The 57,219-nt window shown below is 67.5% G+C and carries 54 protein-coding genes and 3 pseudogenes (1 of these 57 only partly in view); 36 read left to right on the top strand and 21 right to left on the bottom strand.

Annotated features, from left to right (window positions below):
- Positions 1-941, top strand: partial view of a phage tail tube protein gene (locus KGQ19_RS04825; protein WP_212007836.1) — the 3' portion only. 217 nt of this gene lie to the left of the window's left edge; only the last 941 of its 1,158 coding nucleotides appear in the window; the start codon falls outside the window, past its left edge; the stop codon is at positions 939-941.
- Positions 942-986: 45 nt separating this feature from the next.
- Here KGQ19_RS04825 and KGQ19_RS04820 read toward each other — a convergent pair whose 3' ends face one another.
- Positions 987-1,430, bottom strand: coding sequence for a hypothetical protein (locus KGQ19_RS04820; protein ID WP_212007835.1), 444 nt, complete (start codon positions 1,428-1,430; stop codon positions 987-989).
- 186 nt (positions 1,431-1,616) lie between these two features.
- Here KGQ19_RS04820 and KGQ19_RS04815 point away from each other — a divergent pair, with 186 nt between their 5' ends.
- From KGQ19_RS04815 to KGQ19_RS04805, 4 genes are all read left to right on the top strand, one after another.
- Positions 1,617-1,961, top strand: a complete 345-nt coding sequence (locus tag KGQ19_RS04815) for a hypothetical protein (protein ID WP_212007834.1) — start codon at positions 1,617-1,619, stop codon at positions 1,959-1,961.
- Between the two features lie 98 nt (positions 1,962-2,059).
- Positions 2,060-2,185: a hypothetical protein gene (locus tag KGQ19_RS50870; protein ID WP_268907712.1), complete on the top strand. Its 126-nt coding sequence runs from the start codon at positions 2,060-2,062 to the stop codon at positions 2,183-2,185.
- A gap of 26 nt (positions 2,186-2,211) precedes the next feature.
- Complete coding sequence (locus KGQ19_RS04810; RefSeq protein WP_212007833.1) at positions 2,212-2,685, top strand: hypothetical protein; 474 nt, start codon at positions 2,212-2,214, stop codon at positions 2,683-2,685.
- A gap of 43 nt (positions 2,686-2,728) precedes the next feature.
- Positions 2,729-6,532, top strand: a complete 3,804-nt coding sequence (locus KGQ19_RS04805; RefSeq protein ID WP_212007832.1) for a phage tail tape measure protein — start codon at positions 2,729-2,731, stop codon at positions 6,530-6,532.
- Here the strand turns inward: KGQ19_RS04805 and KGQ19_RS04800 are convergent.
- Positions 6,529-7,077 carry a hypothetical protein gene (locus KGQ19_RS04800; RefSeq protein ID WP_212007831.1) on the bottom strand — a complete coding sequence of 183 codons (549 nt, stop codon included), beginning with the start codon at positions 7,075-7,077 and terminating at the stop codon, positions 6,529-6,531. The genes KGQ19_RS04805 and KGQ19_RS04800 overlap by 4 nt on opposite strands.
- Positions 7,078-7,154: 77 nt before the next feature.
- Here KGQ19_RS04800 and KGQ19_RS04795 point away from each other — a divergent pair, with 77 nt between their 5' ends.
- The 12 genes and pseudogenes from KGQ19_RS04795 to KGQ19_RS04735 all read left to right on the top strand — a co-directional run bounded on the left by KGQ19_RS04795 (position 7,155) and on the right by KGQ19_RS04735 (position 15,316).
- Complete coding sequence (locus tag KGQ19_RS04795) at positions 7,155-9,701, top strand: hypothetical protein (RefSeq protein WP_212007830.1); 2,547 nt, start codon at positions 7,155-7,157, stop codon at positions 9,699-9,701.
- Between the two features lie 25 nt (positions 9,702-9,726).
- Positions 9,727-10,251 (top strand): hypothetical protein, encoded by a 525-nt coding sequence (locus KGQ19_RS04790; protein ID WP_212007829.1) that lies wholly within the window; start codon positions 9,727-9,729, stop codon positions 10,249-10,251.
- A 46-nt stretch (positions 10,252-10,297) separates the two neighbouring features.
- Complete coding sequence (locus KGQ19_RS04785; RefSeq protein ID WP_212007828.1) at positions 10,298-10,819, top strand: hypothetical protein; 522 nt, start codon at positions 10,298-10,300, stop codon at positions 10,817-10,819.
- Positions 10,820-11,377 carry a hypothetical protein gene (locus tag KGQ19_RS04780; protein ID WP_212007827.1) on the top strand — a complete coding sequence of 186 codons (558 nt, stop codon included), beginning with the start codon at positions 10,820-10,822 and terminating at the stop codon, positions 11,375-11,377.
- Complete coding sequence (locus KGQ19_RS04775; protein ID WP_212007826.1) at positions 11,377-11,577, top strand: hypothetical protein; 201 nt, start codon at positions 11,377-11,379, stop codon at positions 11,575-11,577. The genes KGQ19_RS04780 and KGQ19_RS04775 overlap by 1 nt, the downstream gene beginning before the upstream one ends.
- Positions 11,574-11,915 (top strand): hypothetical protein, encoded by a 342-nt coding sequence (locus KGQ19_RS04770; protein ID WP_212007825.1) that lies wholly within the window; start codon positions 11,574-11,576, stop codon positions 11,913-11,915. Before KGQ19_RS04775 ends, KGQ19_RS04770 begins: the two co-directional genes overlap by 4 nt.
- 34 nt (positions 11,916-11,949) lie before the next feature.
- On the top strand, positions 11,950-12,387 hold the full coding sequence (locus tag KGQ19_RS04765; protein ID WP_212007824.1) for a hypothetical protein: 438 nt from the start codon (positions 11,950-11,952) through the stop codon (positions 12,385-12,387).
- Entirely contained in the window at positions 12,384-12,632 is a 249-nt protein-coding gene (locus tag KGQ19_RS04760; RefSeq protein ID WP_212007823.1) for a hypothetical protein, read from the top strand. Before KGQ19_RS04765 ends, KGQ19_RS04760 begins: the two co-directional genes overlap by 4 nt.
- A 12-nt stretch (positions 12,633-12,644) precedes the next feature.
- Positions 12,645-13,181 (top strand): hypothetical protein, encoded by a 537-nt coding sequence (locus KGQ19_RS04755; protein WP_212007822.1) that lies wholly within the window; start codon positions 12,645-12,647, stop codon positions 13,179-13,181.
- A complete protein-coding gene (locus KGQ19_RS04750) occupies positions 13,178-14,134 on the top strand; it encodes a glycoside hydrolase family 25 protein (protein WP_212007821.1) in 957 nt (318 codons plus the stop codon). The genes KGQ19_RS04755 and KGQ19_RS04750 overlap by 4 nt, the downstream gene beginning before the upstream one ends.
- 107 nt (positions 14,135-14,241) lie before the next feature.
- The gene (locus tag KGQ19_RS04745; protein WP_212007820.1) at positions 14,242-14,580 is read left to right on the top strand and encodes a hypothetical protein; all 339 of its coding nucleotides are present in this window, start codon (positions 14,242-14,244) and stop codon (positions 14,578-14,580) included.
- A pseudogene (locus KGQ19_RS04735) lies at positions 14,580-15,316 on the top strand (GP88 family protein). The gene KGQ19_RS04745 and the pseudogene KGQ19_RS04735 overlap by 1 nt, the downstream one beginning before the upstream one ends.
- Before the next feature lie 855 nt (positions 15,317-16,171).
- Here the strand turns inward: KGQ19_RS04735 and KGQ19_RS04730 are convergent.
- The 6 genes from KGQ19_RS04730 to KGQ19_RS04705 form a co-directional block, all read right to left on the bottom strand.
- Positions 16,172-16,798 (bottom strand): hypothetical protein, encoded by a 627-nt coding sequence (locus tag KGQ19_RS04730; RefSeq protein ID WP_212007817.1) that lies wholly within the window; start codon positions 16,796-16,798, stop codon positions 16,172-16,174.
- A 216-nt stretch (positions 16,799-17,014) separates the two neighbouring features.
- Entirely contained in the window at positions 17,015-17,839 is an 825-nt protein-coding gene (imuA', locus tag KGQ19_RS04725) for a DnaE2-dependent mutagenesis accessory factor ImuA' (RefSeq protein WP_212007816.1), read from the bottom strand.
- Positions 17,840-18,005: 166 nt separating this feature from the next.
- Complete coding sequence (locus KGQ19_RS04720) at positions 18,006-18,272, bottom strand: hypothetical protein (protein ID WP_212007815.1); 267 nt, start codon at positions 18,270-18,272, stop codon at positions 18,006-18,008.
- A gap of 124 nt (positions 18,273-18,396) precedes the next feature.
- Positions 18,397-18,714, bottom strand: a complete 318-nt coding sequence (locus KGQ19_RS04715; protein ID WP_212007814.1) for a hypothetical protein — start codon at positions 18,712-18,714, stop codon at positions 18,397-18,399.
- A gap of 46 nt (positions 18,715-18,760) precedes the next feature.
- Complete coding sequence (locus tag KGQ19_RS04710) at positions 18,761-19,141, bottom strand: hypothetical protein (RefSeq protein WP_212007813.1); 381 nt, start codon at positions 19,139-19,141, stop codon at positions 18,761-18,763.
- 17 nt (positions 19,142-19,158) lie between these two features.
- Positions 19,159-20,466, bottom strand: a complete 1,308-nt coding sequence (locus KGQ19_RS04705; protein ID WP_212007812.1) for a hypothetical protein — start codon at positions 20,464-20,466, stop codon at positions 19,159-19,161.
- A gap of 329 nt (positions 20,467-20,795) precedes the next feature.
- Between KGQ19_RS04705 and KGQ19_RS04700 the strand changes: the two genes are divergently transcribed.
- Complete coding sequence (locus tag KGQ19_RS04700) at positions 20,796-21,260, top strand: GNAT family N-acetyltransferase (protein WP_212007811.1); 465 nt, start codon at positions 20,796-20,798, stop codon at positions 21,258-21,260.
- Here KGQ19_RS04700 and KGQ19_RS04695 read toward each other — a convergent pair.
- Both KGQ19_RS04695 and KGQ19_RS04690 read right to left on the bottom strand, forming a co-directional pair.
- The gene (locus tag KGQ19_RS04695; RefSeq protein WP_212007810.1) at positions 21,257-22,537 is read right to left on the bottom strand and encodes an asparagine synthase-related protein; all 1,281 of its coding nucleotides are present in this window, start codon (positions 22,535-22,537) and stop codon (positions 21,257-21,259) included. The genes KGQ19_RS04700 and KGQ19_RS04695 overlap by 4 nt on opposite strands.
- Before the next feature lie 14 nt (positions 22,538-22,551).
- Positions 22,552-22,716, bottom strand: coding sequence for a lariocidin/triculamin family lasso peptide core domain (locus tag KGQ19_RS04690; RefSeq protein WP_212007809.1), 165 nt, complete (start codon positions 22,714-22,716; stop codon positions 22,552-22,554).
- A 232-nt stretch (positions 22,717-22,948) separates the two neighbouring features.
- On the opposite strand from KGQ19_RS04690, the gene KGQ19_RS04685 reads away from it, so the two are divergent.
- From KGQ19_RS04685 to KGQ19_RS04670, 4 genes are read left to right on the top strand one after another with little or no spacing between them, the layout of a single operon-like run.
- Positions 22,949-23,089 carry a hypothetical protein gene (locus KGQ19_RS04685; RefSeq protein ID WP_212007808.1) on the top strand — a complete coding sequence of 47 codons (141 nt, stop codon included), beginning with the start codon at positions 22,949-22,951 and terminating at the stop codon, positions 23,087-23,089.
- Positions 23,090-23,094: 5 nt separating this feature from the next.
- Entirely contained in the window at positions 23,095-24,273 is a 1,179-nt protein-coding gene (locus KGQ19_RS04680) for a cupin domain-containing protein (protein WP_212007807.1), read from the top strand.
- Positions 24,270-25,157, top strand: a complete 888-nt coding sequence (locus tag KGQ19_RS04675; RefSeq protein ID WP_212007806.1) for an aldo/keto reductase — start codon at positions 24,270-24,272, stop codon at positions 25,155-25,157. The genes KGQ19_RS04680 and KGQ19_RS04675 overlap by 4 nt, the downstream gene beginning before the upstream one ends.
- Positions 25,141-25,989 (top strand): hypothetical protein, encoded by an 849-nt coding sequence (locus KGQ19_RS04670; RefSeq protein WP_212007805.1) that lies wholly within the window; start codon positions 25,141-25,143, stop codon positions 25,987-25,989. Before KGQ19_RS04675 ends, KGQ19_RS04670 begins: the two co-directional genes overlap by 17 nt.
- Here the strand turns inward: KGQ19_RS04670 and KGQ19_RS04665 are convergent.
- From KGQ19_RS04665 to KGQ19_RS04640, 6 genes are all read right to left on the bottom strand, one after another.
- A complete protein-coding gene (locus tag KGQ19_RS04665) occupies positions 25,975-26,214 on the bottom strand; it encodes a helix-turn-helix domain-containing protein (RefSeq protein WP_212007804.1) in 240 nt (79 codons plus the stop codon). The two genes, KGQ19_RS04670 and KGQ19_RS04665, sit on opposite strands and share 15 nt — an antisense overlap.
- Before the next feature lie 151 nt (positions 26,215-26,365).
- A complete protein-coding gene (locus KGQ19_RS04660) occupies positions 26,366-27,598 on the bottom strand; it encodes a tetratricopeptide repeat protein (RefSeq protein ID WP_212007803.1) in 1,233 nt (410 codons plus the stop codon).
- 175 nt (positions 27,599-27,773) lie between these two features.
- Complete coding sequence (locus tag KGQ19_RS04655) at positions 27,774-28,385, bottom strand: GNAT family N-acetyltransferase (RefSeq protein ID WP_212007802.1); 612 nt, start codon at positions 28,383-28,385, stop codon at positions 27,774-27,776.
- Positions 28,382-29,893 carry an APC family permease gene (locus KGQ19_RS04650; RefSeq protein WP_307856344.1) on the bottom strand — a complete coding sequence of 504 codons (1,512 nt, stop codon included), beginning with the start codon at positions 29,891-29,893 and terminating at the stop codon, positions 28,382-28,384. The genes KGQ19_RS04655 and KGQ19_RS04650 overlap by 4 nt, the downstream gene beginning before the upstream one ends.
- Positions 29,894-29,946: 53 nt before the next feature.
- Positions 29,947-30,615, bottom strand: a complete 669-nt coding sequence (locus KGQ19_RS04645; RefSeq protein ID WP_212007801.1) for a GOLPH3/VPS74 family protein — start codon at positions 30,613-30,615, stop codon at positions 29,947-29,949.
- A gap of 555 nt (positions 30,616-31,170) precedes the next feature.
- Complete coding sequence (locus KGQ19_RS04640; protein WP_212007800.1) at positions 31,171-31,734, bottom strand: hypothetical protein; 564 nt, start codon at positions 31,732-31,734, stop codon at positions 31,171-31,173.
- A gap of 184 nt (positions 31,735-31,918) precedes the next feature.
- Here KGQ19_RS04640 and KGQ19_RS04635 point away from each other — a divergent pair, with 184 nt between their 5' ends.
- Together KGQ19_RS04635 and KGQ19_RS04630 are read left to right on the top strand one after the other, a co-directional pair.
- Positions 31,919-33,043, top strand: coding sequence for a helix-turn-helix domain-containing protein (locus KGQ19_RS04635; RefSeq protein ID WP_212007799.1), 1,125 nt, complete (start codon positions 31,919-31,921; stop codon positions 33,041-33,043).
- A 12-nt stretch (positions 33,044-33,055) separates the two neighbouring features.
- A complete protein-coding gene (locus tag KGQ19_RS04630; protein WP_212007798.1) occupies positions 33,056-33,670 on the top strand; it encodes an HD domain-containing protein in 615 nt (204 codons plus the stop codon).
- Positions 33,671-33,947: 277 nt separating this feature from the next.
- Here KGQ19_RS04630 and KGQ19_RS04625 read toward each other — a convergent pair whose 3' ends face one another.
- Complete coding sequence (locus tag KGQ19_RS04625) at positions 33,948-34,286, bottom strand: hypothetical protein (RefSeq protein WP_212007797.1); 339 nt, start codon at positions 34,284-34,286, stop codon at positions 33,948-33,950.
- Positions 34,287-34,471: 185 nt separating this feature from the next.
- On the opposite strand from KGQ19_RS04625, the gene KGQ19_RS51715 reads away from it, so the two are divergent.
- The 4 genes from KGQ19_RS51715 to KGQ19_RS04605 are packed head-to-tail and all read left to right on the top strand — an operon-like array spanning position 34,472 to position 37,620.
- Positions 34,472-35,584 carry a hypothetical protein gene (locus KGQ19_RS51715; protein ID WP_212007796.1) on the top strand — a complete coding sequence of 371 codons (1,113 nt, stop codon included), beginning with the start codon at positions 34,472-34,474 and terminating at the stop codon, positions 35,582-35,584.
- Entirely contained in the window at positions 35,581-36,243 is a 663-nt protein-coding gene (locus KGQ19_RS51710; protein WP_212007795.1) for a YdcF family protein, read from the top strand. The genes KGQ19_RS51715 and KGQ19_RS51710 overlap by 4 nt, the downstream gene beginning before the upstream one ends.
- Entirely contained in the window at positions 36,185-37,006 is an 822-nt protein-coding gene (locus tag KGQ19_RS04610; RefSeq protein ID WP_230421597.1) for a WbqC family protein, read from the top strand. The genes KGQ19_RS51710 and KGQ19_RS04610 overlap by 59 nt, the downstream gene beginning before the upstream one ends.
- A 44-nt stretch (positions 37,007-37,050) precedes the next feature.
- A complete protein-coding gene (locus KGQ19_RS04605; RefSeq protein ID WP_212007793.1) occupies positions 37,051-37,620 on the top strand; it encodes a DUF5753 domain-containing protein in 570 nt (189 codons plus the stop codon).
- Positions 37,621-37,635: 15 nt separating this feature from the next.
- Here KGQ19_RS04605 and KGQ19_RS04600 read toward each other — a convergent pair whose 3' ends face one another.
- Positions 37,636-38,256: a hypothetical protein gene (locus KGQ19_RS04600; protein WP_212007792.1), complete on the bottom strand. Its 621-nt coding sequence runs from the start codon at positions 38,254-38,256 to the stop codon at positions 37,636-37,638.
- A gap of 158 nt (positions 38,257-38,414) precedes the next feature.
- Entirely contained in the window at positions 38,415-39,299 is an 885-nt protein-coding gene (locus KGQ19_RS04595) for a helix-turn-helix domain-containing protein (RefSeq protein WP_212007791.1), read from the bottom strand.
- A gap of 519 nt (positions 39,300-39,818) precedes the next feature.
- Here KGQ19_RS04595 and KGQ19_RS04590 point away from each other — a divergent pair.
- From KGQ19_RS04590 to KGQ19_RS04575, 4 genes are all read left to right on the top strand, one after another.
- Positions 39,819-40,541: a hypothetical protein gene (locus tag KGQ19_RS04590; protein ID WP_212007790.1), complete on the top strand. Its 723-nt coding sequence runs from the start codon at positions 39,819-39,821 to the stop codon at positions 40,539-40,541.
- 119 nt (positions 40,542-40,660) lie between these two features.
- Positions 40,661-41,971, top strand: a complete 1,311-nt coding sequence (locus tag KGQ19_RS04585) for an IS701 family transposase (RefSeq protein WP_212007789.1) — start codon at positions 40,661-40,663, stop codon at positions 41,969-41,971.
- Between the two features lie 464 nt (positions 41,972-42,435).
- Positions 42,436-49,869 carry a polymorphic toxin-type HINT domain-containing protein gene (locus tag KGQ19_RS04580; protein ID WP_212007788.1) on the top strand — a complete coding sequence of 2,478 codons (7,434 nt, stop codon included), beginning with the start codon at positions 42,436-42,438 and terminating at the stop codon, positions 49,867-49,869.
- Complete coding sequence (locus tag KGQ19_RS04575) at positions 49,866-50,291, top strand: hypothetical protein (RefSeq protein ID WP_194927088.1); 426 nt, start codon at positions 49,866-49,868, stop codon at positions 50,289-50,291. Before KGQ19_RS04580 ends, KGQ19_RS04575 begins: the two co-directional genes overlap by 4 nt.
- Positions 50,292-50,787: 496 nt before the next feature.
- Here the strand turns inward: KGQ19_RS04575 and KGQ19_RS04570 are convergent.
- A pseudogene (locus KGQ19_RS04570) lies at positions 50,788-51,237 on the bottom strand (transposase); the annotation flags it as partial.
- A 130-nt stretch (positions 51,238-51,367) separates the two neighbouring features.
- Here KGQ19_RS04570 and KGQ19_RS04565 point away from each other — a divergent pair.
- The 3 genes and pseudogenes from KGQ19_RS04565 to istB all read left to right on the top strand — a co-directional run bounded on the left by KGQ19_RS04565 (position 51,368) and on the right by istB (position 55,302).
- Positions 51,368-52,693 (top strand): IS701 family transposase, encoded by a 1,326-nt coding sequence (locus KGQ19_RS04565; protein ID WP_212007786.1) that lies wholly within the window; start codon positions 51,368-51,370, stop codon positions 52,691-52,693.
- Positions 52,694-53,240: 547 nt separating this feature from the next.
- Positions 53,241-54,496 (top strand): annotated as a pseudogene (gene istA, locus KGQ19_RS04560) (IS21 family transposase).
- On the top strand, positions 54,493-55,302 hold the full coding sequence (gene istB / locus KGQ19_RS04555; RefSeq protein ID WP_212007785.1) for an IS21-like element helper ATPase IstB: 810 nt from the start codon (positions 54,493-54,495) through the stop codon (positions 55,300-55,302). The pseudogene istA and the gene istB overlap by 4 nt, the downstream one beginning before the upstream one ends.
- A gap of 2 nt (positions 55,303-55,304) precedes the next feature.
- On the opposite strand, the gene KGQ19_RS04550 is transcribed toward istB, so the two are convergent.
- Positions 55,305-55,574: a hypothetical protein gene (locus KGQ19_RS04550; protein WP_212007784.1), complete on the bottom strand. Its 270-nt coding sequence runs from the start codon at positions 55,572-55,574 to the stop codon at positions 55,305-55,307.
- A gap of 180 nt (positions 55,575-55,754) precedes the next feature.
- Here KGQ19_RS04550 and KGQ19_RS04545 point away from each other — a divergent pair, with 180 nt between their 5' ends.
- Positions 55,755-56,561, top strand: a complete 807-nt coding sequence (locus tag KGQ19_RS04545; protein ID WP_212007783.1) for a hypothetical protein — start codon at positions 55,755-55,757, stop codon at positions 56,559-56,561.
- Positions 56,562-57,219: the final 658 nt, after the last annotated feature.

Here is a 57,219-nt window from a genome sequence, read left to right as displayed (position 1 = left end):
ACCCCGACATCGTCGGGATGTTCCTGCGCGGCATGATCGGCCCGGACACCGTCACCCCCGGCATCGCCACCACCGTCGCCGGAACCGGGACCGCCGTCGGGGCGAACTCGATCCCCCTGGCCGCCTCCATCCCGGTCGGCTCCACCATCGCCATCGACACCGGCGCCAACATCGAGTACGCCATCACCGGCGTGCCCACCGGCACCGGCCCCTACACGGTCCCGCTCACCTCCACCGGTACCGGCGCCGGCCTGGCCAAGGCCCACGCCGTCGGCGCCACGGTGGTCTCGCAGGCCGTCCACCTGTTCAAGCAGTCCGCGTTCCAGCGCAGCACCTTCAGCCTGACCGTGTTCGACACCATCGGCACGCTGGGGTTCTCCTCGGCGGCGATCTCCGACATGCAGATCAAGATCGACCCGAAGTCCGCGGTGACGCTGAGCATCAAGATGCTGTCCTACCCCTCGGCGCCGCAGACACCGATGGCCCAGCCGTACACGTCGCTGCCGCCGATGCTGGGTTGGCAGTGGCAGATGAGCAACGCCGGCGCCGCCTCTACCCGAGGCATCAGCCTGGACCTGACATTGAAGCGCGCCACCGAGGCACTGCACCTGTCCACCGGGCAGCAGGCCCCGCGGGAGATCTTCGCCGGCCCCATGGAGGCCGACGGCTCTTACAAGGCGATCTTCGAGAACATGGCCGACCTGAACCTGTACCAGCAGTACATCCAGGGCCCGGCCGTCTCCACCCTTACCCAGCCGCTGCCGTTCGGCGGCGCCACCTTCGGGCTGACGATGTCCCAGTCTGGGTTCTACAAGGGCGCCCGCGACCTGTCCGGCCCCTACGCCGCGGCTTCGTTCTCGCTGTCCGGGATCGCCAACGCCGCCGACGGCGGCGGCGTCATCCAGGCCACCGTGAAGAACTTCGTCCAGACCGCGTACTGACGGCCACCGCCGTCGAGTGGCGGTGGCCGTCAGACTGGGCTGCGGTCAGGCGCGCGCCTGCTTCCACTTCGCAGCGATCTCGTCATCCATCCAGTAGTGGAACTCGCCGTTGCTGTCCTCGCTCCAGTCGAACGGCCACCCGATGCCCTCGTAGTGGGCGTTGAGGTGTCGGCTCAGCGCCGACAGGCGCCCCTGGAGTTGGTTCCGTTCGACCGCGACCATCGAGACCAGGCCGGCCATCGGGTACTTCTTCCCCGGCGCTGCGGCCAGATGGTTCATGACCTCCGCGATCGTCTTGATCGACGGCAGGTCAGTGGCGGCCAGCCGGGCCAGTTCCTCCACGGTCCAGGCGTCGTAGCGGCGAGCCGCGTTGGCGCTCACCTTTGTCTGGTCGGCTCCGAGCCGCGCGAGGAAGGCGTACACGTCCATCACGTGCTCCGCCGGTACCGGCACAGAGACGAACTCCCGCCCGCTGTCTTGAGGGCTCATCACATCCGCCTTTCCTGGGGCCCCAACGACCCCTTGCGGCAAGGCTATTCCTTTGTACTGTCTTCTGTCCAGACACTCCAGGGGACTCAGTCTAGATACTGAGTCCCCTGGAGTGTCGATCCTCCAATGCCGCCCGCCGCAGGCTGTCGGCGTGATCTCAACAACTGAATATTGAAGGGGGCAGCCGTGCCCGGCTATGCCAACCGAACCGTCCGCGTCGAGTTCCCGGAGCTGTCCGAGCCCGGCGATCAGGTCTACGTCGTGCTGCGCAACCGCAAGACGGTGCCGCTGGAGACGCTCACCGGCCCGGAGGGCGCCGACGGCGGCGAGCAGGCCGACCCTGCGCGGTTCTCCCGCGAGGTGATCGCCCGCATGGTCACCGACTGGCACGTCTACGACGCGTTCGACGATGCCGCCGACCAGGCGCCGCTGCCGCTGCCGGCCACCCCCGAGCTGGTGGCCAAGCTGCCGGTGGAGATCCGCACCGCGCTGTCCAAGGCGCTGTCGCCGGACCCTACCCCAGCGGGCTAGACCCCTACTTCGAAGAGGTCCTGCTGCCCGCCGAATCCATCTACGAGGGCACGTGGAACTCCGGCGCGCCGCCGGAGGAACTGGTCGACTTCGAGGTCATGCGTGAGATGGGCTGGACCTGGCACCAGCTCCAGGAAACCCCCTGGTATGTGCGCCGGTTCACCTGGGATCTGATCTGTGCCCGCCGCACCGCGGAGACCGAGCGCCGCGAGCGCGACAGCTGACCGACCCGGGAGAGGAGCCGTGCGTCATGCCGGAGATCCTGGAGCCGGGTCTGTTCACCCAGCTGTTCACCTCGATGGTCGAAGAGGGCGCGGCCGAGACCGCGTCGATGATGAACACCCTGGCTGACCTCTCGGTGGCGCGGGCCCGGGAGTTGCTGCTGACCTACCGGGCCGATGTGCTCGGTGCGTCGACGTCGCCGCGCGGGGAGCCGCCGGCGCTGCGGTCGGGGAACCTGCGGTCCTCGATCGGTCACGAGGAGCCCAAGCCGGGGGACTACGGCACCTACTCGGTGCTGATCGGTCCGCGCCCGGGGTTCACCACCTCCTACGGCACCCACCGCGAGGCCTCGCTGTACGGCGGGTACCTGGAGCACGAGCAGGACCACCCGTTCCTGAAGCGGGCGGTTCGTGATGCGACGGCGCTGCACCGGGATCTGGGCGGGTTCCGTTTCACCCAGTGGATGGGCAAGGGCAACGGCCACCCGTGGGGGTTCCGCTGAACGATCACACATAACTGAATATTGAGCAGCCCGGGAGGCCGCGGTGGCCGATGTCATCGCGGACTTCGCGGTCCGCATCGGCGCGATCGTCTCGCCGTACAACGCGGCCCTGGCTGACGCCGCGGTCAACGGCGAGCGGTTCACCGCGCTCCAGAAGGCGAACGCTGATGCGATCCGCGAGTCGAACGTCCAGACCGCCGCCGGGTTCGGCGCGGTCAAGGTCGCTGCGGAGGCCGTCGGGGTCGCGGTGGTCGCCTCGGCTGCGGAGTCGGTGAAGTGGGCCACCGATTTTCAGACTCAGGTCACCCGTCTGTATACGCAGGCGGGCCTGGACGCCAAGCAGTTGTCCAGCGCGCACCTGACGGCCGATGGCCTCAACCAGAAGCTGCTGGAGTTGGGCGATCAGGCCGGGTTCGCCGGGGACCAGGTCGCCGCCGCCTTGTACTACCCGGTCTCGGCGGGCCTGGGACTGTCACAGGCTCTTGATATCGTCGCGGAGTCGGAGAAGGCCGCCAAAATTTCCGGCGCCGACCTGTCGGACACCACGGTCGCGCTGACCTCGGTGATGCGCGGCTACGGCGACCAGCTGCGGGACCCGGCCAAGGCGATGGCCGAGATCAACGCCATCGTCGGTCAGGGCATGATGCGGTTCAGCGACTTCAACGCATCGGTGAAGTCTTGGGAGCCGACCGCGGCGACCCTGCATGTGTCGCTGATGTCGGCCGGCGCGGCATTGGACTTCCTTACCGACCGGGGCGACTCGGCGTCCACGGCCGGTACTCGGCTGTCGATGATGCTGGCGATGATGGTCGGGCAGTCCAAGCAGGCCGCCAAGTTCACCAGCGAGTTGGGCCTGTCGACCTCCGATGCCATGTCCACGCAGGCGGCGTTCAACGATGTCTTGAAGACCAGCGGGCTGACCGTCAACCAGCTGGCCGACGATCTTCAAAAGCCCGATGGTGTCTACGTCGCGCTGAGCCACCTGCGTACGGCGATGTCCGAGCACGGGATGAGCGAAGACGCGCAAAACAGCTTGCTGACCAAGCTGTTCGGTGGCGGCAAGTCCTTCCGGGGCGTCGCGGAGCTCACCACCCAGCTCGACCAGCTCCAGGTCAAATACAACCAGGTCACCACGCAGGCCAACGGTGACGCGTGGAATCAGGCATGGACCCGCACCTCAGCCACGCTGCGCCAGCAGCTGGACGTGATCGGAGCCCGATTCCACAACGTGGGCATCGAAGTCGGGGACTACATGGTGCCGAAGATCTCCGCCGGGCTGTCCTGGCTGGAGACCAACGGCGCCGCAGCCTGGAAGAAGTTCTGGGGCGGCCTCACCGGCGCACCAGCTGGCAGCCCCGGCAAGGACACCGCCAACCCGTTCGCCCCCGGCGACCTGAACACGCACACCGGTGCGCCGCTAGCTGATACCGAAGACACCTCCAACTGGCGCACCGCTGGCGAGGGCGTCCGCGAAGTCGGCCAGGACATCGCCGACTTTGCCACCGAGACCCGCGCCGCCGCCGCGGTGGTGCTGCCGATCCTGCTGAGCATCGGGCAGTCGGTGGCCGGCACCGTCGGTCGCGATCTGCTGGCCGGGGCACACACCCTGGTCGACATCGTCGGGCCCGGCATCGAGTGGTTCGCGAACCTGGTCAGCGACCACCAGGGCGAATTCCAGTTCTTCATCGAGGGTGTGCTGGGCGCTCTGGCGGTGAAGTGGGCGATACTCGCTGGCCTTCGCACCCTCACCTTCATCGGGGACATGGCCACTGCGATCATCAGCTTCCCGTTGCGGCAGGCTGGCCAGATCGGGGACGCCATCTCCGGTGTCGGCGCCACGTGGTCGGCGTTCGGTCGCAGCGCCGGTGCCATCGGATCCACCGTGGCCGGCGCGTTCGGCACCGCCTACCGTGGTGTCTCCGAAGGTGCCGACGCGATGGTCCGCTACGCGGCGATCGCCACCGGCTCCTTCGACCCGGCGCTGATCGCGCAAGCCCGAGCTGCCCAGGTCGCAACGAACGCACAGCAGGAGCTGGCCCGGCAGACCCTGGAGACCTCCCAGGTAGAAGCCGACGCCGCTGCGGAGAAGGCCGCGTTCATGATGCGGGCGCTCCAGTCATCGGAGGGTGTGTCGCTGGCTACCCGCCAGTCGATGCAGGCCGATGCCGAGGCCGCGCTGGTGTCCGCAGAGAAGTTCGGCGTCTACGCCAAGGTGGCTGAGACCGACGCTGCGGAGGCTGCCGCGGCAGCTGAGCAAGCCGCTGTGGACGTTGCCGCGGCTGAGGGCCGGATGACTGCCTCGACGGCGGCGATGTCCGCCGACGCCGGGGCCGTCGAGACCGCCGGGGCCGGCCTGATGGGCGGGCTCGGCGCGGGCCTGCCCATCATCGGCGGCGTGGTCGCAGGGATCGCGCTGCTCGGCACCACTTTGCTGTCCACCTCCGATGATGCGAAGACCGCTTCGGTGAGCGTCGACCAGTTCACTGCGGCGATGGCGCGCAGCCGGGCCGGCATGTCCGATGTCTCCGCCGACCTTGGTCAGGCGGCGGTGGATCTGCGGGCGTTCGACGCCTGGGAGAACACCGCCTCGCACGTCAAGGACAAGTTTGACGGCGAGAACATGATCGACATGGTCAACGGGCTCAACGAGCTCAAGGCCGTGATTCCAGCCGCGATGGACCCGATGGCCCGGATGGGCGTGATCCTGGGCAAGTTGAACCAGCAGTACGGTACCGACGGCGCCACCCTGAAGTCCTACGACGCCGCCATGGCCGGGCTGGTTTCCTCCGGTCACGCTGACCGCGCGGCTGAACTGATCGACCAGATCCGTTCGGTGGTCGGCACCAATCACGAGGCACTGATCAACGCCGAGAAGGACTTCCCCCAGTACTACGCCGCACTGGCCAAGATCGACGCGGAGCAGGCGCTGGGGATCGGCACCACCAACCAGGCTGCTACAGCCAACAGCGGCCTGGACGACTCGCTGAAGAAGCTGTCGGACACCACTGACCGCGCCAAGGCTCAATACCAGGCCATGTCGGACACCATCAGCAAGAACACCTCGGTCGACGCCCTCCAGAAGCAGTTCAACGACCTGAACCAGACTCTCCAGAACAACGCGTCGAGCTTCAAGGGCTCGGCCACCGACATCCGATCCAACTCGGATGCGGCGATCGCCAACCGGCAGGCCATCGCCGACATGGCCAACGCCATCCTGGACATGCACTCCAAGGAGCTCGACGCGGGCGGCGACATCGCCGCGGCGAACAAGGTCATGGCCGATCAGGTCGTGCAGCTCGAACAGGTAGCGGTCAAGGCCGGGCTGTCCAAAGACCAGGTCGACGACCTTCTCAAGCAGTACCAGCTCATCCCGCCGGAGTTGGACACCAAGTTCCACATGGACTCCAGCGACCTGGACAACGCCCTCAACAAGATCAACCAGATCCAGGACCAGACCGGGGCGTTCATCAAGTCCGGCGGTAAGGGCGCCATCCTCACCTACGACGACGGCGGCTGGGTTCCCGGCGCCGCCGGCCAAGCCGTCCCGGCGATGGTGCACGCCGGGGAGTACGTCCTGTCCAAGGACATGCTCGCCGGTCGTGCACCGATCGACCCCCGTGCCCTGGCCATGCTCACCGCTCCTCGCGGCGGCGCGCTTCCCGCTTTGGCTTCCGGTGGCGGTACCGGCGCTGGTACGACGATCGTGGTGCCGGTCACTGTGCAGGGGGCGATGCTGTCCACTGAGGTCGCGGTGCAGCAGGCGGTGATCACCGCCATGACCCGGTTCGGGCTGCGGAATTCCAACACCTATGTGCCGGCCTCAGCCGCTCGCAAACGCGGCTCCTAGCCGACAGCGTCGTCCTCGTCGGGTCGCGGCGGCCACAGTGAGTTGTCCGTCATCTTCCATCGGGCATACCAGCGGTCGTCTGGCAGAAAGCACCGGACGATGTGCATCGCCGGCCAGGGCGGATCAGTGAAGTCGACGATTGCGGTCAGCAGCAGGATCCAGCCCTTGTCCAGTGCAAGCCACAGCTGCCCGGTGTCGCCGATCGGTACTAAGCATCGTGCCTGATCACCCCACCGCCGGTTGATGGACGCTCGGAACTGCTGCACCAACTTCTCCAACGCCTTATACGCGCGGTCGTTTGACTCCCGCACCTGGGTCAGCAGAGGCAGGTCGATCGGGTTCACCTCCCAGTAGTCGAACTCAACCCAGTCGATGGCGTCGATGTCCTCCGCTGTCGCCCTCGTCCAACCGTGCAGGGCCAGAAACGGATCCGGCGAGCGGCGGAAGCACATCAGCTCTGCGGTCTGTAAGTCTTCGCTGACTAACCGGGGAACCGGCAGCCGATCTTGCAGTTCAGTCATGCGCCGGACCGTAGCCGTCGGCATCTGCACCTGCCGGCAACGACACGGAATCTCTGCTCCGTGCGGCTCTGTAAACAACTGAACATCATGGAGTGGCGGCGATGCCAGCGAACCCCAACTGGCCCCGGTTGCAAGCGTTGTGGTCGCCGAACGGCCACATCGGCTACGGTCCGTCGGCGGCTTCCTACGACCTGTTGCCGTGGCTGGATGTGACCTCGCGACTGATCGGGTCCTGGACGATCGCTCGCGGCCGGCAGTACGAGCTGGACCAATTCACTGCCGGAACGTGGTCGGGTGTCTTGGACAACCGGGACGGCCTGTTCGATCCGGGCAACACCGGCTCGGCGGTGGCTGGGCAGGTGGTGCCGTATCAGCCGTTCCGGATCGGGGCGCAGTGGCCGCCGAGTGCGAACCTGCTCACGATCGATCAGGCCACCGGCGGGGAGGGCACCCCGCTGGCTGTGGGCACGGCCGGCACCGCTTTCGGGGTCATTGGCATATACGGCCAGGAGATGGTGTCCGCTTCGGCATCGGCGTGGCAGGGCACGCAGGTATGGCAGGCGCAGGTCCCAGCTGCCGCAACCGCAGGAAGCTCGGTGGCCAAGATAGGGCCGCTGCCTATCGCTGTCGGAGCTGGCCTGCCGTATGCGTTCTCGGTGCGGGCCTGTTCGGTGACGGTCGGGGCCAATCCGGTGGTTGCCCCGTACATACGGTGGCAGGACGCCGCCGGGAACTTGATTTCCACGGTTACGGGCTCGACGGTGAGGCTCACCGGTTCGGCTGCGGCTGGGTGGACGTTCGCGGGGGTGGCGGCCACGGCTCCGTCCGGTGCGGCTGGCGCCTTTGTCGGGCTGGTCCTGGAGGCGGGGCCGACGACCGCCTGGACGTTCCAGATGGACGGGGCGCAGTTCGAGCAGAACGGCGGCACCACCGCCTTCCAGCTCCCAGGGACCTGGTTTGACTTGTTCACCGGCGGAATCGAGCGGTATCCGCAGACGTGGCGGCAGCAGGGGACGCTGGGTCAGGTTCAGGCGATCGCGGTCGACGCGCTGGCGCTGTTGTCGCAGTCGAAGCTCACCGATCCGTTCACCGCCGCGGCGTTCCGCACGCCAGGCGCTCCGCTGCCGACGTTCGCGTACATGCTGGACGACCAGGCCGGCGGGGTGTTTCTGGACGCGACCGGGCAGCGGGATCCGGCCCAGGTCGCGGTCGGCATCGACGGCGGCGGCGCGGTCACCGCCGGGGTCACCCGGTCCGCGGCCGTGCCGGCTGGGAACTTCGCATGCCCGGTGGGGACCACGGTGGTGAACATCGCCTCCACCGCCCCGACCGGGGTGGGCGACTACGACCTGCCGCGCAACATGTCGTACATCCAGCTGCCGCCGAGCCGTGCCGGCGTCTACGGCCCCGGCAGCCAAGGCTTCACCCGCATGATCGCGTTTCGGGTGCTGGCGGCTCCGAAGGTGCAGTCGGCGATCTGGCTGGCGAGCTGGAAGGGCCCTCAGACCACTGCGGTCGGGTTGTGGGTGAACCCGGACCTGTCGGTCTCGGCGGTGTATCAGGGCCCGTATAATCAGGGCTCCGCGGGGATCCGCTCTATCGGCCAGGCCGGGATCGGCAACTGGCACCTGGCCTACATCGCGCTCACCGCCGACGGTACGCAGTGCAGCGGCGGCTTCGACAACACCGGATTCGCGACCGCCGTCACACCTGCCTTCATCCCCCCGGCCGGAGGGTATGGACAGGACCTAATCGGTGCCGCGAACTACAACGGTCTCGAATACAACTTCTCCGGTGACGTAGCGCTGGCGATCGAGTGGGCCGGGGTCATCGACACCGGCCAGTTTGAAGCCATCTACGACGCGTGGCGAACCGGCTGGGCGGGTGATCCAGCGTACGTGCGGTTCGGCAAAATCCTGTCCGCGGCCGCGTGGATGGGGCCGGCCCGCTTCGACGGCGACACCGCCTCCCTGATGGCGGCCACCGATCTGGTCGACACCGACGCGGCCTCTGCGTTGCAAGCCGTCACCGACACCGAGGGCGGGATCATGTACTGCGACGCCGCCGGGACCGTGGTCCTGGAGCCGCGCTCGCACCGCTGGAACCCGCCGCCGTCGCCAGTGGTGTTCGGGGAGAACACCGCGGCGGGGGAGTGGCCGTACGAAGACCAGCCCGGCTTCGACTACGACCCGACACTGGTCACCAACCTCGCCGAGATTACGCAGGCCAGCACCAACATCATCTTCACCGGACAGGACTTCGCCTCCCAAATGGCCAACGGAGTCCGTGACCGGCAGGTCACGTCCCAGTCCAGCAACCCGCAAGAGTGTCAGGACCAGGCCAACTTCCTGGTCAACCGCTACAAGACGTCGCACACCCGGGTATCGGCGCTGACGGTCAACCCCTCGGCCCTCCCGGCGATGTGGCCGGCGGTGCTCGGCCTGGACCTGGGTTCGCGGGCCAAGGTCATCCGGCGGCCGCCGGCGCCGGCCGCGCCGGTGACGGTCGACGGGTTCGTGGAGAACATCGCCTGGTCGGTGGACATCACCGGTGAGGCCAAGCTCACGTTGCAGATCTCCCCAGCCGACCCCAACCCCTACGGCCAGTTCGACTACTCCACCTTCGACCACTTCGTCTTCGGCTACTGATACCGCGTCCCAAGGGGGGGTCGTCTTGGTCACGCCCCCGGCAACTGCGGCGGCCTCCTCCAACGCGGTGTTCACCTCCGCCATGTGGGATACCGGCCCGGCCGCGCTGAACTCCTGGATGAGCGACCCGCCGCGGGTGATGCTCGCGCAGACCGTCGCCCAGTCGATCCAGGACAACGCCAACACCGCAGTGGCCTTCGACCAGGTCGTCTACGACAACTATCAAGGCCGCAACGCCGCCGGGGACACCTGGTACGCGCCGGCCGCCGGGGTGTACCTGGTGTCGGCGGTCAGCAACCTGGCCTGGACCGGGGCCGCGGGTGCCTTCATCGGCAACACCGTGGCGGTTGTCGGCAAGGCCACGTGGGCCGCCTACGAGATCCCGTCCACTCCAAGCCCGGTGCGGTTCCAGCTGTGTCTCAACGCCCTAATTCCCATGGTCGCCGGCGACGGCGTCCAGCTGCGCATCTATCAAAATTCTGGCGCCGCACAGCCCACCGGTTTCATCACCACCGGCTGCCGTATGAGCGCCCGCTGGATCGGCCAATAGCCGCACCCATGCACCACGGCCACGCCCGAAACTACCGGAGCCGCCAATGACGCGCCTTGTCCCAGCCGTGCCCCAGGCCTTCCCCGACTCGCCGATCACGGCGACAGCCTGGAACAGCTACGTCTACGCCGCCGGATTCCACATGCGCGCGCCCTCGGCGCTGCTCACCCAAACCATCAGCCAATCAGTACCCACGTCGACCTCGACCCGGATCGCGTTCGACTCGGCGGTGCGGGACACCGAAGGCGGCCACGACCCGGTCACCAACAACACCCGCTACACGGTGAAGACCCCGGGCACCTACCTGGTGTCGGTGTGCGCCGGGATGTTTCTGGCCGGATCGGCCGGCGGTGAGGAGTCGGCGGCGATCATCGTCAACGAAACCGTGATCTGGGCGATCATCCTGTTCGGCCGGGACATGACCTTCGCCAGGATGGGCGGCTGCGCCACCGCCGAGATTCCGCTGCAAACCGGCGACTACGTCGAGACGCAGCTGTGGCAGGACTCCGGCCAGACCGAAAGCAACGGCACCGGCGCCTGGATGGGCCTGCACTGGGTGGGCCTGTAGATGCCGCCGCTGTATCCGCTGCCCGCGCCGGTAGGCGTGAACGTCGCCCAAACCGGCACCGCAGCCCTGTGGAACACCACCATGCCGCCGGTCGCGAACTTCCTGCTCAACCGGCCCTACGCCTACCTGTGGCAGTCGGTGGCGCAGACCCTGCCCGGAACCAGCACCAGCGAGACCATACCGATCGCTCTCGACACCGGTGTCGACAACGCCGGCGGCCACAACCCGAATGTCAACAACTCCCGCTATGTCTGCCAGCTGGCCGGGCTCTACCACGTCACCGGGCAGCTGGGCATGCAAACCCCCGCGGAAGTCGGCACCGCCGAACCCAACTCCTCCCTCACCATCTCGGTGATCGGCTCCGCCAACAGCATCGGCACCCAGCTGCGGTTCGATCAAGGGCCCGCGAACGCCGGCGGCACCGTCCAGGCCAGCGGCTACCTCCAGCTGAACCTGGGGGACTACGTGGAACTGGTCGCGACGCCGTACTTCAACCCGATCACCACCTGCACCGACCACCGCTGCCCACGCATGTTCATCCACTGGGTCAGCAACTGATGGGCGACACCCTGATCGGCGCCGGCCTGATCGCCATCCTCACCTACGGCATCGTCAGGTCCTTCGCCGTCACCGCCGAGCCTGCCGCCCGCCAAATCGCCCGAGCAGTACGCGCTGCCGCGGCCGCGATCGTCTCGCGGGCTGGAGGCGGACGCGCACCATCCCACCCTGAATCCGCTAGTAAGGAGCAGCCCGATTGAGCATCGAGGCCATCGCCGTCACCGGTGCCTCGGCCACCGCGGTCATCGCCGCCGTGTATGAGGTGATCGTCAAGGGCGGCCGGCACACCCGCCGGATCATGCACGCGGTGGAGACGATCGAGTCCCACTCCGCCGAGCTGCTGCCCAACCACGGCTCTTCGCTGCGCGACCAGGTCGACCGGATCCGCGATGAGCAGCAGCGGCACACCACCGCCCTGGCCGACCACACCGAAACCCTGGCCGAGGTGCAGCGTGCTGTCGCCCGAGTCGCCCTGGTCCTGGCCGAGCACAACACCGACCCCGCCACGCCCGTCCCGCTGCCGAAGAGCACCCCGTAACCGCCGGGCTCGGCATACACAACTGGATACAGTCTTGAACCAGCTCCACCGGGGAATCACCCCTGCCCACGCCCAGGCCGTCACCAACCACTACACGATCCACTACCCGGACCACGCCCCACGCGAGTCCGATCCGCACTACAAGGATTTCGAGCACTACCGCGCCACCCACGTCGACACAGCGGCGTGCCAGTTCGCGCTCGACCGCGGCGGCGACACCACCGAGTGCGCCGGCGGCCTGGAGCTGCACCACGCGATCGTCGAATTCAGCCTCGCCAACTCCATCGACCTGGAACTCCTGGAACGCGACTACCCCGGCATCTCCGACCCGGCCAAGCTCGGCGCCTGGATCGAATCCGGCAAGAACCTGGCCTTCCTGTGCGCCAAGCACCACCGCGGCCACGGCGGCATCCACCACGCCTCAGCCTCCGACTGGGTCGCCGAGAAGTACATCAGGAACCTGATCGAATGAGCCCGGCCGCCGACGCCCCAGACGACGAGGGTCTAGAGCTCGAACTAGAGCGGCGCCTGGCAGGCAAAGCCGATTGGCACTACGCCGGCGAACTCGCCGACCGCGTAGCAGAGCTGGAGCGATGGCGCGCCGCCGTCGAGGCCGTCGCCGCATCCCGCCGCTGGGCCCTGCCGGTCAGCGTCTCGATCGTCGGCCTGGTCCTCACCGTCGCCAACCTCGCCAACCTACTGATCCACCACAAGTGAATAGGGAACGCTGTGCCGCTGTTCGACCACGTCCCACACCCCCATATCGCCACGCGGGCCCGCGCCGCCCGGGATCCGGTCCGCCGCCGCGGCCCCGTGGCCCGGTTCAACAACCGCCTGGCCGTCCTCATCACCCGCGGCGTCGGCACCATGTGGTGCGCGTACCTGTTCACCGCCATCGCGCTGGCGTCCCTGCCAGCCTCCATCGCCACCGGCGACCCAGTGACCATCGTCTCCTGGGTCGCGCAGACCTTCCTGCAACTGGTGCTGCTGTCGGTGATCCTGCTCGGCGGGAACATCTCCGCGGCCTCCGCCGACGAGCGTGACGAGCGCACCTACCTGGACGCCGAAGCCGTGCTGCACACCGCTACCGAAATCCAGCAGCACCTCGCCGCGCAGGACGAAGCACTCACCTCCACCCTCGGCGCCCTGTCCGAGCACTCCGGCCTGCTGTCCGACATGCACACCCGCCTGGGCGGCCTCACCCCCAGCACACCGCCCGCCACCGGACAGGCGGGCGCCGACACTGAAGGAGGTGGTCCGGCGTGACCGTGTTCTTCCCCGACATCTCCAGCTACGAGAACGGGCTGACGATCCAGCCCGGCACCGTTGCCGTGATCGCCAAGGCGACTGAGGGCACCTACTACAACGACGGGACCTACGAGGAGTTCAAGGCCCAGGCCGCACGGGTCGGCGCGCTCTTCTCCGCCTACCACTTCCTGAAGGCCGGCAACGGTGCTGCACAGGCCGAGTACTGCTTCGAGAAGGTCGGCTCCACACCGGTGATGCTGGATGTGGAGGTCGAGGGCGATTCCAAGCCCACCGTGCAGGACTGCCTGGACTTCATCACCCGCATGCGCGCCCTGGGCGGCCGGGTGTGGGGCGCGTACTTCCCCCGCTGGTTCTGGGAGCAGGTCGGCGGAAACCTGGCCTCCCTCGGCGTGGCCATCGTCGCCTCCGGCTACCCCGGCGGCTACTCCGACACCGATCCGGACTGGAACGGCTATGGCGGCATCACCCCCGCCATCTGGCAGTACACCGACTCCCAGCCCTATGGCGGGCAGCGCGTGGACTTCAACGCCTACCGCGGCACCACCGCGCAGCTGGCCGACCTCATCAACGGCACCAGCTCCAGCCCCGCCACCCCCGAACCGCCTGCCACCAATCCCACGGAGGACGACCACATGCCCGCCTTCGCCACCGGCGAGATCCCCAACGACACCAACGCCCACATCGTCGCCCCGCCGCCAGCAAACACCGGCGGCAACTGGGGCAACGTGTGGTTCAGCCTGGGCTGCGACTTCGGCGACTGCACCGTGCGCGTCGCCGCCTACATCCCTGGCCGCGGCTGGGACATCCGCGACAACGTCGTGGTCCCGGCAGCCGGAGGCCGGATCAACCCCTGGGGCGGCCCGCTGCCGAACGGCGTGCAGAAGATCAGCATCGTCCGGCACACCACCGGCCCGGCCCTGGCATACCTCATCGAGGCCGCCGCCCGCTGAGGACACAGTCCTCAACCAACGCAGCTCAGCACACAACCCCGCAGGCCGCCTCGCAGAAGCAGGGCGGTTTCTTCGTGCCCATCCACAACTGAATAAGGACACCGCCAGTGGCATCTCTGCTGTCCATGCTGGAGAAGCGCCTCGCCGAGGACTTCGCCCGCTACCACGTCCGCACCCAGGCGCTGCGGTTCGTCGCCTCCGTTGCCTCCACCTTCGCCATCCAGCTCGCTACCGGCACGGGCGACATCGGCTGGAAGGCGGCGTTGGCCGCGCTGTTCGGCATCGCGGTCACCACCGGCCGGCAGCTGTGGCCGACGCTGCCGTGGAAGCTGGTCACTGACCACCTGCATGCCGCGCAGGCCGCCGAGGTCACACCGCGTACCGGTATGGCGGCGAACCCGCCGAGCACGCCGGCGCCGCCGTCGGGCCCGGCGCCCACCGCCTGATGGCTCTGCTCACCCAGAACCGCGAGCTGAAGCGGATCGGGGTGTGGAACTGGACGCTACCGGCCTTCGCCGGGCGGTTGCCGGACGGCCGCACCTACAACACCTGTCCCGAAGCGGGCGCTGCTTGTCGATCACTTTGTTATGCCAGTAGGTTGGCACGCATACGTGGCCGAAGGTGAAGGCCAAGCGCGAGCGGAACCTGATGCTGGTCCTGGACGAGCCGGGCCGCTTCAAGGCGGAGATGGCCGCCGAGCTGGGCCACCGCCGCTTCCGCGACGGCGGCCTGATCCGCTGGCACGACGCTGGCGACTTCTTCAGCGAGGCCTACCTGCTGATGTGCCTGGAGCTGTTCCGGGCACACCCGCACATCACCTTCTACGCCTACACCAAATCGATCGAAAGCTTCCGCCGCCTCGTCGAACCGGACCCGCCACCGAACTTCCGGTGGATCTTCTCCTACGGCGGCACCCAGGACGCCCTGATCAACATCACCCGCGACCGGGTCGCCGACGTGTTTCCGGACGAGGAGGCGATCGAGGCCGCCGGGTTCTCCAGCCAGGAGGACTCCGACCTGCTCGGGCCGCCGAAGGTCGGGATCCCAGCCAACAACATCCCCCACCTGAAGAAGCGACTCGGCAACCGCTCGATGTCGCAAATGCAGGCCGAGCATGACGCCTCTGCTGCCGAGCGCCGCCAGCGGCGGGCCGGGTCGCCTGGTGCATCTTCATCCAACTGACCCGGCGTTGCCCGGGGTCTCACCTCCTGCGGGAGGTGAGACCCCGGGCCCCCTTTTTTGTTGTCGGAATTGGTGGCGGCAGAGGGCGCAGCGGACCCACACGGTTGGGCCGCACCAGCACCGCGACGCCATTCTCACCCTGCCTTTGCACCGCGCGCATCCTGCACTTCTGCCACAGGCTGACGCGTCGGGATGTGGAAGACCTGTCCCCATACACGTTGCCGGTCCAGTACCGAGGAAGTCGGCGACGTGGCGGAAAGGCTGCTGAGGTGGCATCGCGTACCGGCATGGCCGCCAACCCGTCGACCGCGTCTGGTCCGGTCGTACCGCCGTCTGCTCAAGCTCCGCGAGCTTGAGGGAAGTCGTGCCCCAGAACCGGTAGTAAAGATTCGCGGGCGGGATAGAGCAGCCTCTTCGCCCGGCTCTACGGTTGCCGTGATCCGCCACAGCCCGGGGTTCAGCTGTTACGTGGAACCGAGCCTCAGGTATTCTGATGTAACGCAACCGGTCCTGCGCCCCCAAAGTGTTGGGGCGCAGGACCGAGTTTGCATTTGGAACAAGACGAGCTTCCTGGCGTGGTATCCGGAACTAGCGCTTCATGACCACTACGGCAAACAGCTGATATGCCGTGAATGCCCACCCGACTATGGCCACCGTGCCCGGAATGCGTCGTCTTGTTTTACGGAATTCGAGGGTCGCTGACGCTGAAGCTACGGCAATCAGGGCGAGGCTCAGCTCTGCGGCCGCACCCATGAGTGCGACAGCAATCACTACCGCTGTGAAATACGCGGAATCCCAAGACTTGATCCCCCGTGATGCCATAGTCGTCTCCTTACGTCAGCCGGTGCGGCGGTGCTAGAGGGTGCAGTTGTTCTGGATATTGGCTGAGCCCGCGTCTCCCCACATCAACGGGCAGATCGACGAATGATCGTCCCCTGCTGTCCAGGTCTGCCACGAGACGCCCTCACCTCTGATGATCCAGTTCTTCGTACCCTCAGTGTGAGAGGTTAGGGCCCAGCCCCACGCCCCGTCTCCACGGACGTTTTTTAGAGTGACCGACTGCACGACGGACACGTGATAGCAGACTTCCAGAGTCTCGAAGCTCTTCGTTATCCAGTTGCCGAGGAGAGCGGTCGTTGTCCATGTGCCATCCCAGTCCCAGCACCCTTCGGTGTTCGGAGATGCTGCGAACGTCTTCCCCCTGTTGGCCCCGACTCCTACGACGGACACCGTGCTGGTCCCCTTGCCGCTGGGGGTCTCAGCTTGACGGACGATGTCCTGCTGAGTCGGCGTGAGGTGCTTGAAGGCGCTAGCAGGGTCAGGCGACGAGAAGACGGCCTTTTCCAGCGCGTCGAGGGTGGCCTGTGAGGGAGGGCTGGGCGTCGACGTCGCTGCGGACGCTTGTGTGGCGGTGCCGACTCCGGCCGTGATTAGGATGCCAACTGCGAGTAGTGGCAGTAGGGTGTTGCGCAGTGTCCTCACGGAACCTCCATGTGGAAGTGGGTGGCTGGTGGGGATCTCGGCGGTCGGGTGTGCTATCACCCGGCCGCCTCCCCACTTTGCGAGACCAACTGATCTCAAGCGGTAAATCTGTCAGTACTCTGTGACGCTGTCAACGTCATATGAAGCGGTCTGAGATCAGGTGATTGCTATGGGCAACCGTGTCGCCCGGCCCCAGAATCGCGCGCGGAGTACCGATCATGGAAGCTGATACAACGGGAGAGCGTGAACTAAGTCACATCTCGGCGTTGAGGTTGGCAGACCAAGCACGACGCGCCCCAGGCCGCCCGCCGCGAACGTCGCGCCGTCCTGCCGCCGCGATAGACGTCCGGCCCGAGAAGAGGCATGGATCTCCCCGCTCTGTGCGGGAAGAGCCGAGGTGGGTGCTACGCGGGCCGTAGATGTCTTGCCGGCGCCTGGTCGAGGTCGACCGGGGCGGCCGGTCGACGTCGCTTCGTGGATGGCGCCGGTCGCGTCGGGAAGCCATAGTCGGACGCTGGGTTCGTAGCCAGCGGCGGCGCGGCCGGTGGCGGTGATGGTGACCTGTCGGCCGGTGAGGTGTCCGCTGCCCTGGCCCAAACCGGCCCACTGCGGTTCGCTGGCGGTCAGGTGCAGGTCGGCGTCTTGCCAGGTGTGTGGTGCCGCGTTCACGACCAGAGCGGCGCCTCGTTGCCGCAGGGCCGGGCGTATTCGATTCCTGATGCGCCGGTCAGCGGCGGCCAGCAGGCGGCGGGGCGGGTTCCACACGATGAGGTCGTAGGCGTCGGCCATGATCGCCACAGCATCGGGTGTGCGCCCGTCGGGGTAGTCGAGCATGTGGAACCGGTCCAGCCGGGCACCGAGTCCTGACGCTGCGGCGATACCGAACGTCGGGATGCCGACCACCGAACACCAGGCGCAGGCAGCGGTAGCGGCGTCTGCGAGGGCCAGCGCGAGATAGGTGGTGCTGCCGTCGAAGCGGCGCGGCCCGGGGTCGCGGATCGCGACCACGTGGCCCCGCTGGATCTCGCCGCCGCGTACCAACTGGGGCAGGAGCGCCGGTACCCGGATGGACGGTGAGTCGGCCGGCGGCAGGGGCGGTTCCCCTCTCGGCGAGCAGGAGGCGTAGTTTGGCCGCCGCCTCAGCGCGGTTCCCGACCGGCAGTGAGGCGGGCCGGCGCGGTAGGTCGGCGGCCACGGCAAGACCCTGCTAGGTCGTGGAGGGGTAGACGACGAACGTGGCGCTGGGCATCTCCACTTCGAAGCGGAGCCCGGCACGCGACAACCGGGCCTCGAACATCTGCCTGACTCCCCACACCCTCCGCAAGCTTTCGCCGCGCACGATGACGGTTCCGGCGCTCTGGTCGACCTTGACCGCGATGTCCAGCTCCATGCCGTAGTCGAGGTACTCCCCGATCAAGCGAATGATCTCGTGGGAGACAGCATGGAGCAGCGGGCGTATCGGTTCGGCGGTCACCCCGGAACGCTATTCGAACATGTGTTCCCTCGCAACGTCATGGTCTGCGTGTTCACCGAAACGGGTGACTGCGACTGGACTCGACAACAGGTTACGAGCCGCTCTGCGCGCCAGGCCACGTCTGCTAGTAGGCGATTGGCCTTCTTCCGCGTGGGGTTTGCCCGGCGAGGTTGCTGTCCGTCTGTTGGAACTGGGCCGCGCTGGCGCGGGCCATGCTCGACAGTTGTGCGGAGTAGGTGTTGATGAGTGTGGCGGCGTTTGCCCAGGAGCGCGTGAAGCTGTTGAGGGCGTCGAGGAAGTCGGTGTCACCGGCGACCCAGTCGATGTCCCCGATCTGGTTGTTGGTCCCGTCCCACTGGCCGTTGAGGTTTTCCAGTGCGCCGGCGAAGCGGTCGAGGCCGTCTAGGTCGAGGCTCAGGTCGGCATCTGGTGGTGGGCGCATCGCTTCTGTTCCTCTGTGTTCGTTGGCAGGGGCTCGTCGGTGCCGACTATGGCTTGGTGGGCCGCCAGTTCCGGGTCCGGTTGATCCGCTCCGTGGTGGCAGGGCCGGCACCGGTGAGGTCGACGGGGTTCTCCTTCAGGGTGTAGCCGGCGTCTATGAGTTCGCCGATAATCTGGTGGTCGACGGCGTCGTCGATGAGTGAGTCGCTATCGGCGAGGAGCTGTTCGACGGTGTCGAACAGGCGTGCCCGCTCCTCAGGCGATCCTGTCCTCAGACGCGGGGTCATGAATTCCTCCGCGAATGTCCGGAGCAGGACGTAGCGAGTTGAGGGGTCTGTACCCCAATCATTGAGGTGTGCCTGGTACAGCGGTGCGAAGTCCGGGTGGCGCTCGGTGAGGAACTGGCCCACGTTGGCATCGGTGATCATGTGCACTCCAGGGCCGGTCACACTAGGGGGTCGATTTCGGGGAGCTCGGGGAGCTCGTCGCCGGGGCCGATGTCTCCGCCGTCGATGCCGTCGTTCACCGGATTGGTTGGCGGGGCCGGTGGCAGCGTGGGCAGACCGGTCGCGGCGTCCCAATCGTAGTCACCCTGATCGCCCATGATCGATCGGCCAGACGGGGAACTCATGGCAGATTTCAGGGTGTTCTCCAGGTCGGTTGCCCGACCGGGGTTGTCCTTGAGCATCTGACCGACGTTGCCGGTCTTGTCCTGGCCCAGGATGCTGCGCCACAAGCGGGTAGCCATGGAGGCCGCCACGATCTGGTCCTCCGGTGTGAGGTCCGAGTTCGGGTTGTCGAGAACTTTCATCAGGCTGCTCAGGGTGCCGGCAGCCTTGCTGATATGCCATCTCCCGCCGACCTGGAGACCTGTGTCCAGCTCATAGTCGAGCGCTGTCGACAGCTGGCCGTCGCCGTCGATCTGGGACTCCTCGCCCGGCCGTATGTATGCGTCCTTTAGTGCCTTCGCCAGTTGCGGGCTGGAGACGGCAGGTGGCGTCTTGCCGTCGGTGTAGTACCGCACGCTGCCCAGCAGTGCAGCGATCTCCGGATTGCTCTGCCAGTAGTGCTGGCGCTCCTCATCGGTCAGTGAGGTCCACCAGTCCGGCACGCCGTCAGGCCCGGCAGCCGGGTCTAGGACCATTCCGTCTTCGAGGTCGGTGCCCACAGATCCGGGAAGGATCAGGTTCAGATCGGTAGCGGCGCCACCGAAGGCCGCGAAGCGGGTGCCGAAGTCGGCGGCGTTGGTGCCTTTGCCGCCGGCCAGCTTCGTGACTTGGGAGGCCATGGCCGCCGCATCGTGGATGGCATCCAGAAGCGCCTTGCGCGCGGTGGTGGTTTGGGACTTCAGGGTTGCCAGCTGGCCGTCTCTGAGGTTGGCTGCATCGATGACGTGGGCCCGGATCTTGTCGGCGGCGGAGTTCAGGAACTGGTCGGACCCCAGCGAGCTGTGGGAGGCGACCGCCATGAGGTTGCCGGTGAGCTGTTCGGGGTTCATGATCAGCTGTTTGGCGTCGGTCTCGGGCAGTCCGCCGTCCGTCGTGATCGCTTGAAGCTTGCTGAGGCATTGGGTGCACAGGCTGTCGAACTGGGGTTGCAGGCTCCTGGTACGACTGCTGAAGATCTCGAAGGCGTCGCCGATCTCCCGATAGGCCGCCGTCGCCGTGTTGAGCATCGATGGGTATGGCGTCAGGGCGTCGAAGAAGGCTTGACCGGACTTCCCAAGCCAGCCGGTGATCGCCGGATCGCCCATCAGCCCGACGGTGCCCCCGCGGACCAGGTCTATCTGGTCGGCGAAGTCGTGGTAGAGCGTTGACCAGAGGCGCAGGTTGTCGGGGTCTTGCGGGAGCGGGTCCTTGTCCAGGGACAGGATCCACCAATCCGTCGGCCGCGCCATCAAAACCCCCGCCGTCTGTGCTCGTGACCGCGAGGCGTGACCGGATGCTCTCGCGAAGTCATCACCGTAGAGGTGCCGGGGGAGTGGGTCAACAAAATAAGTATGCTGATACTGGATGAACGGCTCGTCGGCGCGCCAGCCCGGATAGCCCTCCTGGGTCCAACTGTCTGATTACTATTATCCGCATGACGCAGACGCCCCAGCTTAACGAGATCAAACCGGATGATGACCTCTCCTGTATCGGTGGTTGGTTCGCTGGCGACATCGAAGGCAACCGGCATTTGGCCTCCTACGCTAATCCCGAAGAGTGGCGCAAACTATTTAGCAGATCGCGTCGCGGCTGGTTCTTCACCAATATCGCGACCGGCCAGGCTGTCGGGTTCATCGACCTTGAGATCGAAGGAGAGACGGGATACTTCTCCTACTACATCGCCCCCGGATCTCGCGGTTCTGGACACGGCACACAAGCTCTGCGAGTGCTTATCGAACTTGCTTTGCAGCTCGGTCTTGGCGAGCTGAAGGGCGGTGTAGAGCCGGACAACGCGGCCAGCATCGCCGCCCTGAAGAAGGCAGGCTTCCTGCTCCTCGATCTCGATGAGGACGGCATGTTTCCGGTCTTGATGAGACTTGCGGGCGACGAGGATCGCTAGCTGCGAATGCTGTATCCGCGGTGGTCGGCTTCACGGATCCACGATTCGAGCGCGTTTACCCGATTTACGAGCGATGGGTCGCTGGTCGCCATCCACGCTTTCTCATCAATGACGCCGCAGGCGATGAGGTTTGCTGCGTCGCTTTTGCCGGCCATGTAGCGGGAAGCTAGGTCGTTGCGGAACGTCTGCTTGGCGGTCGGGAGGATGCTGCGCATCGTCTTTGGGATGAGGGAGATGACGGCGGCCTTCTGTCGCCAGTACGCGTGAGGCAGGGTCGGGTCGTAGCGGCGCGCGAGCGGGAGCCGCTGGGCGGCGGCCACGAAGTTCGGGGTGAGGAAGGGGTGCTTCAGTGGCATGGGGCCGGGTCCGGGCGGGAGGTAAAGGGGGAACACGGCGTCCCATGCGGCCATCTGCGCCCATGTCTGGTGGCGTGTGGCGTGGTGCTTCAGGACTCTGGTGATCCACTGTGCCGACCAGGAAGCGACTTGATCGTGGTGTGCCGCTGAGACGATCTCCGGCACTTTCTGAACGGATAGCTCCGGCCACTCAGTTGCGAAGTACAGGTGCGAACGCCAGGCACGAGGGAGCAGCCGGGTCGCCAGCGCCAACCCTTCGCCGGGGATCGCCTGGCGGTCTTTCCCGATGGTGTCCGACCAGTAGGAACGAAGGGCCCGCCAGTCACCGGCGGCGGTGAAGATCCCGAACATGTAGCGCACCGTGCCCAGCAGCTCATCTGCTCCGCTTCCGCCGATCGCCACGGTAGCGCCGTGATCGGCGGCTTTCTCCAGCAGGCTTCGTTTGACTGATGGAAGCGCAGCGAGGTTGGGGCCTTCGGGATGCCAGTCGGGTTCGCTGGTCGGGGTGTCCCTTGCTGCGGTGATGTGGAGTTCGATGTTGCCAAGGCCGGAGGCCGCGAGAAGGCGGCGGACTACGGGGACGTTGGAAAGTCCGGCGTCGTCGGTCATCTCCGCCATCACCGCGACGATGCGGCGGCCGTCCTGGTCGGCTATCCGTGCCGCTTCGATGAGGACGGCGAGCGAGTCGAGCCCGCCGGAGACCGATATTCCGATGCGCTCGTGGTCGCCCATGCAGTCCCGGACCGATTCGCTGAACGGCCCGCGGATGTCGGCCACGGGTCGGGTGTCGTCGGGACGGCTGGATGCCGGGGAAGGCGCGGGAGGCGCTCCCAACAGCGGGCACGGCGCGAACTCGCCGATGATCGCTGGCCAGGACAGCCACAGCGCCAGCCGGTTCGCCAAGACGGTACCCGAACCCATGGCCATCTCCTTTCCTAGGCGGTGCGCGAGGTACGCAGGAAGCGCATCAGGCTGACGATCGAGCGGATCGGGCTCGCAGCGTCCTGCGGGTCGGCCACGGCGAAGTGGGCGCCGTACAGGCCGCCGCCCTTGACCCCGCAGCCCTCGGTGCCGTCACCCGGCTTGCTCTTCTTGGCCACTGTGATCTCCTCTGCTCTGGCTGAGTGTTCCCAAGGCCGGCGTGGTCGCCGGACCCGGTGGCGCAGCGAACACGCTATGCGACTGCTACCTGACTCAGGGAGCTGATTTACGCAGTGCGCAAACGGCTTGCAAGGTTCGTAAAAAGGCTTTACGCCGCGCCTGGATCGCCAGCAGGGTTCTGCGACAGACGCCGTCCGATCCGGGTGGTGCCAACCTGTGAAGGGGAACCTCATGGATGCCTCGAAGCCGAGCAACGACGCCGGTCTCGTGATCGCACGTACCGCCATCAAGCAGGCCCGCGTGCGCTCCGCCCAGCCCTCGGATGGCGGCGGCACGGGCCGTTCGGACCTCAACGACAACCGGATCGGCTAACACCTGTGACGACGACCGAACCGGTCGTCGGCCGCCTGGGCGGGGACTTCCTCGCCCAGGCGTTCCGACGCCGCCACCATGTCTTTCCCGGCGAAGCCCAGGACGTCAGCGGCCTGTTGAGTTGGGATGCGCTGAACGAGATCTTGGCCAGCCAGCGCCTGGAGACCCCCCGGCTACGCCTGGCCGTCGGCGGGACTGCGCTGGACCAGGGCGCCTACACCACAACGGTCAACAGCCGGCGTGGCGTGCGGTGGCAGCGGCTGAACACCGGCGAGCTCAACCGGCGCCTGGTCGAGGGCGCTACGCTGGTTGTGGACGCGATCGATGAGATGCACGCTCCGATCCGGCGGCTGGCCGCGGCGCTGGAGGAGAAGTTCCACACCAGTGTGCAGGCCAACGTATACGCCTCCTGGCGCCCCGAATCCGGGTTCCGCACGTACTGGGACGACCACGACACCATCATCGTGCAGCTCGACGGCGCCAAACACTGGCGCTTGTTCGGCCCGACCCGTCCAGCGCCACTGCACCGCGACACCGAACTGCCAGAGGAGCCGACCGGCGAGCCGATCGATAAGTTCGTGCTGTCCGCTGGGGACGTGCTGTACGTGCCGCGAGGGCACTGGCACGACGTGGCCGCAGTGCCGGGCCAGCACTCGTTGCACCTGACCTTCGGTCTGGGCGTGGCTACCGGCGTGGACCTGGTGACGTTCCTTGCCGATGATCTGCGGGGGATGGCGCTATTCCGCGAGGACTTGCCGATCCTGTCTGGACCACAGGAGCAGGAGGCCTACCTCGACCTGTTCCGCAAGCAGCTGATCGCCGAGTTGGAGCGCCCGGACCTGCTGCTGCGCTTCGCCGCCCACGCCGACGGCACCGAGCCCGCTCGGACCGGCCTCAGCCTGCCGTTCGTCGACGGTGTCCCGGCCGACGCCGCGCTGACCATGCGGCTGCTCACTCCGCGCGCCCTTCTACACGAGAGTGAGGAGGACCGCGTGCAGTTCGAGGCCGGCGGGCAGTCCTGGACGTTCGCTGCCGCGGCCTGGGGCGTCCTGGAGGCGCTGTCCGATGGCGAAGCCTGGTCCCTGGGGGAGCTGGCGCACCTCTCCGGGCTGAAGGTCGATGTCGTGGCCGACCTGGCCAGCGAGTTGGTTGGGCAGGGAGTGGCACAGGTGTTACCAGGATGAACGCGCGCATCGGGCTGGGCACCCACCTGGTGCGAGACGTGGAGCAGGCGGCCGTACACGCGGTCGCCTGCGGTGCGCGATGGATCGATACCGCACCCAACTACCGCGGCGGCCAAGCCCAGAAGCTCCTAGCGCCAGTGCTGGCCGACAACCCCGACGTGCAGGTATCCACCAAGGTCGGGTTCTTCCACCGCCCAGATACCGAGGCCGCAGTTGAGGACGCGGCGATGCCAGGCAGAGAACTGGAAGCAGGGCACTGTATCCGCCCGCGCTACCTGCGCTGGCAGATCCAGCGCTCCCTGGACGAGCTCGGTCGCGACAAGATTGACACCCTGTTTCTGCACAACCCCGAGCGCACCACCTCCGGTGCTGTGTTCGCCGCGTTCGTGGAACTGGAGGAACTGGCAGCCGCCGGCCATATAGCTGGCTACGGCATTGCCACCTGGGACGGCTTCTCCTCTGGCGCGTTCACCGTTCCCGCCCTGATCGACATGGCGGACGCTGCGGCCTGGGGCGAGCCACACCACCTGCGGGCGATCCAGCTGCCGGTTAGCCTGGTCAACATAGGGCCGATCGTCCAAGCCTTGGACGGCGTCGGCCCGATCGGCGCCGCTGCCAGCGCGGGCATTGAAGTGTTTGCTTCCTCGCCGCTGCACGGCGGCGAACTGCCGTCCCTCATCACGCCCGAGTTGGCCGCCCTCATCGGGGACGGTCTCGGGCCGGCCGAGGCCGCGCTCGCCGTGGTGGCTTCGGTCCCCGGCGTGTCGCGGGTCCTGGTGTCCGCCTCGACCCCCGAGCATTGGAAGCAGGCCGCTGATACCGTCGCCGCGCAGCCGGTTCCCGCCGCGATCCTCCGAGAGGTCACCGATGTTCTCGCCGATTGACGACGCCACCGCCACCAGGATGCTGGCAGCCCAGCAGCACGCCGCCGCGGCGTTCGAGCGCACCCCGGACGGAGCACCGGTCTGGGGCTGGCGAGGCCGCACCATCGGATCCAGGGTCGATGGCGCCAGCGGCCCGGCGTGGCTGCGGATCCAGTCCGCTCGCGCCGGGCAGGCCGGCGGAAAGATCTGGGAAGGCACCGAGCGGGCCGACCAGCTGATGCCGAACCTGGCCAAGCCGGCGCTGCTTGCGCTGCACGACTGGGAGGTGGACGGCGTTGCCTACCGCGCCGAGCTCACCGAGTTCGTCACCGACCCGGTGTGCTCGCCGGACTCGGTGCTGCGCACCGAGCTGGAGCTACCCGCGGAGTGGTTCGACGACCTGCGCGCCAACTTGGCGATCATCGCTGCCGTCGACACCGACCGCACTGTGATCAGCCAGGACTACCTGGACCGGACCATGCCCCGGTTCATGAATGTCGTCGCCGGCCGCGCCACGCGGGCACCAGCCTGGACCACCGCACACGGGGACATCCATTTCGCCAACCTGACTGCCCCGAACCTTCGGTTGCTGGACCTGGAGGGCTTCGGCGCCGCGCCGGCCGGTTACGACGCCGCCACCTTGTACACCTACTCGCTGCTGGCCCCGCGCACCGCCGCCAGCGTGTACAAGGCGTTCGCCGACATCTTGGATACCAGCGCCGGAAGGTTCGCCCAGCTGGCGATCGCCACGGAGCTACTCCAGAGCTGTACCCGAGGCGACAACCTGGACCTCCGCCCCGCGCTGGAAAGGCGCGTCCAAGCCTTGATCGGGCCGCCGCTACCTGCGCGGTAGCGGAGCATCGGACAACCCCAGCTCCCGCGGTTCCAACCCCAACGCGGTCGCGAACGACCGGAGCAGCACCACGTCCCGCAGTGGCTGCTTGCCCCGCTCAAAGCGGCTGATACTGGCGCCCGAGTAGCCGACACGTTGCCCCAGTTGCTCCTCGGTGAGGCCCGCCCGCAGCCGGGCCTCACGAACCACCTGGCCCAGCGGCGGCAAGGCGCCGGTCTGATTCACCGCCCCGCTCATCCCAGTCCCCAGCCATATCCACTCGCCACCACGGTGGTGCTCATGGCGATCACATCAACCGTTCCTGTCGAGGAACATCCGAGTTGTCCGGCCCGTCGCGCGGTGGACACGCCAGCTCCGCACGGCGGGCCAGACGCCATCACACCGCCCGGTTCAGCTCGGCACGCAGAGCGTCGGCGGCGGGGTCGACGATCCCTGCCAACTCCAGCAGGGCCAAATCCCGCAGCCGGACAGCCTCGTCTACCTGCCCGGCTTCGACATTCGCCATGGCCAGGTGGTAGCGGGTACGGGCGGAGGCGAACGGCTCACCGGCCCGGATCCGAACGGACAGCGCAGAGGTGTGGTGCTGGGCGGCCTGTTCGAAGTCGCCGAGTGCGAACCAAGCCTTGCCCACACCGTCAAGCGCGTTGGCGATGCGATAGGGGTGAGGGCCAGCAGATTGCAGCGCCACAGCGCGCTGGAACGACGCCAACGCGTCACGAGGGTGCCCCTGCGCCAGCAGCAACTCGCCGCCGACAAAGGCGGCGGCGATGCACTGCGGAACGTTCTCGGACCCGTTGGCCAACAGCGCTACCACCGCGCTCAGGTGGTGGCTGGCCCGCTCGAACTCGCCCGCCGCCGTGTAGGCCTCGGTCAGTTCCAGGTGCGCATCGGTGAACCACGGCTGGGCGGCGTCACAGGCTTGAAGCCGTTCCAGACCGACGAGCCCGTGGTCAATCGCCTTGTCGAACTGGCCGCGCTCGATGGACACCCGGGCTCGGTTGACGTACGCCAGTGCTGCGAGGGTGTCCTCACCGTCGCCGCACAGCGCGAGTACCTGGTCGAGCGTGTCGTCGGCGTCGTCCAACTGACGGGCCGCCGCCTGCGCCACCGCCAGGCGGCTCAGGGCCGCGATCATGCCGGCGTTGTCGTTGAGTTTGGCAAACAGGTGCGCCGCCTTCTTGTAATCCGCCACCGCCTTCACCGGCTGCTCGCCCATCTTGTAGCCGCCGCCGCGGTTCATCAGGGCGTGCGCCTCGGCGGGATTGTCATTCCGGCCGCGCGCCGAGGTCAGCGCGAGTTCGGCCAGCTCCAGTCGGCCATCGATGTCGTGGATGGAGGTCATCACCTGCTCCAGGCCCCGCACCACTCGGCTGCTGTGCTCGTCGGCGTCGGCCAGGCTGGCGCGGATCATCGACTTCCGAATCCCGTCAGCGTTGTCGAGGTACCACGCCTGGGCGTCGGCCAGGCTGGTGAACACTGGGGCGCCGTCGAGGTTGTCGTCGCCGGGCAGTAGCGGCAGCAGGATCCGCGAGACGCCGCGCGCGGCGTTGGCGGCGCGGCCGTACCGGCGGATCTGCGCTTCCAGTACCTGCCGCGCCCTGTCGCTCATGACCGCCGTGGTGGATCCGTTTCGTGCGGAGTTCAAGTGCACCAGAACCTCTGCGGCGGCATCGGCCTGTTCTGGTGTCAGCGTGGTCGACATGTGTTCGGTCCCCCTGCTATCTGTGGTGTTGGCTGTGTCGCCGGACTCGGCGTGTCGCGTGGGCCTTGCGATCGCACTGGGCTCAAGCGCTGCTGGCGGATCGCAGCATCGGGAACATGCACGCCCCGGAGGGCAAAACGATCGGTTCACCGATATCGGTGTAGCCGTGCCGCAGGTACAGCTCCCGGGTTGTGGCGTCACTGGCTTCCAGGTAGGCGCCGCGCGGCGGGTCTTCGGCGCCAAGGTGGTCGTGGTGTGCGGCCAGCAGGGCGCTGCCGATGCCCTGGTGTTGGTAGTCGGGATGGACGGCAAGGATCGCGAGGTGGTCATGGTCGATGCCGTGGGGGTGGTGCTTGGCCAGCAGCCCGTCGAAGGTTCGGAATCGCTCGGCCCAGATCCCAGTTGTGGCCGCCAGCTTGGCCTCGTAGTCGGCCGGCGCCGGCTCGTCACTCGCGGTCGGGGGAAGCCACAGTGCGACCGCATTGCGTCCGGTGGTCGTGTAGACGCGCCCACGCGTGATCGCCTCGTGGACGGCGAACAGGCGGAAGTATCCGGGAAAGAGGCGGGCGCGCGCGTCGCTGTCCGGGATCAGCCAGGTCGAAGGTGCCAGGTTGTGGAAGGCCTTCGCAATCACGTGGCTCAGGGTATTGATGTCCCGCGGCTGGGCCTGGACGATCTGGTCACGGGAGTTCATGATGCGTTCCCGGTCCTTGTCGCGGACGACGGCGCCTCGGTACCGACGGCGGTAGTGGGGCGCTGAGACAGCGCGACGCTGCCCAGGCCGATAGCGGCATAGGCGGCTGGCTTGCGGTGTCTAAGCACCAGTGCCCAGCTGGCGCCGATGATCGCGGCTGCGCCGAACAGACCCGGCAGGACTTTGGTGGGTAGCGAGCCGGGTGCGACGTTGAGCAGCACGTCGAAGTGTGTGATGCACAGCCACGCCATCACTGCCATCAGCACGGTAGCGGCGGCTGGCGCCACCAGGCGCCGCCATACCGGCTCGTCACCGGGCGAAGTCCAGAAGTAGCGGACCACCGCGGCAGAGGCCGCCGTCAGCAGCAGCAGGATGCCGACGCCGCCGGTGGTTCCGCCCCAGAAGAAAAGCTGCCCGATGGGATCCCAGTGCATGCCCAGCGCCAGCAGGATCGCCACCGCGCCCAGCAGACTCTGCACGATGGACGCCGCCTGGGGCGCACCAGTGGATCCTGTCGTGCCCATCGCCGCCGGCAGCACCCGCTCCCGGCCCACAGCCCACATGTACCGCCCGACCGCAGTGTGGAACGCCAGGGCCGCGGCCAACAGACTGGTCAGGAACAGGCTGCGGCCGGTGCTTGCCTCCAGGCCGGGGGCCATCGCGAACAACATCCCCGTGCCATCCGGGCCCTGCGCCGTCGGCACCACCTGGCTGCCGTAGTGCACCACCAGAGCCCAGGAGGCGGCGGCGTAGACGACCGCGATGACACCCAGGGAAATGTAGGTCGCCATCGGGATTGTGCGCTTGGGGTTGCGGGCCTCCTCGCTGAAGACCGGTCCCTGCTCGATGCCGACGAAGCCCAGCACCGCCACCGCAAGTACGGGGCCCAAGCTGGAGAAGTGCAGGCTGGCCGGGGACAGCGCTGCGAAACTGACCCCGCCGTCGGCCGGATGTGCCAGGCCCCGTATCGTCACCGCGACGATCACGACTAGCTCTAGGACCGACAGCACACCCAAGACCCAGCCGCTCAAGTCCACACGCAGCAGCCCCAGCACGGCCACCACTGCCCACGCACCGAACGCCCACACCCCCCACGAGGCGTGCAGACCGAAGTTGTCAGCGGCGAAGGAGGCCAGCTGCGGCCCGATCATTCCGTACAGCCCGACTTGCAAAAGGTTGTAGGCGACCACGGCCACCAGCCAACCGGCCATCCCTGCGGGCTTGCCCAGCCCCTTCGATATGAGCGCGTAAGCGGCCCCGGCGTTCGGGATCCGGCGGGCCATAGCCAGGTATCCGATGACGAACACCGCCAGCACTGCCGCGACCACCAGGAACGCTGCCGGCACGCTGGTCAGGCCGGTGGCAGCGAATGCGGAGGGCACCACACCCTCGGTCACGGTCAGTGGTGCGACGCCAGCCAAGATGAAGAAGCCCACGGCGGGCGCGCCGAGACGGTCTTTGGCCAGCGCCGCCGACATTTTGCTCGGGGCTGTTGGTGGTATGGACACGGAAGACTCCTCTTCAAGAATCAACTGTTTTATTGGGGTGATGAACTGGACGGTCAGCCTCTGCGCTGGCTGGCGACGGCGCTGGCGACGGCAACCTCGGTTTGGGTCAGCAGGTCTACGAGCGCCGAGTTGTAGACCGCCAGCGGCGAGAGCGTCTGCTTGAGCAAGGTCGGGTCAGTGAGCAGGTGACGGATCTCCCACAGCGCCGGGTTGTCCAGACCGGTAGCGCGGGTGAGGCCGAACAGCACGAGGTCGGACGCCGTGGCCCTGCCGTAGTAGACCTTGCGCGCGACATCGACAGCTGGCCAGTTGGCGGTCTGTACATCGACCGGTAGCCACCGGCCGGTCCTGCCCGGCATCTTGAGTCGAGGCTGCTGAAACTGCACCACGCCCGCGTTGCGCAACCGCTGTCCGACCCGGTCGATCGCCTGCAAGCCCAGATAGTCCAGCCAGTCACGCACGGACCGAGGTGCTTCCTCATCTACTTCACCGCACAACCGGACGTGTAGTAGATGCCGCGGACGGTGGTGAGCGGTGCGCACCAGGTTGCCCTTCTCAATGGCCACGGCGTTGTCGAGGACGAGCTCGCACAGCAAGGCACCCGCTAGGCCGAGCGCGAGGATCCGCTCCGATAACCGGGGTCGACCGGACGGGTCGTCGTTGGCCATCAGGAAGAACTCGTTGGCCTCGAAGCCGGTCTTGATTTGCTGCAACTCGACCATCAGGCCATCACCAGCCCATGTCTGGAGTGATCAGCATCAGCATCCGCCGGCTTCACAGGGTCGTCTGCGTACTCGCCAGCCGCCCCGTCACGCGCAGGCACTATCGCGATCCGATTGCGCCTGTCTGCCCACAGCCAGACGAATCCGGTCCGCAGGTCACCGCGCATGACCACGTCGGGACTCTGGCTCCAGCGCCGGAAGGTGGTCTCCGCGGCGGCGTCACTGATGATCCGGACGCGGGTGCCACCGATCACGATCGCGTACCGCTGAGACGCAGCCGTACAGTCAATCAAGGGCTCCGGGATAACCCGGCGGCCCCGTGAATCGCCCGCCAGCCCAGTCATTGGGGCATCACCGTCATCCGGTGCTCGGCCGTCATCGTAGGGTCCTCCGTCGGTGCTTTGGCCTTTTGGGGTGGGCGGCCCGCGCTCCGCTCGGCTGCGGTGCCGCGGCGTCGGGGGCCGCCGGGTGTGCGGCGCGGGCCGCCCGGTGGATCGGCCTGCCCGCCCGGTCTGTACGGCACCGAACGGGCACGCCGGCTTTTGGGGCGTGTGGTCAAGCAGGTAAGGGATCTGAGGAGCGGAGGGTCGACTCGGAGTTCCGCAGCAGTTCGAGGTAGACCGCCGGGATCTGGCCGCAGGTACGGGTGGCCTCCTCGATCCGGTAGGCGACACCGTCAGGGCCGTAGATCACGGCGGCCTGCGCGCCCCTGCCGGTATCTCGCCTGCTCCACAGGCAGCACCCGGCCAAGTAGAGGAGCAAGCTGTCCGGGAGCCAGCACGAGAAGCAGCGGACAAGCCGCAAGCCGTCCTCCTTCGCCGGGAACCACAGCTGGATGGTCACGGCACCGCCGAACGGCATGTACGGCGCCGCCAGCGGGCGGACGCTGTACCGCCTAGTCGGGATCGAGCCGCAGTGTGCCCAGGAGTAGCCGGTATCGAGACGGCCAGCTACGTCGATGGCCAGCCGTTCCAGCCGATCCAGCATGTGATCGGCGGCCGTCCGGGTCAGCAGCTTGGCCCCGACCCCGTTGACGCCTCGAACGTATAGCGTCGCAGCGTCGCCAGACGCGGCGACGCGGCCTGAACGAAGGAAGTCACTTCGCGTCACAGCGACCATGTGGCGACCTCCTAACCATGCGCCGATGAGATCCCTGACATGCCAGAGCTTCCGTTGGGGGTAGTAGCTGAAGACTCAACGACTCAGCACATTGACTCGCCAAAGCCGTATATACGAAGCTAGAAGACGTGTCGGTGACCAGACAGTGACCGGCAGTACGCGTTGGCGAAGCTGGGGAGCGGATTTGGACGAGCAGGCACCGACAACCCTGACCGGTGGTCGGGGTTCCGGGCGCCTCCCACGTCAGGCCTTGATCGTCGGCTACATGCTCCGGCTCGCACGCGAGTCCGTGGCGGGTGGGTGCAGCCAGGAGCGACTTGCCGAACTCCTGGCGGTCTCGTCTGACGCCGTCGCCGGATGGGAGACCGGACGTCGGCCGTTGTCGGCGGTCAAGGCCGGCCAGTTCGTCACCATCAAGGCGATGCTGATCCGTGTCGGGGCCTCGTCGCAGCTTGTGCGGATGCTCGACGTCGCGATCGAGGCCGACCAACTGCTCGACCATGCTCGCTCTGCCGCAGCGGCCTATGAACCCGGCGATGCGCATCCACTGGGTGCCTACGTCCATCGCCGCGACGTCGTAGAATTGGTCGCCTGGCCGCTCAGTGGTCGCACACCAGCCGGGCTTCCCGCGGTCGTTCCTGCACGGCGTGGCCCGGTCGCCGGGCGCCCCGACTTGGGTGCCGTCGAGCGAGACCAGGTGTTCGACCACCTTCGACGTGTCGCCGAGGCGAACGCCAACAGCGGAGACCGTCTCCTGCACCGGCAAGCGCTCTACCTGCAAAGCTACGACCGCCGCAGTGACGCTCAAGCATGGATGACGGATCAGTTCCGCCGGCTTCCACGCACCAGATCCGGCTGGACCTCCGCCTGGCCGGTGGCCCGCACACTGGCGGCCTCCCTGGTCCGGTACGGCGACCCCAGCACCCTCATCGACTTCGTCCAGCACGGCCTCGCCGATGAACCCGGCCAGATTGCCGACCTGAACTACTGGGCCTACTGGGTGGGCGAGACCGGCACCATCGAGCGCGACGACGACTTCATGCCCATCAGGCTCGGCCCGTGGCGGGGAGACAAGATACTGCGACACCTCGCTGGCCGCCTCCATGCCGAAGCCGGCGTCGCCGACCTCGGCATAACCACCTTGAGAACACTGCTGGCTGCCAGGCCCCGCCTGCTGGATGAAGACCGGACACTGACCGCCGCACTCACAGCCGCCGTCGAACAGCTCGCTGACAGTGGCAGTATGTCCCCAACCGCACGCCGAGCCCTGGACGAGATCCGCTACGCGCTCCGGCTGCACACCAGGTAAGAAAGGCTGTCCGTGGACGACAACGAGATCGAAGCCACCGCCCAACTGATCTACGAGACTGGGCTGCTCAAACTGTCCAAGCGCACCGGCTGGTGGCTGTGCGGCGTCAAAGACCCCGAGAGCGTCGCCGAACACTCGTTCCGTACCGCGATCATCGCCGGACTGCTCGCCGGCATGGAAGGCGCCGATCCGGCGCGCTCTACCTTCCTGGCGGTCTGGCACGACACTGGCGAGACCCGGGTCGGCGACATCCCACACATGGGCCGCCGCTACCTCGACGCCGCCAGCAACGAGAAGATCGCCGAGGACCAGACCGCCGGCCTGCCTGCTGTACTCGTCGACCAGGTCCGCAACCTGATCCACGACTACGAGAACAGTGACAGTCTGGAAGTCGACTGTGCCCACGACGCAGACAAGCTCGACTGCCTGTTCCAGGCGATCGAATACCGCGACACCGGGTACAGCAACGTCACCCGCTGGATCGAATCCAGCCGCCAAAAGCTGCGCACGAAGGCTGCCGAGCGCCTTGCCGATGCTGCGGTCGCCATGTCGTCGCAGCAGTGGCACGACACGATCATGGACGCCGTACGGGCCACTGGCCCGGGGCCGGATGTGACAGCGCCCTGAGCGCGCGAGCCCACGCCTATCGCCCCGCAGTGGCCGCTGGTGACCGCCTAAGGTGACCAACATCGGCACGAGCGAAGTCGAACAGGTCACGGGGGCTGCGCCGGAGGAGGTGATGGCCTTCATCTCCGGTAACCTCCTGGGATCGGCGTTAGCCATCAAGCTGCGGGCGTGTGTGGAACGGCTGGGCGCGGCCTGCTTTTACGCAGCGGGGATCATTGCGTCGGCTTCGGTGTGCGCGGGGTTAGACAATCCCCTGTGGTCTGGCCCGTGTTAGAACTCAGCGGACCGCTATCAGCAGTGCTCCGCAGGTCGAGATCTGTTCCTCACGGCTGACCGCAACGTTTGGCGGGCCGAGGTGGCTGCGTGACGGCAGGACAACTCCGTACGGCTGCATGACCCGCAGCTCGGCGATCAGGTTGGCGAACACCGAGTCGTTCAAGTCCCCGACGCCCACCCGTTCGGTGAAGACTCCGCCGAGGAATAGCTCATGCTGGTCGCAGTAGGCCTTGATCGCCGCTGATAGAGCCAGGTCCCGGCGATCCCCGGTGGCTGGCCCGCGCAGGTAGCCGAAGACGACGGGGCTGCCCACGGGCTGGCGCTCGGTAATCCTCGCCATTTGTACCTCCTCGCTTACGTGTGGAAAGAGAGGCGACCAGCGGTCGGTGCGTTGAGCGCCATGTCTTCCAGCGTGGACCGGGTGGGTACGCTCCGGGAATGACTGGCTGTAGCACTTCCGTCGCACTTTCGGTTCATGCTGGGTAGGGATCATGATTCGATGGCTGTCGAAGGGAGGGGCGCGCCGTGATCTACGTACGGGTATGGACGGGCCTTGAGGCCCACGCGCTGCGCAAAGCACACCGAGACAGCGTCCGCCGGTTCGCCACCCGCTGCGCGGTCGCGCCCCGTACGGTCAGCAAGTGGGACAAGCTTCTGGCCGCCACGACGCCTTATCCCGATACCCAAGCGATTCTGGATGCGGTCCTGGCCAAGGCGCCGCCAGATGTGCGGCTGCTATTCGACACCATCGTGTCCGAGCTGCGCCGTGCAGAGGCTGAGACGGACCAACCTGCGCGGCGGGCGGCCGACCTGGACTATGAGGCGTGGGCCGAAGACCTGGACCGTGCGATCATCGCCTTGAGCTGGCAGAACTTCACCTCCGCCGGCGAGCTGCTGGACCGGTGGCTGGCGCCGCTGGACCCTGCTGAACTCGACGACCGCGGGCTTTATCTGTACGGCAGGTCGCTGACACTGCTCGGTGACTTCCACTGCGACCAGGGTGCGCTGTTGGGCCCACAGTCGGCAGAGTCCACCTACCGCACTGCCCGCGACGTGTTCACCCAGCTGGGGATTCCGCGCCGCGTTGCACAGATCGAGCTGTCGCTGGCAGTGGTCGCGGAGATGTCCGGCGATGCTGTCTCAGCCGGCCGCCAGTATGACCAACTCGCTGTGGACAGTCGGCTCAGTGCCCGCGACCGGGCCCGCGCTGCGCTTTGGGTGGGCACCGCACTGAGCAAGCAGGACCAGCACGAGGAGGCGATCAGCGTCATGGTCGCCGCGGCCCGGATGTTCGAAACCCTCGGCGAACCCGACGACTGGTCCAGCGCTCAGCAGAAGATCGCCCTTGCGCATCGCGGAACTGGAAACTTGACGGGCGCGTTGCGGCATATCGAGCTCGCCCACTCAACCGGCCGCGCCCACTCCCCGCTTCAGCGGGTACAGCTGACCACAGCCACCGGCCACATCCTCCTGACCGACCCCGCCACCCAGGACGAGGGCGTGGTTCGGCTGGAACACGCCGAGAAGGTGGCTGCCGGGGCCAACCTCGGACACCAGATCCGCAGCATCGGCAAGATCCGCAACCTGCTCGCGGCACCGGCCGCGGGCACCGCCTCGTCAAGCAAGGAGCGTGCGTGACCGCGCAGGACATCACCGACGAACACCGCCGGGACGCCCAGACCCTGTGGGACTACCACCGGCTCGGTCACGAACCACGGAACACCGAGGCAGCGATCGTCCTGGGCAGCTACGACCTTGGCGCCGCCCGTCACGCGGCCACGCTGTACCACCAAGGCTGGTTCCCGCTGATCGTGTTCACCGGCGCCACCAACGACTACACCATCGACGTCTTCCCGCAGGGCGAGGCCGTCGCCTTCCACACCGCCGCGATGCAGGCCGGCGTACCGCAGTCGGCGATGATGATCGAGGACAAGGCCACCAACAGTGGCGCAAACATCACTCTGTCCCGGCAACTCCTCATCCAGGCTGGCATCGTGCCGACCTCGGTGACGCTCATCGCGATGCCATTCATGGAACGGCGCGCGTTCGCCACGTGCCGGGCCCAGTGGCCCGAGGTCGAGGTCGTATGCGCATCCCAGCCGATCACCTTCGCCGACTACCTCTCATCTTCCGCCGACCCGCGCCACGTCATCTGCGACATGGTCGGCGACCTCCAGCGGATCATCGAGTACCCCAAGTACGGCTACATGATCGAGCAAGTCGTCCCGGAGGAAGTCCATGCCGCACTCAAACGTCTCATCGTCGCCGGCTACGACAGCGTCCTGCCCAAGTCCTGACCCTCGCCCGTCGTCCGCGGCGGTCGCGATCCATCAGCCGAATCTGTTCCCGCGGTTGTCCACCTTGGCCAAGCTGTACGCCGCGGACGTTCGGATCGTGCTGGACGACGTCCAGTTCACCCGCCGTGACTACCAACACCGTGCGCGCCTCGGGCAACTCGGCGACCCCGCCTGCACTCAGTGGCTCTCGCTCGCTGCCCACCTGCCCGCCGGTCGGGCGACCGTGATCGGGGAGGCCCTGGTAGCCGAGCCCGAGCGGAGCCGCCGTCGGCTCGCGCTACTCATCGAGCAGTACTACCGGCACAGCCGCTATTGGCCTGCCGTCGCCCGCGTCGTCGATGCGACCCTAACCGCCTTCGACGCTACCGGCCGGATCGGCGCCGTTGCCGAAGCTTCCACCACGGCGCTCCTGGACGAGTTGTGTTGGTCCGGACAGACCATGCTGAGCAGCGACCTGCCCTCCGGGAACGGCAGATCCGAACGGCTCGGGGACCTCGCCGGATTGGTCGGCGCCACCACCTACCTGTGTGGCACCGGCGGGATGAGCTACCTCGAACCCGAGTACTTCACCAGCCGGAACATCGGAGTCATCCCGTTCCGCACACCGGCGGAATCGACCGGTGAAATCTGGGCCTCTGCCCGCAGGATCAGCGCCCTGTGGGCGTTGGCGACTGTCGGCCCACAACGGTTGACCCAGCTGCTGTCCGCAGTCGCGGCGTTTAACCGCGGTCTGTTTGACCTCCGTCCCCCGACGACCTACTGATCACGAAGGGCTCGAACACCATGGGCATCGAGTACAACCGGCACATGGCGACCATGACCGACGGCACGGCCCCTACGCAACAGAAGCTCCTCGACGAGGAGACCGCCGGTCACATTTTCAAGAACTTCGCCCCGGCGGTGATCCCCGGCAAGTACCAGACCCACGCCTACGCGACGACGCGACTCACCGAAGCTCGCGACCTGCTGGACCTACCCGACACCGTGGCCCAGACCGTCGACTTGCGCATGGCCCGCAGACAACTTATCGACGATACAGACCGGTCCTTCCACGCCATCATCGCCGAGCACGTCCTGTACGGGGCCACCGCCGACTCCGACGTGATGACCGAGCAGCTGGAGCACTTGCTCGTCCTAGCCGACAAGCCCAACGTCCGTCTCGGCATCCTGCCGATACGGGCCCGAGTGATGGCGTCACCGATGAGCCACATCGATATCGTCGACGACTCGACCGTGTCGATCGAGACCATGGCCGTCACGTACCAGATCACCGACGCACCGGAGGTGGCCATGTACCTGGGCATGTTCGACACCTACGCGCAGGCGTCCGTATACGGCGACCAGGCCAGAAGCCTGATTCAGCAAGCAAGTTCATAGCAGCCACGGCCCGCCCTAGGCGGCATCAGCCTGGGGGAAGCGGCGTCGTTGCGCCTGGCGAGCCGGGGCGGGCAGGTCGGCGAGCCGGAACAGCGGTGCCTGCGCAGACAGCCGGTCCGGGTCACCCTCGGCCATCACATCTTGGACTATCCGATCGAGCAGGCCCGGGTCGGTGACCCCGGCCCGTACGGCCTGCTTCACGGCGAAGCGGATCGCCCGGGACTGCTCCTCAGCGCCGCGGATATCTGCCTTGTCGACACGGACGTGACCATGGCGCCGGGCGAGCCGGTCCTGGTTGGCGGCGTCCTGTATGTTCCACTGCTGGTGCCCCGGCTCCAAGGACGCCAGTCTTACGCAGATCGGCAGGTTGCAGGCGTGCATCATCCGCATGTCCAGGTCGATCGGGCCGTGGTAGGCGGACCAGAGCCAGCGTGTCGCGGTCACCGTCGCGCCGTGGCTGGGCAGCTCCAGATCCAGGTCCTGAAACTCAGGATCGTGGAACGTGCCGTACCCCTTGGACAGCGCGCCGGTCCATATGACGTGGCTGGTGGTGACTACAGTCTTGGCGCAGAACCGTGCCCATGCCTTCGCGGATGTGTGCGGCGGCACCTCCGCCGGATCGAGTGTGTACCCCACGCAGGCCAGCATCCCGCAGGCTACTGACACAAATCATTGCCCTGCGACGCCGTGGTACGGTCCACCGCCTCCGTCTACTAGAACCCCGGGGTTCCAACCTGCCGCGGAACCCCGGGGCCTCGGAGACAGAGGCGCGCCAGGTGGGGAAGTCGGGCCGGTCAACGGCAGCGGTCCGGGGCATCAGTCTCCTCCCGCTCGGCGGCCGTGCTCCGCGGCACCGGGGCCCGCTGCTCGTCCGGGACCGTCGGCCGGGTGGCGATGTCGGCGGCGCGCACCGCGATCTGCCGGGCCGTGGGGTCGGCGATCCCGACGGCGTGCAGCTCGGCGATCGCCACGGTGTTGAGCGGCTCGGTGTCCGGCAGCAGGATCAGGATCTCGTAGGCCGCGGTGTACTCCTCGGCGCTCGGTTCGAACCCAACCCTCGCCACCGGCTCGCCTTGATCGGTGGTGTGCACAGCGTCAAGTGAGGTACCCACCTGAGGTGACCCAGTAGATGGTTGGTAGTGGTTGGTCTGGATAGAGGGGTGAAGCCCGCTTCCCCTAGAACGACGTCCAGCTTCACTTAGAGCTGCGTCCAGCTTCACGTAGACGTCTCCCCGGAGCGGCCCACTCGAACGGTTGTCCACAGCCTCATCCACAGCTGCGTCCACAGAATCGAACGTGTTATCCACAACATCGGAGAGTCCCTGGGCGACGGGCGCGGGCATCTCGATGCGGACGTAGTCAGGATCCAGACGCATCGGAACGGGGGCGCGGTCCGGGCCGGGCACGGTAAGCCGGTACTCGTCGGCCATGCCGAGGGCGCGGGAGTGCTTGGTCTTCTCGATCAGCCCCAGCTCCCGCAGCACCTTCAGGTGGGTCTTCACCGTCCTGGTGGACACCCCGCCCATCTTCGCCAGCAGCTCGACGCCGGGCCGGATGCCGGTGCCGTCGGCGTTGGCGAAGTCGCCCATGAACCCTGCGAAGAGCTTGGTGGTGCGCGGCAGCTCGGCGCGCTTGACGATGCGCTTCCAGTCGAAGCTGCCTATCGGGTGGTGCTGCATGGAGAAGTCCCCTTATGGATGACCGCAGGGCCCGAGCGAGCCGGCGGAGTGCGTGCGGATACGCCACGGCCCCGCCCGGATGGATACCGGGCGGGGCCGTGGGACACTGCTGTTTGGGAGATGTGGATCAGGGCGGTCACGGTCCGCGCTCTCGCGGCGGAAGACCCCTCCACGGAAAATGGACGGAAAACTTCGGCAGTCCGAAGCCCGGCAGCAGGTCAGGCGATCAACGCACTAGCTTTGCAAGCAGGGGGTTAGGGGTTCGAGTCCCCTTGGCTCCACAATCAGGAGTTTGACAAACTCCTCGAACATATGGTAGCGGCCCTGACCTCGCAGGTCAGGGCCGTTTTCATTGGCGGGGCGTTCGAATGTCGAGTCCCATCCGGACCAGCCCAAGACCACGGTTTAGCGGTGCTTCTGGTGTATCTCGAGTTTCGCTGATTTCGCAGGATCGCTCTGGCGGGTGTGACTGCTGGCGTTTGGGTCCGGCGGCCCTGGCTGCGGCCATAGGGTGAGACTGTGGATGAGCGGCTTGTAGAGCAGGTGCGGAACCTGCATCAGCGGGGTCAGGCGGCGAAGGCGATCGCCAGGACGCTCGGGGTGGGCGTCGCGGAGGTAGTCGGTGTGCTCAATGCCGCCGTGCCGGTATCCAGCGGTGAGCCGCGTTGCTGGGTGAATGCTGGCTGGAGCCGCAGCGTGGATCTGGAAGGTGCGCCGCGGTGGGCGGGCTTGGACCCCGGGGCTTCCGATGCCGAGGAGGTGCGTGGCTTGATTGCCGTGCTCGTCGCGGCGGACAGCCTTCGCTCGGCCAAGGCGCAGGTCGCCGGGTTCCTGCTGGATGTATGGTGCTTGGGGGTGAAGAACGCGCTGCCACCGGAGCCGATGACCGCGTCGCAGCTGGCCGAGCACCGGCACGCCTACTTCAGCGCCTTCGAGGGATATGTGCCGGTGCCCGCCGAGGTTGCCCGGGCCCTGGTGTTCGGCGCCGCCGACTACGCCCGCGGGCTCGGGTTCGAGGCCGAGGCGGATTTCGATGCGGCCGCCGCGGTGCTCGGTGAGCCGGTCGGGCCGTGCCCGATCGGCTTCGGCAAGGACGGCAAGCCCTTCTATGTCAACGGGCCCTACGACGATCCCGAGGCGATCGTGCGGACGCTGCGACGTGCGGTCGGCGACGACGGCTTCCACTATGCCGTCGCCTTCCCCGAGCAGCCGCGGCGGCGTCTGTTCCGGGCCCGCCGGTAGCCGCGCCAAGTCGCCCGATCCGGCGGTTTGCCGGATCCGCAGGCTGATCGCCCGGCGCGGCGGAGAAGCATCGGCGGTGTCTGTCGCCTGCGGGAGGGGATCCGCCGATGCTTCCAGAATTGACCGTACCCGCATCGCTGTTGGCGGTGCTGGAGAACCTGCGGGTGTTCACCGCGCCCAGTTTCGCGACGTTCACCGCGCTGGTCACGGGGCTGGTCGCGCAGACCGGCAAGGGCACGGTGACCGGGATGCTTACCGGGGCCGGGCTGGCCCGGAGCTGGTCGCACGACCGGGCGCACAGCTTCTTCTCCCGCTCGGCGTGGAACGCCGAGATCCTGGGGATCGTGCTGGCCCACCTGATCGTCAGAACCCTGCTGCCCGCCGACGGCACGGCGGTCACGGTGGCGGTGGACGACACGCTGTTCAAACGGCGCGGCAAGAAGGTCTTCGGGGGCGCGTGGCAGCACGACGGCGCGGCGGTCGGCGACAAGCCGGTCGGCCGCGGGACCTGCTTCGTGGTGGTCGGGATCATCGTCGAGCTGCCGTTTCTCACCCGGCCGGTGTGCCTGCCGGTGATGGCCCGGCTGTGGCGGCCCAAGACCGGCGCGTCCAAGGTCGAGCTGGCCGCCTCCATGGTCCGTCTGCTGGCGGTGTGCCTGAACCGGCCGCTACACGTGGTCGCCGATGCCGCCTACCACGGCAAAGCCCTGCGGCACCTCCCCGAGCGGATCACCGTCACCACCAGGCTGCCGGCCAACGCCGTGCTCTACGACCTCGCACCGGCACCCACCGGCAGACGCGGCCGGCCGCGGCTCAAAGGTGACCGCCTCGGCGCCCCGGCCGAGCTGGCCGCCACCGCGACGTTCAACACCGCGCAGGTCAAACGCTACGGCCGCACCGACACCGTGCATCTCGCCGAGCGCACCTGCCTGTGGTACGGCTCCTTCCACACCCAGACCGTGCACGTGATCCTGCTCCGGGACGACGCCACCGATACCGGCTATGACCTGGCCCTGGTCACCACCGACCTTGCCGCCACCGCGGCGGACCTGATCAGGAGATACGCCCGGCGCTGGTCCATCGAGGTCACGTTCGCGGAGGCCCGCGACCTGCTGGGCGTCGGCCAGGCCCGCAACCGCGCCGAGAACGCCGTGCGCCGCACCGTCCCGTTCGGCCTCTACTGCTACTCGATCACCGTCGTCTGGTACGCGCTGCACGGCCACCACCGGAACGACGCCGCCGACCACCGCGCCGCCCGGCCCTGGTACACCGCCAAGACCGACCCGGCCTTCTCCGGCATGCTCGCCAAGCTCCGCCGCGTCATCATCGCCGCCCGATTTATGGCCAACGACCAGGTCCGACCCACCGATGCCGAAATCCGCGCGGTCCAGCACGCCTGGGCCCAAGCAGGACTCGACACAGCAGCCTGACTACGTCAGGCCTGCCAGAACGGCGAAACTCGAGAGCCGCCTGACCGGATTAGTGAATCAGCTGGGCAGAGCACGTATTCGCCAGCTCTGGCACGGTACAAGATCAGTGCCGGACTTAAGGAGCTCTCGGGCATCGCCGTAGTCCTCGAACGCTCCTGCACCATCCGACCGCGACGGGAACGCAGCTGATCGTCTGGCCTGCATAGACCGATGTCTCGGCATGCTCGGGGTACAACTCTGTAGCAAGGTGTGCCCTAGGTCATATTCGAACGGTCTAGCGAAGTTGATCAACATTCTGACAGCCTTGCGCAGCGCGGTCATGAGGAGCCCTCGTGTCGCGTTGGCGGGTGGCGTCGGGCGCTGCTCGTCCCTTCACATCGATGGGGAGCGGTGGAAGCGTGCCTTCATGGGCGGGGCTTCGTCGTGCTGCGACGAAGCGTCTTCGGGGTGGGGTGCCGGTCGTCGTGACCGGTGCGTTGGTGGCGGCCATGGCGGCCGGGCTGTCGTCGGCGACGATGGTGGCGGATCAGTCACCGTCGCCGGTGGCGGATGGATACGACGCCAATCACTGGAGCACGGCCACCAATTCGGGATGGATCTACTCCTCCGATTGGGGCGTGCAGGGTCGGCACGACCTGTGTCACTTCGGCAACTACCTGTTCGTTCTGCAACCGGTCCAGCAGGCCGCGCTCAAGCCGCTGCTTGCCGGGTCCGACGCCGATCGTGCGGCCAACATCGGTGTGGAGCGCCCTCACTTCGACGGTCCGGAGCTGGGTACCGCGTCCCAGCAGGACTCGGATGCCTTCAAGGCCTGGGTCGCGAAGACGCAGGACAGCTGGAATGCGCACCGGTCCGTCCTCACAAGCGTCGACTACCAGCCGACCGACCAGGACATCGATCCAGCGGTCGGCGCGCTCGGCTGGTTGCTGATACCGGACTTCTCCAGCGACGCGTGGAAGTTCCACAGCCAGTCGGGCTACCCCGACGACAGCACGCCGCCCCAGGCGGATCAGGCCGCACTGGACCGGGCCAAGGCCATTGCGGCTGCCGATCCCACGATCCAGGTGTCACCGGGGACCGATGCCTTCGACGTCGCGGACTTCATCACCCGCGAGGGCCCGGTGACGGCCGCGAACGTCCCGGCACCCGGCACGATCGAGTTCCGCACCGACGTGGAGAACCTCAAGACGCGCTGGGGCGCGTGCGATGCCTCCAACCCGATCGACGCCTACGACGTCCTGCGGCCGGAGGTCGAGGCCGCCTCCGCCGAATGGCAGGCGGAACTGGCCTCGCAGGCCGGCCAGCGCGACGACATCGTCGGCGCCTTCCTGGCCGCCGGCGCCGACCTGAACAAGGTTTCGGACGCGATGATCGAGGCGATGTGGGAGTCCTGGACCGGGCAGCGTCTGGCCGAGGCACAGCGTGCCGAGGCCCGCTGGGACCAGGCCGATCTGTCGGCGGACCAGAGTGCGGACATCGCCCGGGTCAAGCAGGACATGGCCGATGTGAAGAGCCACATCCAGGCCCAGCTCGACATCGCGAACGCCGCCGCCGCGGATGCCCACACGCAGGTCGCGAAGATCAATGCGGATCAGGGCGCGGCAGCCGGCATCGCCAAGGCCGAGGGCGCGCCCTATGGCCGTGGCCTGCTCTACGCGCAGCAGGCGGCGCAGGTCGCCAAGGCATCCTCGGCAGCGGTGGACGCCGCGGTGCTGACCGTGCAGACCGCTCAGTCGGCGGTCGGGGCCTCCGCCGCGGATGCTGCCGCCGCGTGGTCGAAGATGCAGGCTCAGTCCGCGGCGCTGGACGCGCAGTTCCGCAAGGCCGAAGCTGCCGAGGCTGCTGACCAGGCGCACAAGGCCGCTGCCGATGCCGCCGATCGGGCGAAGCAGGCCCAGGACAAGGTCGCTGACGCCCACGCCGCGCGCGGTGTCGCCGAGAAGGCCCAGGCCGACGCCGCTGCGCAGGCCACGCTGGCCAAGACGAAGCGGGCCGCGGCTGAGGATGCCCGATCCCGGGCCGATGCCGCCGCGGCCACCGCCCAGACCCAGCGCGCCACTGCGGCGAAGGCACAGAGCGATGCGAGTACTCAGCAGCAGGCGACCGCCGCGGCGGACAAGACCTCTGCTGCCGCTGTCGCAACACTGAAGACGAAGGCGACCACCGCAGCCGACGCGGAGACACAAGCAGCCCGGGCACGAGCCGATTCGGTGACCGCCCAGTCGTTGAAGGACGTCACGGCGGCGCGCGCCAAGTCCGCCGATGCGGCTGCGGCTGCCGCCGTGGGCACAGCGGCAGCCGCCGATGCGAAGAAGGCCGCTGATGCGGCCGACGCCGCCGCGGCGAGCGCTGCCACAGCGGCCGACACCGCCAGCAAGGCAGCGGACCAAGCCAGTGCCGCGGCCGTCACGGCCCGGGCCGCCGCCACGACCGCCGCCGCGGACGCGACGAAGGCGCAGGCGGCCACCGCTGACGCACACACGGCCGCAGCGAAGTCGCAGGCCGCTGCCTGGGACGCGCACGCCGCCGCCGCTGACGCCGACGCCACCGCCGTCGCCGCGGCCCGCGACGCCGTCCAGGCCCAGACCGACGCCGACGCGGCCGCGGTCGCAGCCGCCCAGGCCAAGGGCTCCGCGGACGCCGCGAAAAAGGACGCCGACACCGCTGTCGCAGCAGCCACCACAGCCGCCGGCCAGGCCCAGGCCGCCGCGTCGTCGGCCCTGGCCGCACGCGATGCCGCCTCCGGTGCCAACACCGCCGCCGCACAATCACTGGCCCTGGGCGCGCCCTATCGGCAGACCGACACCACCGCTGGCCTCGCCGGCGTCGTCGCCGACAACTCACAAACCCTGAGCCAGGCGCAGTCGGCGACCGCCCAGGCCGCCTCGGACGCGGCAGCCAAGGCGGCAGCCGATGCCAAGGCGCTGGCCGACCAGGCCAGCGGGGATGCGAAGGACTCGGCCAACTCCGCGTCCGCAGCCGCTGCCGATTCCGCGTCCGCGACGGCGTCGTCGGTCGCGGCCCGCAAGTCTGCCGCCGATGTGGCCACCGAGGCCGCAGCGGCGAAGACCGCCGATGACGCCGCGGCCGTCTCGGCGGCTCAGGCCCTGACCGACGCCCAGGCCGCCGATGCCGCGTCGGCCGCCGCGACGGCCAGCTCGAACAGCGCCAACCAGGCCGCCACGGATGCGGAGAAGGACGCAACCCTCGCACACACCAACGCCGTCAGCGCCCACAACGACGCCGACGCGTTGAAGAAGGCTGCCGATCAGGCCCGAGCTGCTGCGGACGCCGCGGCGAACTCGGCGGCCACCGCCGTCGCCGATGCGCAGAAGGCGGCCGATGCCTCCGACGCCGCGCTCACCCAGGCGATCAAGGACGAGAAGGACCGGGAGACGGCAGCCGCGAACGCGGCGGCATCTACGGACGCGAACAACTGGACCGTCTCCTCGCCGGTCGGGGTCCAGGTCCGCGAGGACTGGTGCGACCTGGCCGGGAACCTGCACGCTGGCGGCACCAACGTGCAGAACGCCATCGCGACGGCGTTCGCCGGCACCGAAGCCGACCGGCGGGCGGTGTCCAACGTCGGCTGGTACGACCACGACAACAGCAATTTCACCAACGCCGAGCAGACCGACCGGGCGGCGTTCGACACCTGGGCCACGGCGCACACCGACGCCGCGGTGGTCCAGCCGCTGCGCGACATGATGGACCCGTTCTTCTTCGGGATGCCCAGCGACTACTACAACGTCCCGAACTACAGCGACGACCAACGGCCCCTGCGCGCCAACGAAGCCGACTCCGCCGCCCACTTCCAGGCCCTGACCGCGGCCGGCCAACCCACGCAGGCCGAGATCGACCGGGCCGTCGCCATCGGGACCGCGAGCAGCGACCCGGCCGACAAGTCCCCGGTGACGAGCGTCGGCGGCGTGATCTCCCGTGACCAGTTGGGCAAGCGGGACATCAGCTATGACGTGGCGTCCTATCTGACCCACGGCGGCTACATCCAGACCGCCCCGGCTTCCGGCACCATGGAGTTCCGCACCGAGGTCGAGGACCTCAAAGCCCGCTGGTCCGGCTGTGTGGCCACCAATCCCTGGGATCCACACCACGTCTTGACCGGCGTCGAGGCCCAGGCCACCGCCGAGTGGCAGACCGAACTCGACGCCGTCGCCCCGCAGCGCAACGACATCACCACCGCCTCGATCGCCGCCTCGGCGGACCTGCACAAGGCCGCCGACGCGATGGACCAGGCGATGACCTTGGCGTGGGCCGGCCAGCAGTTCCTGGACTGGCAGCGTTACTGGTCCGCGCGTCCGGCCGACTACCAGTTCTACGGCCTGGACCCGGCCTTGAAGGACAAGGCCGCCGCCAACCTGGTCGATCTACAAAACCGGATCAAGGCCCAGCTGGACATCGCCAACGCCGCCTCGACCGACGCCCAGACACAAGCCGGCAAGGTCACCACCGACGAGGCCGCCGCAGGCGATATCGCCAAGACCAACGGCACCCCCTACGGCCGCGGCCTGTCCTACGCCCAGCAGTCCGGCCAGGTCACCAAGGCCTCCGCCGCTGCTTCCCAGGCTGCTGCTTTGGCCACCGAGACCGCGCTGCACGCCACCCAGGCCGGCGTCTCCGATGCCGCCGCGCTGTGGTCGCTGGCCGACACCCAGGCCCACGCGCTCCAGGCGCAGTTCGCCCGGACCGCCGCCCAAGACGCCGCCGACCAGGCGCACAAGGCGGCATTGGCCGCGGCCGACCAGGCGACGCAAGCCGCTGCGCAGGCGACCCGCGCGCACAACGATCGGTCGACTGCTGAGAAGGCGCAGGCTGTTGCCGCGTCTCAAGGCGCGATCGCAGCGGGGAAGCGGAAGGACGCTCAGGCTCAACAGGCCGTTGCCGACCAGGCTAAGGCCGACGCCACCAAGCAGCAGGGCATCGCTGCTCAGAACGAAGGCGAGGCGGAGACTCAAAAGACCAATGCGGCGAACGCACACGGTGTCGCCGACCAGGCCGCCGCCCAGGCGAAGTCGAAGGCTGACGCCGCCGTCGCCGCCGAGTCCCAGGCAGCCACCGCCCGCGACGCCGCGGTCAACGCCGCCAATGCGAAGGACGCGGCGGACGCGCACGCTCAAGCTGCGAACGCAACCGCCGCCGCGGCGGTCGGCACCAAGGCCGCGGGTTTGGCGCAGGATCAGGCGAACAAGGCGAACGCGGCGGCCACCCAGGCCGCCAAAGCCGCCGCGGCGGCTCAGACCGCGTCGGACAACGCCGCACAGGCCGCGGTGACCGCGCGTGCCGATGCCACTCGTGCCTCGTCGGCGGCGGCCAAGGCCAACTCCGACGCCGCAGGCGCCGATGCGGCACGAGATGCCGCCGCGGCCGCCGCGCTTACCGCGCACGCCGCCGCCGCGGACGCCATCAATGCCGCGAGCCAGGCGGCGCAGAACGCCACCAACGCGCAGAACGACGCGAACAACGCCTCATCTGCGGCCGCCAAGTCCCAGGCCGACGCGGACACCGCGCGCTCCGAGGCGAACCAGGCCGCTGCCGGCGCGATCAAGACCGCCGGTTTCGCGCAGGCAGCAGCTGCTGCGGCTCTCGCCGCACGCGACTCCGCGTCCAAGACAGTGGATGCGCGCAACAAGGCGGTCCAGTTCGGCGCCCCCTATCAGGAAACCGATGCCGCTGCCGGACTCGCGGTACTGATCGGACAAGACTCCAAGACCCTGAGCCAGCAACAGGACACTGCCGCGCAGGCAGCGTCCGACGAGGCTGCCAAGGCCGCCGCCGCCGCGAAGGCACTGGCGGACCAAGCGAACGGCGACGCCAAGGCCGCGGCCACCGCCGCCTCGCAAGCCGCCCAGGACGCGGTGACCGCGCAACAGTCCGCCAACAGTGCACGGCAGTCCGCCCTGGCCGCCGCCACAGACTCAGCGGCGACGCAGTCCGCGGACGCCGCCGCGACCCAGGCGGCCAGCCAGGCGGCGGCCGACGCCGCCAGCGCCCACACGGCCGCGGACACGGCCTCGGCAGACGCCTCCGCCGCCAGCGGCTCCGCGACCGCCGCCGAAAAAGACGCCGCCGCCGCTCACACCGCGGCGAACGACGCCGCCACCGAAGCCGCCGGGGCCAAGGACTCGGCGGCCGCCGCCCAGAAATCAGCCGACACCGCCGCGGCAGCCGCGACCACCGCCAATTCGGACGCCGCCGCCGCACAGCAAGCCGCAGCCGACGCGGACGCGAAGGCACGCGCGGACGCCGATGCGGCGGCCAAGGCGGCCGCCGACCAAGCGGCTAAGAACACGGCGACGCAGGACGACACCTACGCACAGTCGAACGCGACCCTGCACGAGGCGATCCTTGAGCAGCTCAAGGCTCGTCGCCTGGTGCTGTCCTGGCCCGGCGCGCAGGGTATGTACCTCGACGACCCGCAGATCATCCAGATGGCCAACGACCCCGAGACGTTCTGCCAGGCGAACTCGGGCACCCCGGACTGCAAGGCCTTCAACAAGGCCGTGAACCACGCCAAGTGGACCCTGTTCGGCATGGTGGTGGCCACGGCTGGCACCGTCTATGGTGGCGTGGTCTTGTGCGAGGTCCCAGCGGTTGGCGGGTTGTGTGCCGCGGCGGCGGACTACATGCTGAGCGGCACCACCGACACCCTCTTCGCGATGATGGCTGCGGAGTCCGCCGCGATCATGGCGGGGCCGATCGCTGGCGAGGCCGCGGGGGACGTCCTCGGTGGCGACGCCGCCTTGGCGGAGACCGATGACCAGCTCGCGGCCAAGATCGAGGCGAAGGTCGCCGAGGAGGTCCAGCAGCAGTTCGCGGCGTGCGGCCACAGCTTCGCCGCGGGCACGGACGTGCTCATGGCCGACGGCTCGAACGAGCCGATCCAGGACGTGCGGGTCGACGACCTGGTCGCAAACTCCGCCGCCGGTGTCGCGGATCGCCAGCAACACCGGGTCGGCCTGGTCCACAGGACCACGGCGGACACCGACTACACCGATCTCACGATTAACACGTCGGCCGGCACACAGGTCATCACCGGTACCCAGAACCATCCCTACTACGACTACACCGCCGGCGGTTTCGTTCCCGCTGGAAAGCTCAGGGCCGGAGATCGGCTTCAGTCCGCCGACGGCTCTACAGCGACCGTGCAGTCCGTTTCCGACTACACCGGATCGATGGTCACGTACGACCTGACCATCGACGGCTTGCACACCTACTACGTGAGCCACGGCGGTTCGCCGGTCCTGGTCCACAACACCGACACCACCAGCTGCATGGTCGTGCTCGGGATGGGGGCGCAGGGCGATGCCCTGGCCGCGCAGAAGAACGCCATGGGCGAGCCGGCGATGACCTACAACAACAGGAAGCCCTGGGGAGACCCGGTGGATCCCAACAACCTGGGGAGCATGCCGAAATGGATGGACGCGGTTCTCAAGGTGACCAAGGATCCCAACGTGCCGCTCGCCGTCGAACTGGGAGGACTCAAAGGCCTCGACTCGACGACAGAAGGCCCCACCCGCGACTACCTCAAGGGCCTTGTCGACGCGCGAAGGGATTTGACCGCCGACCGGAAGACCGCATTGAAGGCCCATATCGACGGCCTCACCAACTTCTCGCTCGCGTACTACAATGCGTACGTGCGAGGCGTGGCGGTTACCAAGCAATATGGGACCGATTTTCAGGGGATCGCCAATTCGGGCGAAGGCACGAACTGGGAGATTAGCGTGTTGGGTTTCAACACCCGCAGGGAAGAACGCGAATGGAACGAAATCCATTGGTACGCCAACGGTCTGGAGATCGGCGGCCTCGGCGGCGGCGATAGCCCCCAGTTCATCCCTCCGCCGGACTGGGACAGCCTGATGACGATTGCGGGCCAGAAATGACGGGCGCGGAACCTGTGGAGGCTTTCCGGTCGGAGCGCCACTTCCGGCTGAAGAGCGTCGAGGGGCTCACCCATCGGTCGATGCGGTTCACGAGCGAACAGGACGGCGGGCTGGCGACTCGGGTCGAGATCTACTTCGGTAATGTCGGCCTGATGCTCGTCTACCCAGAGATGGAAGGGCTGGTGATCCGGCCCGCCTGCGGCAACGAGCTCCGCGAGGTGATCGCCAAGCACGGGCTGCCCGACGATACGATCGATGTGTACCTCCTGGAGAGCGGCGGTCGCCAAGGCTTCGTGCAGTCCGGCCAACCGCATTGGCGGGAGGCGGCGGTCGCTTACTACGAGCCCTCGCTCTTCTTCAGCGGCGGCCCCTGGTCAACCGAGGATCTGGTGGCCTCCGGAATGGTAGCGGAGGCGGACTGAAGACAGCGGCCCGCTCGACTCCCTCCCTTGGATACTGGCTCCTCCACGAGCGGCACCTTATCCGGTCAAGTGGGGATTTGCCCGTGGCCGGTGTTTACCCCGCTCGCGCGGGGCCGACTCTTCCTGAACAGCGACTCTACTGTGGGAAGCATCGTTTTGGAGTTGGTCTCTCCTCATCAGTAGTCGATGTCTTTCAGAAGACTGCTTCAATCATTCCAAGCAGCACGCTTGAGTGCACTGATTGGTCGTGCTGGAGGCCATTGAGGGACGGCCAAGACAGCTTCGTCGAGGTCGATGCCGTGTTAGTGGTTCGTCACCGGATGAAGGCAGATTGAGCCTGGATCCACGGATGAGACTCCTTTGAGTGCAGGGTTCTGATGGTCTTGCTGGTTCGGTCGATCTCGGGGGGTCCGGGCATGCCGAAGGTCCGGCTGTCCGGCCGTGGCGGGGGTTCCGAGGGTCCTGATTCGTGGTTTGACGTGGGGTTTTGCTCTAGTCAGCTGGTTAGTCGGTGGCCGGTGCGGGTCATGAGGCGTTCGAACTCCCAGGCCCAGGGCCAGTGTTCGGGTAGGTGCAGGCGGATTCGTCGGGCGCTGGTGGCGATGCGGGCCGGGACGTTGACCAGGGTCCGGCGGAGCGTGGCACCGGTGGCCTTGGCGTGGAACGGCGAGGCGATGCGTCCGGCGGCGCGCATCAGGTTGAACGCGGCCGCTGCGAGGACCAGCCATGCGGCGTTGGCGTTGAAGCGCCCGGACGGCAGATGGGCCAACGGCCCGTTCTCCAGGTCGGAGAACACCTGCTCCACGACGGCGTGGTGACGGTGGCGCGGCTCGGCCTGTTCGATGACCAGGGTGTCGTCGGTGAGGAAGGCATGGTGGCGCCAGACGGAGAACAGCTCGCCTTGGCCTTCGGGAACCGCCTTCGGGTTCAGCCGTTTGACCCCTCGACTTTCGACGTTTTCGCAGTCGTGACCGGTTGCGCCTGATCGGGCGGTTTGCAGTGGTTGGCGACTGGCGTTTCCCGACGTGAGAGAAGCATCGGCGGTGTTGATGCTCACCTCGTAGAGGGGCCCGCCGATGCTTCCGTCTCCGACGCTACCCGCCTCGTGGGCAGCGGTGTTGCAGAACCTGCGGTGGGTGTTCACCGCGCCAAGCTTCGCCACCTTCACCGCGTTGGTGACCGGTCTGGTGGCGAACACCGGGGCGGGGACGGTGACCGGGATGCTGACCTCGGCCGGGCTGGCCCAGAGCTGGTCGCACGACCGGGCGCATGCGTTCTTCTCCCGCGCTTCCTGGAGCAGCGACACCCTGGGCATGTGCCTGTCGCGGCTGATCGTCAGGACGCTGCTGCCCGACGGCGCGGCGCTGACTGTCGCAATCGACGACACGCTGTTCAAGAAGCGCGGCAAGAAGGTGTTCGGCGCGGGCTGGCAGCACGACGGGGCCTCGCGCAGCGAGAAGCCGGTCGGGTACGGGGTCTGTTTCGTGGTGATGGGGATCATCGTGGAGCTGCCGTTCTGCTCCCGGCCGTTCTGCCTGCCGGTGGCCGCCAGGCGCTGGCGGCCGAAGACCGACACGTCCAAGGTCGACATCGCCGCCGCCCTGGTCAAGCTGATCGCCTTGTGGCACCGCGACGCGCGGATCCACGTCGTGGCCGACGCCGCCTACCACGGCCCGGCGCTGCGGCACCTCCCAAGCCCGATCACCGTCACCACCCGGCTCCCGGCGTCCGCCGTGCTCTACGACCTGGCCCCGCCGCCGACCGGCAAACGCGGCAGGCCGGCGCTCAAAGGCAGCCGCCTGGGCAAGCCCGCCGACCTCGCGGCGACCGCGAAGTTCCGAACCGTGCAGGTCCGACGATACGGCCGCGTCGACACCGTGCACATCGCCGAGATCCGGTGCCTGTGGTACGGCTCGTTCCACACCCAGATCGTCCGCGTCGTGCTGATCCGCGACGATGCCACCAACACCGCCTACGATCTGGCCCTGGTCACCACCGACCTCGTCGGCGAGGCCCCGGCACTGGTGTCCAGATATGCGTGGAGGTGGTCCATCGAAGTGACCTTCGCCGAGACACGGGAGTACCTCGGCGCAGGACAAGCCCGCAACCGCGCCCGCAAGGCCGTCGAGCGCACCACCCCGTTCGCCTTGTACTGCTACACGATCGTCGTGGTCTGGTACACGCTGCACGGCCACCAGCCCGCCGACATCGCCGACCGCCGCGAGCGCCAGCCCTGGTACACCACCAAGGCCGAGCCCGCGTTCACCGACATGGCCGCCAAGCTCCGCCGCGTGATCATCGCCGCCCGATTTTCACCCATCCGCGCAGCTCGACCCACCGATGCCGAAATCCGGACCGTCCAGCAGGCATGGGCCCAAGCAGGACTGGACCTGTCAGCCTGACCCCATCAGGCCTGCGAAAACGCCGAAAGTCGAGAGATCCACTCCAAACCGGTCGGGTCAAAATCCGGGCTTGAGGCGTGAAAACTGTCCGTCGCTGTCCGGCGCTCCTCGACCCCAGCGGGCCCTACGGTGCACACTAAGTTGGCACGACGGCTCAGGGCGCTGATTCATGAGTCTTGGCTGCCGTGCAGGTCCACCCTCTCGAGGGCGTGGATCGCGGACGCAACCGGGTGAGGCCCAGGCGCGTCTGCACACTGCCTCGCGGCGTGTTGCCGCACCCCGCTGGCACGAGGGCGGGCCTGGAGAACCAGGCTCGCCCTGCCGCGTTTTCGGACACATGAGCACGTTAGGGGCGGAGCAACAGCTGGGTGAACTGGTTTCCAATCGTGACGCCCGAGGCGGCTTGATCAGCGGCCCCCGACAAGCACGGGTTCTTACTTCGCGGGAACCCCTGCTTTCCATGCCGAATAGCCCACCTGCTGTCGCCAACTCCGTAAAACTGACCCCCTAGCAACTTCTGAAAGTTAACCCCTTGAATGCTAGGAGGGTGCTGAACGTGGAGGACTGGGCAGAGATACGCCGGCTGTATCGAGCCGAGGGAGTGCCCATCAAGGAGATAGCCAGGCGGCTGGGGGTCGCGCGGAACACGGTGCGGGCGGCGTAGAACTCCGATCGGTCGCCGAAGTACGAGCGGGCGGCGCGCGGGTGCGTGGTGGACGATTACGAGGCACAGATCAGGCTGCTGCTCAAGGAGTGGCCGCGGATGCCGGGACCGGTGATCGCCGAGCGGATCGGCTGGCCGTACTCGATGAACCCGCTGCGCGAGCGGCTGGCCGTGATCCGGCCGGAGTATGTCGGGATCGACCCCGTGGACCGGGTGTCCTATGAACCGGGCCAGGTCACGCAGTGCGATCTGTGGTTCCCCGAGACGCCGGTGACGGTGGCGCCGGGCCAGGAGCGGGTGCTGCCGGTGCTGGTGATGACGCTCGGGTTCTCCCGGTTCATGACCGCGACGATGATCCCCTCGCGGCAGGCCGGGGACATCCTGGCCGGGATTTGGCTGGGATCGCCGAGGTCGGGAAGGTGACGAAGTCCCTGGTCTGGGACCGGGAGTCGGCGATCGGCGGGACCGGGAAGGTGTCGGTGCCGGCGGCGGCGTTCGCCGGGACCCTGGCCACGAAGATCGTGCTGGCTCCGCCGCGGGACCCGGAGTTCAAGGGCCTCGTGGAGAGGAACAACGGCTTTCTGGAAACCAGCTTCCTGCCCGGCCGCAGGTTCGCCTCCCCGGCGGACTTCAACGACCAGCTGGCCGGGTGGCTGGTGAAGGCTAACGCCCGCACCGTCCGGTCGATCGCCGGCCGTCCGGTGGATCTGCTGGCCACCGACCTGCTGTCGATGGTGCCGCTGCCGCCGGCCGACCCGCAGGTCGGGCTGACCCAGAGGATCCGGCTGGGCCGGGACTGCTACGTCCGCATCGATACCTGCGACTACTCGATCGACCCGCGGGTCATCGGCAAGCTCGTCGACGTCACTGCGTCGGCGACCGTCGTCACCGCGGTCTGCGACGGGCAGACGGTGGCCCGGCACGACCGGTCCTGGGCCAAGGCCGCGGTGGTCACCGACCCGGCGCATGCCGCCACCGCCAAGGCGATGCGCGCGGCGCTGGCCGAGGACAGGGCCAGACGGGCGGCAACCACCCGGTACCACGCCGACGGCCACGCGGTGCAGCTGCGGGCGCTGCCGGACTACGACGCGCTGTTCGGCGTCGACTTCAACCCATCAACGAAAGCGAGCAACCAATGACCACGGCCAAGACAGGCAGCACGGCGTCCGGGACGAAGGACGGCATGCCGTCGATGATCGCCTATCTGACGCGGGTGTTGAAGACCCCGACGATCGGCGCGTTCTGGGAAGAGCTGGCCGAGCAGGCCCGGGAGCAGAACTGGTCCCACGAGGAGTACCTCGCCGCGCTGTTGCAGCGCCAGGTCGCCGACCGGGAGTCAAAGGGCACGGTGATGCGGATCCGCACGGCCCACTTCCCGGCGATCAAGACCCTCGAGGACTTCAACCTCGACCACCTGCCCTCGCTGCGCCGGGACGTGCTGGCGCACCTGGCTACCGGCACCTTCGTCGCCAAGGCAGACAACGTGATCTTGCTCGGTCCGCCGGGCTCGGGCAAGACGCACCTGGCCATCGGCCTGGGCGTGAAGGCCGCGCACGCCGGCTACTCGGTGCTGTTCGACACCGCCAGCAACTGGATCACCCGGCTCCAGATCGCCCACCAGGCGGGGCGGTTGGAGGCGGAGCTGAAGAAGATCCGCCGCTACCGCTTGATCATCATCGACGAAGTAGGCTACATCCCGTTCGATCCGGACACTGCGAACCTGTTCTTCCAGCTCATAGCCTCACGATATGAGCAGGGCTCGGTCATGGTCACCTCAAATTTGCCCTTCGGGCGCTGGGGAGAGACCTTCTCCGACGACGTCGTCGCAGCCGCCATGATCGACCGCCTGGTCCACCGCGCCGAGGTCCTGAACCTCACCGGAGATTCCTACCGCACGCGGGCCCGCCGCGAACTCCTCGCCAAGGATCGTGCCGGACGCGACTAGCACTACGGCGCTTGATACAGAACAGTACCGTCGCCGGGGTCGACGATCGTCTCTACCAGCATGGTGGAGAAGACATCGACAGCCGCCCCGTCAACGCCTGGGCTGATGTTCGTAGTTACGTGAGCGTATCGCTCGCCCAGGTCGTAGCCCCAGGCGATGTTGAAGACAACCAGCTTCTGGCCGTTGCTCAGCACGACCCGCGAAGCCACACCGTCACGCCCCTGAAGGACCCCAAGGACCTCCTCGTCGCGCGGCGGCGCCTGATCGATCATCAAGCCAGCATGCCACAACCCCTCGACCACAGATCGGAGAGACACAGCCCGAACCACACCAGGGGGTCATTTTCCCGAGGCGCGACGTGTTCACATTTCACGAGGTGTTGACACCTGCATGCTTCCAGGCCCGTAGCCTGAGAGGTCCGTAACAGGGCGGGACGGAAGGGGGCGACGATAGTGTCCGAGCGGGAGGACAAGCGGAAGCAGGTTGTCGCGGAAGCCTGGCGTATCGGGCTTAGCGAGTTGCTTCGTTGCCAGGCATGGCTCGACCAGCAAGTACGGCGCGTCCTGTCGTCAACAGACCCGCAGCTTGACGCGCAGCACTTGGTCATCGAGTTGCGCAAGGTGCCCGAGCCCGTCCGCAGCATCGCCATGACGGCGGGTGTTGACGAGGACAGCCGGAAGCGGGTGTTTGCCGCGATTCGAGACTTCGTCTCCGCCGTGCCAGACGCTCGGCTTCTTCGCAACGTCGTGGAACACCTCGATGATTACCGCCGCGGTCTGGGCCGTCTGCAACAGCCAAGCAGATATCCGGGGCGACCTCAGCCGGATGCTGAGCTCGCCCGGCAGTTCCAGCTGGACTTCACCATGGGCGTAGAGGACGGTGTAGCTAGGCCCGTCCTTTGCACGCGCTTTATCCGAGACGACGGACGTCCCCAACAGCTCTCGGTCGACCTGATTGACGCCGTTCGTGCTGCCCGACGACTCGGGGTCGCCGTGTTTCGAGCGGCCCCTACCGGCATGGCTCCGCTGGCAAATAAGACCCAGCGGTCGGCTGCTGAGGGCTATCGGCTGCCATCCCCCGAGAAGGCGATGGCCGCGATGCTCCTTCAGGGAGTCCAGCCGCTCGAGCCCTATCCCGGAGCAAACGTCCTATGGAAATGCAGCTGCCAACGCTGCGGTTCCGTGCTCGCTGTCACCTATACCAACGTCCAACGTCGCAGCGGCAGTCCGTGCGTGTTCTGCCTAGGCCGTGGCCGCTGATCAGCCAGGCAGGGAAGGCGGCCCATTGCTCGGCGAACCTTTCGATCTCTGCTGAGGTACCCCACAAATCACCGTTACGGGGTACATGGCGGAAGAGCGAAAGCCGGTGCGGGGACCGCGTGGCCCGCCCCAAGCCAGTTGGTTTTCCTACCTACTCCCAGTGACGCCACCAACGGCAGTATCGACAAGGCCTAGCGCTTGGCTTGCCTCCCCGGTCGCGGCTCAGAGCTACGATCGCCGCGATAAGACGCCGGACGATCACCCGTCCTGCGCCCGAACGCCTGGTTCTCCGAGGCGGGGAGGAAGGCGGCGGTCGTTCCTTCATGCTAGAGCCTCGGCCAGCGTGGCTCGCCGCTACGTCATCTGGCGGAAGGCCGCGTCACCAACCTGCGCCTACGAAACCCGTCAAGCAGGCGACCACTACCCGACACGGCGCAAACAGTGTCAGAGTCCTGTCGTAGTGTCCTGGGGTGGGGCAATCAGCATCGCGAGTGACGGCGGACGTGTCAAAGTCTTGTTGGGCGGACAGCAGAGTCTGGTTCTGCGGACACCAGAAGTCTTGGTGGGTGGCCACTGACCCTCGTGGGGTGGTCGTGGGAGTTCCTGTTTCGACCCGTTGATCGAGCGGACCCCTTCGGTCGGGTTTGCTGATGTTTGC

Source organism: Catenulispora pinistramenti, assembly GCF_018274385.1.
Lineage (GTDB): Bacteria > Actinomycetota > Actinomycetes > Streptomycetales > Catenulisporaceae > Catenulispora > Catenulispora pinistramenti.
Note: the sequence above shows the minus strand (reverse complement) of the source record. Positions and strands in the feature narration are given on the sequence as shown.

Excerpts from the sequence above, each read along its gene's own strand:
- KGQ19_RS04820 (WP_212007835.1), bottom strand. The coding sequence starts at position 1,430 with ATGAGCCCTCAAGACAGCGGGCGGGAGTTCGTCTCTGTGCCGGTACCG.
- KGQ19_RS50870 (WP_268907712.1), top strand. The coding sequence starts at position 2,060 with ATGCGTGAGATGGGCTGGACCTGGCACCAGCTCCAGGAAACCCCCTGG.
- KGQ19_RS04810 (WP_212007833.1), top strand. The coding sequence starts at position 2,212 with ATGCCGGAGATCCTGGAGCCGGGTCTGTTCACCCAGCTGTTCACCTCG.
- KGQ19_RS04800 (WP_212007831.1), bottom strand. The coding sequence starts at position 7,077 with ATGCCGACGGCTACGGTCCGGCGCATGACTGAACTGCAAGATCGGCTG.
- KGQ19_RS04795 (WP_212007830.1), top strand. The coding sequence starts at position 7,155 with ATGCCAGCGAACCCCAACTGGCCCCGGTTGCAAGCGTTGTGGTCGCCG.
- KGQ19_RS04785 (WP_212007828.1), top strand. The coding sequence starts at position 10,298 with ATGACGCGCCTTGTCCCAGCCGTGCCCCAGGCCTTCCCCGACTCGCCG.
- KGQ19_RS04780 (WP_212007827.1), top strand. The coding sequence starts at position 10,820 with ATGCCGCCGCTGTATCCGCTGCCCGCGCCGGTAGGCGTGAACGTCGCC.
- KGQ19_RS04775 (WP_212007826.1), top strand. The coding sequence starts at position 11,377 with ATGGGCGACACCCTGATCGGCGCCGGCCTGATCGCCATCCTCACCTAC.
- KGQ19_RS04760 (WP_212007823.1), top strand. The coding sequence starts at position 12,384 with ATGAGCCCGGCCGCCGACGCCCCAGACGACGAGGGTCTAGAGCTCGAA.
- KGQ19_RS04715 (WP_212007814.1), bottom strand. The coding sequence starts at position 18,714 with ATGCGCCCACCACCAGATGCCGACCTGAGCCTCGACCTAGACGGCCTC.
- KGQ19_RS04710 (WP_212007813.1), bottom strand. The coding sequence starts at position 19,141 with ATGATCACCGATGCCAACGTGGGCCAGTTCCTCACCGAGCGCCACCCG.
- KGQ19_RS04705 (WP_212007812.1), bottom strand. The coding sequence starts at position 20,466 with ATGGGCGATCCGGCGATCACCGGCTGGCTTGGGAAGTCCGGTCAAGCC.
- KGQ19_RS04700 (WP_212007811.1), top strand. The coding sequence starts at position 20,796 with ATGACGCAGACGCCCCAGCTTAACGAGATCAAACCGGATGATGACCTC.
- KGQ19_RS04695 (WP_212007810.1), bottom strand. The coding sequence starts at position 22,537 with ATGGGTTCGGGTACCGTCTTGGCGAACCGGCTGGCGCTGTGGCTGTCC.
- KGQ19_RS04685 (WP_212007808.1), top strand. The coding sequence starts at position 22,949 with ATGGATGCCTCGAAGCCGAGCAACGACGCCGGTCTCGTGATCGCACGT.
- KGQ19_RS04675 (WP_212007806.1), top strand. The coding sequence starts at position 24,270 with ATGAACGCGCGCATCGGGCTGGGCACCCACCTGGTGCGAGACGTGGAG.
- KGQ19_RS04670 (WP_212007805.1), top strand. The coding sequence starts at position 25,141 with ATGTTCTCGCCGATTGACGACGCCACCGCCACCAGGATGCTGGCAGCC.
- KGQ19_RS04660 (WP_212007803.1), bottom strand. The coding sequence starts at position 27,598 with ATGAGCGACAGGGCGCGGCAGGTACTGGAAGCGCAGATCCGCCGGTAC.
- KGQ19_RS04655 (WP_212007802.1), bottom strand. The coding sequence starts at position 28,385 with ATGAACTCCCGTGACCAGATCGTCCAGGCCCAGCCGCGGGACATCAAT.
- KGQ19_RS04645 (WP_212007801.1), bottom strand. The coding sequence starts at position 30,615 with ATGGTCGAGTTGCAGCAAATCAAGACCGGCTTCGAGGCCAACGAGTTC.
- KGQ19_RS04640 (WP_212007800.1), bottom strand. The coding sequence starts at position 31,734 with ATGGTCGCTGTGACGCGAAGTGACTTCCTTCGTTCAGGCCGCGTCGCC.
- KGQ19_RS04625 (WP_212007797.1), bottom strand. The coding sequence starts at position 34,286 with ATGGCGAGGATTACCGAGCGCCAGCCCGTGGGCAGCCCCGTCGTCTTC.
- KGQ19_RS04610 (WP_230421597.1), top strand. The coding sequence starts at position 36,185 with ATGCCGCACTCAAACGTCTCATCGTCGCCGGCTACGACAGCGTCCTGC.
- KGQ19_RS04605 (WP_212007793.1), top strand. The coding sequence starts at position 37,051 with ATGGCGACCATGACCGACGGCACGGCCCCTACGCAACAGAAGCTCCTC.
- KGQ19_RS04595 (WP_212007791.1), bottom strand. The coding sequence starts at position 39,299 with ATGCAGCACCACCCGATAGGCAGCTTCGACTGGAAGCGCATCGTCAAG.
- KGQ19_RS04575 (WP_194927088.1), top strand. The coding sequence starts at position 49,866 with ATGACGGGCGCGGAACCTGTGGAGGCTTTCCGGTCGGAGCGCCACTTC.
- KGQ19_RS04565 (WP_212007786.1), top strand. The coding sequence starts at position 51,368 with ATGCTTCCGTCTCCGACGCTACCCGCCTCGTGGGCAGCGGTGTTGCAG.
- istB (WP_212007785.1), top strand. The coding sequence starts at position 54,493 with ATGACCACGGCCAAGACAGGCAGCACGGCGTCCGGGACGAAGGACGGC.
- KGQ19_RS04550 (WP_212007784.1), bottom strand. The coding sequence starts at position 55,574 with ATGATCGATCAGGCGCCGCCGCGCGACGAGGAGGTCCTTGGGGTCCTT.